We start from the raw sequence: 57,214 nt of genomic DNA, 5'->3' as shown, positions 1-57,214 counted from the left end.
GCAGGAACGTGCTGTCCCATTCCCGTTTTCCCAGTATCACCGTCATCCCCGCGAAGGCGGGGATCCGACTGTCCGCATCGATTCCGTCTTCCGGATGGCTGATGCGCCCGAAGGATGGCTTCCCGACTTCGCGGGAAGTTCGTTACGCCGCCACACCCAGCGGCTGCACGCCCGCGATCAACGCATCGAAGTAGTCGCGCGTGAGCGAGAGCTGCGCCTCCGCCGTCTCCGCCCGGTTCACCACCGCGCGGAACGCCGCGTTCTCGGGTCGGTCCTTCGCGTACCAGCCCAGATGCTTGCGCGCGATACGCACGCCGGAGACCTCGCCGTAGAACGCATGCAGGTGTTCCAGATGCCCGAGCAGCACGTCGCGCACTTCCGCCAGCGTGGGTTCGGGGAGCGTTTCGCCCGTTTCCAGGTAGTGCGCGATCTCGCGGAAGATCCACGGCCGGCCCTGCGCCGCGCGCCCGACGAGCACCGCATCGCAGCCGGTGTGCGCGAGCACCTGCGCGGCCTTGTGCGGGGAATCGATGTCGCCGTTGGCGAACACGGGAATCGACAGCGCGGCCTTCACTTCGGCGATCGTGTCGTATTCGGCGAAGCCGGTGTACTGCTGGTCGCGCGTGCGGCCGTGCACGGCGAGCGCGGCGATGCCGGCACGTTCCGCGATGCGCGCGATCTCCAGCGCGTTGCGTTGCCCGGCGGCCCAGCCGGTGCGGATCTTCAGCGTGACCGGCACGTCCACCGCGCGCACGACGGCGTCGAGGATGCGCGCGACCAGTTCCGGCTCGCGCATCAGCGCCGATCCGGCCCAGGCGTTGCAGACCTTTTTCGCCGGGCAGCCCATGTTGATGTCGATGATCTGCGCGCCGTGGTCGACGTTGTAGCGCGCGGCATCCGCCATCACCTCCGGCACGGTGCCTGCGATCTGCACGCTGATCGGCGCCGGCTCGCCTTCGTGGTCCATGCGGTGGCGCGACTTCGACGTGGTCCAGAAACGCGGGTCCGAAGTCGTCATCTCCGACACGCACAGCCCCGCACCCATGCGCTTGCACAGGATGCGGAACGGCTTGTCGGTCACGCCCGCCATCGGCGCCAGGACGACGCGCGGGGCGATCTCGTGCGGACCGATGCGGAAGGAGAGGGCGGACATGGCCTTATTGTAGCGGCGGGATATCGTTGTCCCGTGCGAGGCCATCACGCCACCCGGATCGCCGGCTTACCGCTTCCCGCGTCGACGCCGCCAGAACAGGAACCCCGTCACCAGCAGGAACATCGGCAGCAGCCCGATGAACGCGGTGATCCACTTCATCGTGCTGCCGCCGACCGCGCCGATGTGCAACGGATAGAACGCCTGGCTCATGCGCATGCCGAGGCCGTGCGTCGTCGCGTCGAAGGCCTGGACGACCCGGCCGTCGCGCGTCAGCACGATCGTGCTGCGTCCCACCGGATGCCATTCGCCGTGGGCCTGTGCGCGGAACGAGACCGCGCCTTCATCCGGATCGGGCACCGACACGCGTGCCAGCCGCGCCTCCGGAATCGCGATGCGCGCCTGCGCGATCGCGTGCGTCCAGTCGATCGGCGCACTGCTCGCGGGCAGTTCCGGCGCCGCCACGTTCTTCCCGCCGAACGCACCCGTCAGGGCCTTCTGGAAGCCTTTCGAATACACCATGCCGACGCCGGTCACCGTCCCGAGCAACAGCAGCGGAAGCAGGATCACGCCGGCGCTGCGATGCCACGTGAGCCAGCGCCGCACTGGCGGTCCCGCGTGCACCTTCAGTTGCGCGAGATAGCGCCCCGCCTTCGGCCACCACAGATACAGGCCGATCAGGATCATCGCCAGCGAGATCCAGCCGATCACGCCCCAGACTTCGCGACCGGTCTTTCCACCGAGCAGGTCCACGTGCCACTCGTGCAGCCACAGCAGCACGTCGTCGCGATGGCTGCGGTAGAGCAGCAGCGCGCCGTCCTCGGGCGCGAAGTACTGGCGATGTCCGTCCTCGAAATACGCCTGCCAGACCGGCAGTTCCTCGCGCGGAAGATCGAGCGAGCGCAAGCCTTCCGGCCGCCAGCGTTCGATGAGTTGCGCGAGCACGCGCCCGTCTGCGACGGGTTCGTGCTGCGCGAGTTGCGGATGCTGCAGTTTGAGCAGATCGACATGGAACACCAGCACCGTGCCCGCCAGCGAGGCGAGTGCGAACACCAGCCCCGCGGTCAGCCCCGTCCACAGGTGCAGCCACGACAGCGCCGCGCGCAGGCGCCGCCTGGGCGGTGCCTTCGATGCGGCGACGGTGGTGGCCATGTCCATCTGCGTGGTTTATCAGAACCGGTGCGACCAGCCCACCGTCAGCACGCGACCGCGACCGGCGGTGTAGGTGTCGGCGCGCGGCGTGGTCTGCGAGTAATACGTCGTGTACTGCTCACCGAACAGGTTCTCCACGCCCACGTTCAGCGCGCCGACCGGCAGCTGGAAGCGCGCCTGCAGGTCGACCGTCGTGTAACCCTCGAACTCGTCCGGCAGCGTCGTGCCGCGATAGTCGAAATCGCGGTCGAGCGAGTGGCTGGCCTGCAGGCGCGTGGAGATCGCCGGCGTCCAGGACTGCTCCCAGAAGGCGGTGGCGCGATCCGGGCTCACGTTGACGCCCGGCAGGTCGCTGTCCACGCGATCGTCGCCGTTGCTGTCGTATCGGCCGTCGGTCTGCGCGTAGGCCAGGCCGACGCGCGTGGCGTCGCTGAACTGGTAGGCGACGCTGCCTTCGAAACCGTCGATCTCGGTGCGCTCGCGCACGACCTTGTAGAACTGCGTGGCCTGGTCGAAGGCCAGGCGCGAACCCAGGTCGGAATCCGACCAGAACGCCGCCAGGTGCACCAGCCAGCGGCCGTCGTCGTAGTCCAGGCCGATTTCCTGGTTGTCGGCGATGACCGGCTGGAGGTCGACCAGCGTGTCCACGCGCTGGTCCGGCGTGTTGATCGCGCGCAGCACGCGGCCGATGTCGGCCACCGTGTAGCCTTCCGAATAGGACGCGTAGAACTTCAGTGCGTCGGTGGCTTCCCACACGATGCCGACGTTCGGCAGGGTCTCGCTGGTTTCCGGCGAACCGCCTTCGACGAGGTAGCGCGTGCCATGGATGCCGGGCGTGAGGCGCTGGTCGGGAATGGTGATGTAGTCGTCGACCTGCAGCTTGCCGCGTTCGTGGCGCAGGCCGCCGGTCAGCATCACCGAATCGGCCACCCACCATTCCAGCTGCACGAAGGGCGAAACCGACTCGTAGGTGGTTTCCGGCACCCAATCCATGCCGGCGCGCACGAGTTCCTGCGAGGTCGTGTCGCGCGCGATGTCCAGGCCCAGGGTCGCGCGCAGGCGCAGGCCGAACAGGTCGCCACGCGACCAGCTGAACTTGCCGCCGAGCTTTTCCGACGCGTTCTGCGACTGGTCGAACCAGTCCGGATCGCGGCCGTCGCCCCAGAAATCGCCCCAGAAGCTGCCGCCGTACAGGGCCTCGAAATCGACCCAGTACAGCTGCGCCTGGAAGTAGCCGCCGGCGAGCGCCTTGTCGGTGTAGTCCAGCGTCAGCGAGGTGGAGCGGTTGCGCGGGCCTTCGCCGATGCTGCCGCCGCGCGCGGACGTCGCCGTCTCGCCGGTGGCGGGATCGCCTTCGACCGCGTGGTAGTTGTTGTTGCCCTGCAGTTCGTAGCGGTTCGCGCTGAGCTGCAGACGGCGGTTCCCGTCGAGGTTCCAGCCGGCCTTGGCGAAGAGGTTGTAGCTCTCCGCGTCCATCAGGTCGCCCTGCACGTCGTTGACGGCGATCGAGTCGCCGTCGGCGTCGTAGTACAGGCCTTCGCTGGCGTACGAGGCGCCGCCGACGAAGTCGAACGCGCCGCTGCGCGTGCCGAACAGGTAGGACGCGCGGTAGCCGGTGCTGGTGCTCTCGTGCGGCACGGCGGTGGACGCGGACACCGAGACGTCCTGGAAGGCCTGGCCGTCCTGGCGCGGCGCGCGCTTGGTGATGATGTTGATGATGCCGCCCGACGCGCCCAGGCCCTGCAGCGCGTTCGCGCCGTGGATGACCTCGATGCGCTCGATCATCGACGGATCGATGGTGTGGCCGTCGCGACCGCCGTCGCGCAGCGGCGTGGACTGCGGCACGCCGTCGACGAGGTACAGCGGCTTGCGTCCGCGCAGCGTCTCGCCGCTGTTGGTGAGCTTCTGGCGCGAGGGCGCGAAGGAGGGAATCAGGTTCGCCAGCACTTGCGATACGTCCTGCGTCAGCGCGAGCTGCTGCTGCAGCTGCGCCTGGTCGATCACGGTGATCGTGTTCGGCAGCGCGGCCTCGGAATCGGGAATGCGGCTGGTGCTGGCGGAAACGGTCACGCGATCGATGTCGGTGGCCTCATCGGCGTGGGCGACAGGCGCGACGAGGGCGGCCAGCAGGGCACTGGCGAGGGCATGGCGGCGGAGCATCGTGGGTTCCGGGACGTCGAAAGCCCGCCATGGTAATGCGAATGGTTCTTATTTGATAGGGCGGCGGGTTTTGTTGCGCTGGCGCGGACGGTGTTCGGTACAACGACGTGCCCCGATGCCTGCGCCCCTCCCCCCGGGAGAGGGGTCGGGGTGGCGGGCGGGACGTGCGATGTAGTGATGCGGTTGGTGCCGGCGCTTAGCCGATCGAAGCGACTTTCGTCAGCGCTTCGGCGCTGTGCGCTTCACCCCTCCCTGCATTCGCAGGGGAGGGCGTTCAACCAAAGCGCGCGCGCACATCCGCGTCGCGCGGCATCGACAACGCCGCGCCCTCGCGCTCGGTCGAAAGCGCCGCATACCGGTTCGCGTAATGCAGATGATCGGCGAACGCCGCGTCCGGTCGCAGCGCCCACGACGCCGCCAGCGCGCCGTTGAACGCATCGCCGGCGCCGGTGGTGTCCACCGGATGCACCTTCGTGCCGGCGACGCGGTAGTACGAACGTGCATCCGCGCGTAGCGCGCCGTCCGCGTGCGAGACGAAACAGCCCGCCGCGCCCAGCGTGATCACGACCGTCCCGTGTGGAAGCAGCCGGCGGCACCAGCCGTGCAGCGCCGCATCGCCCAGCGTCGTCAGAGTGGAGGCATCGAGGTCCTCGCCCACGTGCCGGCGGACCTGCGAACAGAATTCGGTTTCGTTGGGCGTGACGACGTCGCTCAGCGCGAGCAGTGACGCCGGCAACTGCGCGTCCGACGGCGCGGGATTGAGCACCGTCGGAACGCCATGCGCGCGCGCCGCGACGAAGGCGGCTTCGATCGCCGCCAACGGCGATTCCAGCTGTGCCAGCAGCACGTGCGCGCCGGCGATGCGCTCGCGCTGGGATTCGACGAACGCGGCCGAGAGATCCGCGTTCGCGCCCGGTCCGATCACGATCGAATTGCGGCCATCGTGATCGACATAGATGCCGGCGGTGCCGGTCGGCGCCTCGCTGACGAGGTCGCGCAGCTCGATGCCGTCGGCTTCCGCCAGTGCGCGCGCCAGTTGTCCGCCGAGGTCCTGGCCCAGCGCGCACACGAACGTCGTCGTCGCGCCGGCGCGGGCCGCGGCGGTGGCCTGGTTGAAACCCTTTCCGCCCGGGCCGGTGTGGTACTGCCCGCTGAGCGTCTCGCCCGGCCGCGGCAGCGTCGCGACGGCCCAGACGTGGTCGACGTTGAACGAACCGACGACGACGATGGCGCCGGGATGGGTGATTCGTGATTCGTGATTCGTTGAAGCAACGCTCATCGCTACGCCTGCCGAAGGTTGTGGCCGATCGGGGATCCGCCTGTGCGAATCACGAATCCCCAATCGCGAATCACGGCATCTTCAGCTGCCGAACCACGTCAGCACGCCCGCGATCGTCGCCGTCATGAACGTCGCGATCGAACCGCCGAGCACCGCGCGCAGGCCGAAGCGGGCGAGATCCTGGCGACGTTCCGGCGCGAGGCCGCCGATGCCGCCGATCTGGATCGCGATCGAGCTGAAGTTGGCGAAACCGCACAGCGCGTAGGTGGCGATCAGGCGGCCCTGGTCGGTCAGCGTCACGCCGGCGACCTTGCCGTTGACGATGTCGGCCAGTTGCAGGTAGGCCACGAATTCGTTGATGACGATCTTCTGGCCGATCAGGCTGCCGACGATCGGCGCGTCCTGCCACGGCGTGCCGATCACCCACGCCAGCGGCGCGAGCACATAGCCGAAGATGGTCGCCAGGTCGAACGGCTTGCCGATCGCGGCGGAAATGCCGGTGACCTCGCCGAACCACGCGAGCGGCCAGTTGATCAGCGCGATCAGCGCGATGAAGGCCAGCAGCATCGCGCCGATGTTCAGCGCCAGACGCAGGCCGTCGCCGGCGCCAGCCGCCGCCGCATCGATGACGTTGGCGGTGGTCTTCTCCACTTCCATCTTCACCGTGCCGCGCGTGAGCGGCTCGCCGGTTTCGGGCACGAGGATCTTGGCGATGACCAGCGTGGCCGGCGCGGCCATGATCGACGCGGCCAGCAGGTGCTTGGCGTAGAACGCCTGCTGCTCCGGATCGCCGCCGCCGAGCATGCCCACGTACGCGGCGAGCACGCCGCCGGCGATGTGCGCCATGCCGCCGATCATCATGGTGATCAGCTCCGACTCGGTCATCTTCGGGATGTACGGGCGCACGGTCAGCGGTGCCTCGGTCTGGCCGATGAAGACGCTGGCGCAGACGCTGGTGGTTTCCGCGCCGGACACGCGCATCACCTTGGTGATCACCCATGCCATCGCGCGCACCACCGCCTGCATCACGCCCAGATGGTAGAGCACGCCCATCAGCGCGGCGAAGAAGATGATGGTCGGCAGCACCTGGAAGGCGAAGATGAAGCCGTAGGTGTTCACGTCCATCAGGCTGCCGAAGATGAACTTCGAGCCTTCGTTGACGAAGCTGAGCACCTTCACGAAGCCGTGGCCGATGGCGTCGAACACGTCCTTGCCGCCCGGGACCAGCAGCACCAGCGCGGCGAAGGCGACCTGCAGGCTCACGCCGGTGGCGACCAGCTTCCAGTCCACGCGGCGCTTGTTGTTCGAAAACAGCCAGGCGATGCCGATCAGCACGGCAAGACCAAACAGGCCAAAGGCCACCCGGGTAATGGCTTCCACTCAGTTCTCCCCTGCAACCGGCGGCCGGCAGCGAGTCGTTGTCGTTCAGGAATGATGCGGCCTGGGCCCCTGCGAGGGGCGGGTCACGGCTGCGGCGGCGCGTAGTTTACGACGAGGCCGAGCGGGCGCGGCGGCGGGCGCGTCCAGAAGGGCTCGCCGCGATCGGGTGTCGGAAAAGTGCGCGTCGAGGGATCGGGCCAAGCCATCAGTGCGCCGTCATGTATCCCGCGCGACGACCTTGTTGCGGCCCTGGAGCTTGGCCTGCTGCAGGCGCCCGTCGGCGCGGCGCAGCAGCCTCGACAGGTCGGAACCTTCGTGCGGGAAGCCCGCCAGCCCGGCGCTGAAGCTCAGCGCGACCGTGTCGGCGCCGCGCTCGGGTTCGAACGGCCGCTCGCCGAGCGCGCGGCGGATCGCGTCCACGCGTTCCCAGGCGGTGCCGATCGGCTTGCGCAGCAGCAGGACGAATTCCTCGCCGCCGATCCGCACCAGCCATTCGCCCGGTTCGGCAAGTTCGCGCAGCACCGCGACCACGTGCCGCAGCGCGCGGTCGCCGGCGTGGTGGCCGTGGGCGTCGTTGATGCGCTTGAAGTGGTCCAGGTCGATCAGCGCCAAGGTGAGGCTGTCGCCGTCATGCCGCACGCTGTCGAACAGGCGCGGCACGCGGTACAGCAGCCAGGTGCGGTTCGGCAGGCGGGTGAGGCCGTCGGTGCCGGACATTTCCACCAGCCGCTGCATGCGGTAGACCACCATCGCGGTGATCAGCGTGAACACCACCAGCAGCAGCACGCGCTGGACCTGGCCGCCCATGGTGATGGCGCCGTAATCGCTGGAAATCAGCTGCTCGGGCGAGGACGCCGACGCGAACACCCACAGCACCAGCAGGCTGTACTGGCCGATGGCCAGCGCGCCCGCGAACAGCGCGATGCGCCCGTCGCTGCGCGGTGCGGTGAGCACGATCGAAATCACGTAGCCGCACCATGCGGTGAGGTTGTTCAGGCCCGCCGGCAGGTGGTCGGCGGCGAGGATGACCAGCAGCACCGTCGTGGCGGTGACGTCGAACGCGGAAGAAGCGAACGGCAGCCAGCGGAACAGCCGCCGCCGCCGCGCCATCGCCAGCCACAGGTGCGCGAAGATGTTGACGACGATCGCGCCGACCAGCCCGATCAGCGTGTCCTTGACGCTGCCGCCGCCGAGCGCGTTCGTCACCGGCAGCACCAGCAGCATCGCGGCGATGACCACGCGCAGGCGCGCGACCATCAGCTCGCCGCCGGCGCCGATCTCCAACATGATTTCATCCGGCCGCGCCAGCAGCGCGGCGACGACGTCGCGGACCCTACCGCCGGTTCCGAGCATGCGCTTCCCCCGCTTGCCGGCCCTCCCGGGGCCGCGCCGAGCATAGCGCGCCAAGGCGGTTCCCCGCGCGGCGCCCTCCTTTCGGCATATGGAAGGAACGCGCAGTGTTCGATACCCCCTTACGAAATCCCGCGCACCGCCGCCCACGCCGCCAGCACCAGGAACACCACCGCCGCCGTATAGCGCGCCGCCTTCAGCGGCAAGCGGTCGGCGAGCTTGCTGCCCAGCAGCACCACCGGCACGTTCGCCAGCAGCATGCCGACGGTCGTACCCACGACCACTTCCCACAGCGGCGGGTACTTCGCGGCCAGCAGCACGGTCGCGACCTGGGTCTTGTCGCCGATCTCGGCCAGGAAGAACGCGAACGTCGTGGCGATGAACGCGCCGCGCGCCGGCAGCGATTCCTCGCCTTCGTCGAGTGTGTCCGGCTTGAGCGTCCACAGCGCGACCGCGAGGAAGCTCGCCGCGACCACCCAGCGCAGCACGTCCGGGCTCAGCCATTGCGCCACCAGCGTGCCGAACCAGCCGGCGAGGGCGTGGTTGAGCAGCGTGGCGACGAGGATGCCGGCGATGATCGGCAACGGCTTGCGGAAGCGCGCGGCCAGCAGCAGGGCGAGGAGCTGCGTCTTGTCGCCGATCTCGGCGAGCGCGACGGTGCCGGCGGACACCGCGGCGGTCATCAGGGGAAAGTGGTCCATGGACGTTCCGGGGGGTCGGGCTTTCGCGTGGACGCGAAAGGCAGCCGCCACGCGGCCCGACCCGGCTCTCGCCAGTTGCTCGCATGACGCCTGCCTTCGGTCTTGCCCGTGGTGGCTGGCCGTCGCCGGCTGGCTGCCGCTCCCGCGCCATGGCCTGTGGGCCAAGTGTGTTGACGCGGGTCTCCGCTGCGTGTCGCGGCGGATGGGCTACTCCCCGGAGGAGGAAGTGCGCGCATTGTACCGACCGGACCGCCACAGGGGCAGGGCTAAACTGAACGAGCCAGCTTCCAGATCCCCTTTTTTTGGAGTGTCCCCATGCAATACCGTCGCCTTGGTTCGTCCGGCCTGCAGCTTTCGGCGCTGTCCTTCGGCGCCTGGCTCACCTTCGGTGCCCAGATCGGGCGCTCCACCGCGCGCGATCTCATCGCCGCCGCCTGGGACAACGGCATCAACTTCTTCGACAACGCCGAGACCTATGCGAACGGCGAGGCGGAGAAGGTGATGGGCGACGTGATCGCCGACCTGCGCCTGCCGCGCGACGGCTTCTGCGTGTCGAGCAAGGTGTTCTTCGGTGCGGTGGCCGAACCGGGCCCGACCCAGCGGGGCCTCTCGCGCAAGCACGTCACCGATGCCTGCCACGCCGCGCTCAAGCGGCTGCGCGTGGAAACACTCGATCTCTACTACTGCCATCGTCCTGATCCCGACACGCCGATCGAGGAAACCGTCGGCGCGATGGACGCACTGATCCGCCAGGGCAAGGTGCTCTACTGGGGCACGTCGGAATGGACCGCCGCGCAGATCCGCGACGCGCACCGCATCGCGCACGCGCGCAACTGGTATGCGCCGACGATGGAGCAGCCGCAGTACAACCTGCTGCATCGCGAACGCGTCGAACTCGAATACGCGCCGCTCTACGCCGAATACGGCCTGGGCACGACGATCTGGTCGCCGCTCGCGTCGGGCCTGCTCACCGGCAAGTACAACGCCGGCGTGCCGGACGAGGCCCGGCTCGGCCGCGAAGGCCTCGGATGGCTGCAGCGTTCGGTGCTCGGCGAGGAGGGCGCCCGCGTGGAGCGCGCGCGCCGCTTCGTCGCGATCGCCGAGGAACTCGGCGTGGCGCCGGCGCCGCTGGCGATCGCCTGGTGCCTGCGCAACCCGCACGTGTCCAGCGTGATCCTGGGTGCGAGCCGCCCGGAGCAGCTGATCCAGAACCTGGATGCGCTGGAGCTGGCCGACCGTCTGTCGGAAGGCGACTGGCAGCGCGTGGAAGCCGCGGTCGGATAGCGGCTTCGTGGCGTGGGCTGTTGACTAGCAAATGAGAATCATTATCATCCGTGGCGAGCCCCAACGAGCCACGCCCATGTCGACGCGTCCCACGCTGCTGCAGCTCAAGCCCCGCACCGAACGGCTGACGCCGCCCATCGCCGCCGTCTCCTCGCCGGCCATGCCCGCGCAGGCGATGTCCACGCCCTCCGCGATGGCGTTCGCCAACGGTCTCCTCGACAGCGACGAGCTGCTGCGGGGCGGTCGCGAAGTGCTGATCCGCCACGGCGGCGAGGTCTACCGCCTGCGCCACACGCGCAACGACAAGCTGATCCTCACCAAGTGATTCCCTGATCGCGGCGGCTCCTCCGGGCGCCGTGATCCACCGAACGCGCGACGCCCTTGGGGAAGGACGCCGCGCACGGCCGCACATGGCGGCTTCCCTTCGACAACCTCTCTCTCCCAAGGCAAGCAAGCCTGCCGGCAACGGCTGCCAGCCCGCCTCGGAATCCACTCCGAGACCGCGCATGCAACCTGTCCGCAACACCCTGGCCCTTGCCCTGCTGCTCGCCATTCCGGCCGTCGCCGTCTCCAACGAGGCCACGCCCGACGGCAGCGCCCCCTCCCTGACCACCGCCGCGACCGGCGTCGCCGCCGCGAACGAATTCGACCGCATCGTCGTCACCGCCACGCTGACGCAGCGCGCGCTGGACGACGTGCCGAACGTCGTCACCGCGATCGACCGCGACGAGATGGACCGCCAGCTCGTGCGCGATCTGAAGGACCTGTTCCGCTACGAGCCCGGCATCAGCGTGTCGAGCGGTTCCGGCCGTTTCGGCGGCCTGGGCGACATCCGCATCCGCGGCCTCGGCGGCAATCGCGTGCGCATCGAAACCGACGGCATCGCCGTGCCCGACGCGTTCTCGATCGGCAGCTTCTCGAATGCGAACCGCAACTTCGTCGACCTCGACACGCTGAAGGCCGTCGAGGTCGTGCGCGGACCGGGCAGCGCGCTGTACGGCTCCGACGCGCTCGGCGGCGTGGTCTCGTTCGTCACCAAGGACCCGTCGGATTACCTGGCGGAGGGCAAGGACGCCTACTTCGGTATGAAGCTGGGCTACTTCGGCGAGGACAACGGCCTGTTCGGCGGCGCGACCACGGCGTTCGGCGGCGATCGCTGGTCGGGCCTGGTCGTGGTCGGCCATCGCCAGGGGCAGGAACGCGAGAACATGGGCGGGAACCGCGGCACCGGTTCCTCGCGCACCGCGCCGAACCCGCAGGAATACGACGGCCGCAGCCTGTTGACGAAGCTGGTGTTCGAGCCGGACGGGAACCAGCGCTTCAAGCTCACCGTCGAAGGCAACGAGGACAACGTCGACACCGACGTGCTCACCGCGCTGGGCGATACCACGATGATGCCCGGCATGTCGCCGTCGGTGCGCGTGGCCTCGCAGTCCGGCCAGGACACGCAGACCCGCGCGCGCATCGCGTTCGCGCATGAAGCCGATGCGCTGGGCGCGGCGTTCGCCGATTCGCTGCAGTGGCAGGTCTACCGCCAGGACAGCGAAACCACGCAGCGCACGCGCGAGGAGCGCGCCATGCTGGCCGGCGGCGTCGCGGCCAACCCGGTGCTGCGCGAGCGCGAATTCAACTTCGACCAGCGCCTCACCGGCTTGGACGCCGTGCTGCACAAGGACATCACCGGCGGCGCCGTCGACCATGCCATCACCTACGGCGTGGAGCTGACGCGCACCGAATTCCGGCAGAAGCGCGACGGCCGCGCGACCAGCCTGCTCACCGGCACGGTGACCAACGTGATCTCGCCCGACACCTTCCCCGTGCGCGATTTCCCGGTGAGCGAAACCACGCAGGCGGCGTTGTTCGTGCAGGACGAGATGTCGTTCGCCGAAGGCGCGTTCCGGCTGATCCCGGCCGTGCGCGTGGATTACTACAAGCTCGAGCCCAAGCCCGATTCGATCTTCGCCGAGGACAACCCCGGCGTCGAAGTCGCGGAACTGAGCGAAACCAGCGTGTCGCCGAAACTCGGCGCGGTGTGGCATTTCAGCGAGGACTGGTCGCTGTTCGGCGGCTACCAGCACGGCTTCCGCGCACCGCCGTACAGCGACGTCAACCTGGGCTTCACCAACCTGCAGTTCGGTTACACGGCGATTCCGAATCCCGACCTGAAGCCGGAAAAGAGCGACGGCGTCGAACTGGGCCTGCGCTTCTCCAACGAAGCGGTGTACGCGGAGGTTTCGGCGTACTACAACCGCTACGACGATCTCATCGAATCGTCGGTGCAGGTGAGCGCGCCGCCGGCATCTGAACTGATCGTGTTCCAGTCGCAGAACATCGAGGACGCGGAGATCCACGGCGTGGAGGCGCGTGCCGGCGTGGACCTGCGGGCGATCAGCGATGCGCTGGCCGGCTGGTCGATCAGGGGCGCCGCGTCGTGGGCGAAGGGCGAGGACCGCACGACGAACGATCCGCTGCCGTCGATCGATCCTCTGCGCGCGACCCTCGGCGTCGCGTACGACGCGCAGGGCTGGGGCATCGAACTCGCCGGCCGTTTCGCCGGGCGCAAGGACGAACTGCCGGCGGACAATCAGTTCGAGGTGCCGGGCTACGGCGTGCTCGACCTGCTCGCGCACTGGAACTTCGCGCCGGGCGCGGTGTTCGACGCCGGCGTGTTCAACCTCGCCGACCGCAAGTACTGGGACGCGGCCGACGTGCCCGCCGGCACGCTCGCGTCGAGCCGCGTGGTCGATCGCTACACCAGCCCGGGCCGCAGCGTCGGCGTCAGCCTGTCGGTGAGCTGGTGAAGCTCACGTTCCTCTCTCCAACCTTCAACATCGAGCCAGCCATGAAGCTCCGCACGCTCGCCCTTCCGATGGGCCTCCTTCTCGCCGCCGCCCCGCCGGCGGCCTTCGCCGACGCTGCGCGCGATCGCGAGTCGATCCTCGCCATGCAGGGCGAGTACATCGTCGATTTCGCCTTCGATGAAACCGTGCTGCTGCAGCCCGGCTACGAACGCCATCCGGCGATGCGCAGCGGCGGCAACGAGACGGTGATCGTGGTGGAGGATTCGCCGACCAAGGTCGTCCTGCAGCACATCCTCGTGGACGAGAAGAGCGGCCACGTGACCAAGCACTGGCGGCAGGACTGGACGTTCGAGGCACCGACGCGCTTCGAGTTCAGCGCCGACCAGACGTGGCAGGTGCGGGCGATCCCGGCCGATCGCACGCGCGGCGCATGGACGCAGTGCGTGTACGAGGTGAGCGACGCGCCGCGTTACTGCGGCACGGGCCCATGGACCTACGACAACAACGTGCCCACGTGGACCAGCGACGTGAGCTGGCGCCCGCTGCCGCGTCGCGAGTACACCAGGCGCAGCGACTACAACGCCATCAGCGCGGTGAACCGCCACACGCTCACGCCCAACGGTTGGACGCACGAGCAGTTCAACACCAAGGTGCTGCGCAAGCCCGACGGCACGCAGGTGGAACTGGCGCGCGAGTTCGGCTTCAACGATTACCGGAAGACCACGGAGGTCGACTTCAAGCCGGCCTATGCCTACTGGAACGCGACGAAGGACTACTGGGCGAAGGTGCGCGCGCGCTGGGAGCGCTTCCTCGGCCAGTCGCCGGGCGTGCACCTGAGGACGAAGGTCGACGGGATGGCGATGATCATTCCGCTGTTCGAGCAGGCCGGCTCGCTGGAGAAGGGCGGCAAGGTGCGCGACGCGCAGATCGACGCGGTGTTCGACAAGTGGGTCGAGCGCGCGCCGGTGGAGGCGGCGGCGCGGCGGTGAGCACGGCTTCGTACTGACCGGCCGGACTCGGCAGAGCTTTTGCAGCCCGGGGGAAGGCCGCAGGCCGCACCGGGGCAACGTCGCCGCGAGGCACAACCCGGGTGCGCTTCGCTTACCCGGGCTACGAGAGCTGATCAATCTTTTTCGGCAGCGCGGTGATTCGCCGACGCGAGCAGCTTTTGTAGCCCGGGTAAGGCCGCAGGCCGCACCCGGGGCAATGTCGCCGCGACGCACAACCCGGGTGCGCTTCGCTTACCCGGGCTACAAGAGCCGGGTCAATCTTTTCGGCAGCACGGTGACTCGCCGACGCGAGCAGCTTTTGTGCCCGGGTAAGGCCGCAGGCCGCACCCGGGGGCAACGTCGCCGCGACGCACAACCCGGGTGTGCTTCGCTCACCCGGGCTACAAGAGCCGGGTCAATCTTTTCGGCAGCACGGTGATTCGCCGACGCGAGCAGGGCGCCCTCCCTCACCCCAACCCCTCTCCCGTGCTTGCGGGTGAGGGGCTCTTTCGTTGGTCGTCAGAGCGATATCACGAATCCGATCATTCCCTCCGGCGGCTCCGGTGGAGCCGGCGGCGCGGGCGGCGTCATCGCCAGCGGTGGCTTCGGTGCGGGCGGCGGGGGCGGTGCCGCGGGCGCGGCGGGCGCAGCAGGAGCCGCCGGTGCCGCCGGCGCAGGCGGTGCCTTCGGCGGCAATGGCGGAACCGGCGGCTTCGGGATGCGCAACATCGCGGTCTTCGGCACGGTGATCTGCGTCGTCGCGCTCTTGCGGTCGCGCAGGTAGGTGATGCCCACGCGACTCTGCTCCGGCTTGTCGCGCAACGCGGCCATCGCCTCGCGTGGGGAATTCACCGGCTTGTTGTCGATGCGCTGGATCACGTCCCCGGCCTGCAACCCGGACAATTCCGGCCCGGTGCTGAGCACGAGCACGCCGCGATCGGTGCCGAAATAACGACCGAGCTGCGCGTCCACCGTCGCAAGGTTCAGGCCGTTCCAGCGGAACGCCTCCGACAGCAGCGGCAGGCGGCAATCGCCCTCGTCGTCGTCGCAGTCCAGGCGGATGAGTTCGCTGCGCACCTGCGGTGCGACGATCGGCATCGGTGCGGCCAGCGGATTGCCGTCCGCATCGCGCGCGACCAGCAGGCGGTCGCCGAGCTTCGGCGTGGCGCGCGTGGTCGCGGCGCGGCCGCCGCGCGTGTAGGCGAGGGCGACGGGCTTGTCGGTATCGAGCGCGCGCAGCCGCAGGCGGGCCTGGGCGAGGCGCTCCTCCGGTTGCGGCTGGTTGAGCCGGTTGCCGTCGATCGCGGTGATGACGTCGCCGGCGCGCAGCCCGGCGTTCGCCGCCGCGCTGTCCGGGGTGACCGCCGCGATGCGCACGCCGCCCCTCGGATCGGGCGAGAGCACCACGCCCAGCACCGGCTGCCGGGCGAAGCGCTTCTCGAACTCGCGCTCGAAACGGGCGCGGTCGAAGTTCGCGTTCTCGCGCGTGAGTTCGGCGTATCGGCGTGCGGCGCGGTTGAGGTCGGCGCGCGCGGCTTCGATCTGCCGCGTGCGTTCGGCGTCCTGCCGCGTGGCGTCGGCGCGCGCGCGCCCGGCATCGGCCTTCGGCGTCTGCGCGCCGGCGGCCATGCCGGCGAGGAGCAGGGCGATCGTCGCGGCCAGTCGCGTCGTGTTGCGGAGGTGGGTCATGGCATGGGTCCTGCGGGTGAGAGGGGTCAATCGACGCTGACCAGCGCGCCGTCGTAGCGCTCGCCGCTGGACACCAGCCAGCGTTGGGTGGTTTCGATGCCGGCGAGTTCGCGCATCGTCGAGACGCGCGCCTGCCACAGCGCGGCGCGATCCGCGTCGGCAAGGCCCGGCTGCACGAGCGAGGCGTCGATGCGGCCGATGCGACGATCGAACTCGACCGCGAGCGCCGCGCCGCTGGCCGAGGCCACGCGGTCGTCGCGCGCGATGGCGAGCAGCGCTTCCAGCTGCGCCGACTCGGCCTGGAGCGCGGCGACCCGTTCGCGCAGCTCGGCGGCGCGCGGATCGGGTGCGGCGTCGTTCGCCGGCGTGCTGGCGATGCGCGGCGTGGCGTCGGAACGCGGCTGAGGTGTCGCGTCTTCGACCGGGGACGTCCCGGTGCTGCGCGGTGCAGGTTCGTCCTCGCCCGCCACACGCGTTTCCGGTCGCTTCGAGGAGGCGATCGGTGGGCGCGAGGTGTCGATCGGCGTGCGCTTGCGCGCGGCCAGCTCGGTCGATTCGCCCGGCGCATCGGCATCGCCGGAGCGATGCAGTGCCGGCATGAGCGCGACCGTGCCTATCGCAGCGGCGCCGATCGCGGCGGCAGCCAGCCACACCGGCCAATGCCGTCGCTGTCGCGCGGCGGGAGCGTCGAGCGCGCGATCCACGCGCTGCCAGCCTCCGGCCGGCGGCGTTTCCATCGGCAATGAAGCGAACGCGCCGCTCCAGTCGGCGGGCGAATCGTTGCGTTCGGTGTCAGGCATGGGCCTTCTCCGGCTCGAGCAGCTCTCGCAAACGGCGACCGCCGCGTGCGAGCTGGGATTTCGAGAAGCTCGGCGTGCGTTGCATCAGCGACGCGATTTCCTCGTGCGTGTAACCCTCGGCGTGGTACAGCCACAGCACGCTGCGGGTCGCGGCGGGTAGGCGGGCGAGCGCGCGCGTCAGGGCGGCGGCATCGGCCGCTGCGGCCGGCAGCGGCCCGGTGTCGACGGCGAACTCGTCGCCTTCCAGCGCCACGTCGTGCTGGTGCCGGCGCTGGCCGCGCAGGCGCATCAACGTTTCGTTCACGGCGATCTGCCGCACCCAGCCCCAGAACGGACTGGCGCCGCTGCCGTTGCCGCTCCCCGCGGCGCCGCGGAAATCGCCGATCTTGTCGAACACCTTCAGCATGGTTTCCTGCAGCACCTCGGCTGCCTCCTCGCGGCCGTCCGGGCCGTGGCCGGCGCCGAGCATCCGCAGCGCCAGGTTGAACACGGGCCGCTCGAAGCGGCGGTAGATCTGCTCGAACGCCGCCCGCTCGCCGGCGCGAACGCGCGCCAGCAACGCCTCGGGGACGTCGATGGCGAAGCTGCTGCGGGGTGCGTCGGTGGTGGGTGGCACGGGCGTGGGCAAGGGCTCGCGTCCTGCGTTTTTTTGGATCGTCCTTCCCCTGGATGCGGGGGCCGCCGAAACCGTCGCAGCGGTCGGCCTATACTCGCCCTGACACGAAGGAGGGGATCATGGGACTGAGTGCGGTGCTGAGCGTCGTCCTGCTGTTCGCGGGCATCATCCTGGTGCTGAAGGCCGTGCGGATGGTGCCGCAGGGGTATGAATGGACGGTGGAGCGGTTCGGCCGCTACACCCACACCATGGAGCCCGGGCTGCACTTCCTGATCCCGATCGTCTACGGCGTGGGCCGCAAGATCAACATGATGGAACAGGTGATGGACGTCCCCAGCCAGGACGTGATCACCAAGGACAACGCGGTGGTGAAGGTCGACGGCGTCGTCTACTTCCAGGTGCTCGACGCGGCCAAGGCCGCCTACGAGGTCGCCACGCTGGAAATCGCCATCCTCAACCTGGTGATGACCAACATCCGCACCGCGATCGGTTCGATGGACCTGGACGAATCGCTGTCCAAGCGCGACGAGATCAACGCCAAGGTGCTGGTCGCCGTGGACCAGGCGACGCATCCGTGGGGCGTGAAGGTCAACCGCATCGAGCTCAAGGACATCCAGCCGCCGCGCGACCTGGTCGATTCGATGGCGCGGCAGATGAAGGCCGAGCGCGAGAAGCGCGCCAACATCCTGGAAGCCGAGGGCCACCGGCAGTCGGAAATCCTGCGCGCCGAGGGGGAGAAGCAGGCCGCGATCCTGGAAGCCGAAGGCAAGCGCGAGGCCGCGTTCCGCGAAGCCGAGGCGCGCGAGCGCCTGGCCGAAGCCGAAGCGAAGGCGACGCAGCTGGTGTCGGACGCCATCGCCGGCGGCAACGTCAACGCGATCAATTACTTCGTCGCGCAGAAGTACATCGAGGCGTTCAAGGCGCTGGCCGAAGCGCCGAACCAGAAGTTCGTGATGATGCCGATGGAAGCCACCGGCGTGATCGGCTCGCTCGCCGGCATCGCCGAACTGGCGAAGCACGCGCTCGGCCCGGAGGCGCTGGAACGCCAGGGCGCCGCGCGCACGATGCCGCCGCCGTCGCCGCGTCCCGGAGGCTGACCGATGCAGTGGAACACCGAGACGATGACCTGGGCGGTGGTGGCGCTGCTGCTGTTCGCCGCCGAGGCGATGGCGCCGGGCGCCTTCATGCTGTGGCTGGGCTTCGCCGCTGCGGCGGTGTTCGCGATCGTGCTGCTCGTGCCCGACGTGCCGTTGCTGGCGCAGATCGCGGCGTTCGTGGTGCTCAGCTTCGTGTCGATCCAGGTGTACCGCAGTTGGTTCCGCGGGCGCGAACCGCGCAGCGACAAGCCCACGCTCAACCGTCGCGCCGATGCATTGATCGGCCGCGTGGTGCCGCTGGAACGCGCCATCGTCAACGGCCTCGGTCGCGTGCAGATCGCCGATGCGTTCTGGGACGTCACCGGTCCCGAGCTTCCGGCCGGCACGGTGGTGCGCATCGTCGGACATCGCGGCATGAGCCTGCTGGTCGAGCCGGCGGTATGACCCGACGCCCGGTCGCGCGATGGCTGCTGGCGGCGGCGCTCTGCGCCGTGGTTGGCCATGCCTGCGCGGACGGGCATCCGAGACTGGTCGGCAGGATCGTGCCGCCGTATCCGGACGGGTTCCGGTCGAACACCGGCAGCTGCGTCGGCATCGGCAGCGGCATCGACGAGTTGTGCGCGCGCAGCATCGCCACGCTCGACGATGCCGAGGATCGAACGATCCAGCTGCTCGCCGCGCAGTTCGTCGACCGCGTCGGCGACGAGCCTCGCTGGCGCGTCACCGACTCGGTGCCGTATCCGGCGCTGCGTCGCGACGAACTCGTCGCCATCGCCACCTGCCAGCGCAACGGCGTCGACGACACCGGCGTGGTGGCGATCATCGACACGGGCGCGGACGGGGCTTCGGAACTCGACATGCTCCCGGCCGTGCGCTGGGCGGTGCGGCTGGACCGTCGCACCGGCCGCTTCCTGCGCGTGCCGCCTTCGAGCGTGCGCTGCTACAACGAAGGCTCCAGCGAATAGGCCACGCGAACAGGTCGCACGACCATGCGCCGGCGTAGGCGGGCGTGCCGAAACCTCCGGCGCCGGGTTCTGGGATAATCGCGGGCTCGCTCCCGCAGACAGGTTTCCCGCGCCATGACCCAGAAGACCATCCTCAACCAGACCCACCGCGACCTCGGCGCCAAGATGGTCGACTTCGGTGGCTGGGACATGCCGATCCATTACGGTTCGCAGATCGAGGAACACCACCAGGTGCGCCGCGACGCCGGCATGTTCGACGTCAGCCATATGACGGTGGTCGACCTCAACGGCGCGAAGGTGCGCGACTTCCTGCGCCGCCTGGTCGCCAACTCGGTCGACAAGCTCAAGGTCCCGGGCAAGGCGCTGTACACCTGCATGCTCAACCCGCAGGGCGGGGTGATCGACGACCTCATCATCTATTACCGGGCCGAGGACTTCTTCCGCCTGGTGGTCAACGCCGCCACGCGCGAGAAGGACCTGGCGTGGATCACCGAACAGGCGAAGGCCTTCGACGTGAAGGTCACCGAGCGCCCGGACTTCGGCATGATCGCCGTGCAGGGCCCGAATGCCCGCGCGAAGGTGCTGGGCCTGCTGCGCGAGGAAGACCGCGACGCGATCGGCAAGCTCGGCAAGTTCGCCGCCGGCGAGGCGAAGACGGCCGACGGCATCGACGTGTTCGTCGCGCGCACCGGCTACACGGGCGAGGACGGCTTCGAGGTCGTCGTGCCGGAAGCGCAGACGGTCGCGTTCTGGAACTCGCTGCTCGCCGCGGGCGTGAAGCCGGCCGGGCTCGGCGCGCGCGACACGCTGCGCCTGGAAGCGGGCATGAACCTCTACGGCCAGGACATGGACGACACCGTCTCGCCGTACGAAGCCGCGCTTGCCTGGACCGTCGCGCTCGACGAAGGCCGCGACTTCATCGGCCGCGACGTGCTCGAGCAGCAGAAGGCCACCGGCGCGCCGCGCCAGATGATCGCGCTGGTGATGGACGAAAAGGGCGTGCTGCGCCACGGCCAGAAAGTGATCACCGAACACGGCGACGGCGAGATCCTGTCGGGCACGTTCTCGCCGACGCTCGGCAAGGCGATCGCCTTCGCCCGCGTGCCGGCCGGCAAGATCGCGCTGGGTTCGGCGGGCAACGTGCGCGTCGACATCCGCGGCAAGGAAGTCCCGGTGCGCGTGGTGAAGTTCCCGTTCGTGCGCGACGGGCAGCCGCAGGACGGCGTGCTGGTCTGATCGCCATGGCCACGCGCGTCGTCGACTACTACTTCAGCCTGCTCTCGCCGTATGCCTGGCTCGGGCATGCGGCGGTGCTGGCGGTGGCGCGCGAGACCGGCGCCACGCTGCGCTACCGGCCGGTGCGCATCTTCGAACTGTTCGATGCGAACGGCGGCCTGCCGCTGGGCAAGCGCGCGCCGGCGCGCCAGCGTTACCGCCTGGTCGAACTGCAGCGCTGGCGCGCGCAACGCGGCCTGCCCCTGAACCTGTCGCCGAAGTTCTACCCGGTCGACATCGCCCTGGCCGACCGCTGCGCGATCGCGCTGGCCGACGCCGGACTCGATCCGTCCGGCTACATGGACGCGGCCTTCCGCGCGCTGTGGTCGGAAGACCGCGACCTCGCCGACCCGACGGTGATCGAAGCCCTGCTCGCATCGCAGGGCTTCGACGCATCGACGGTGATGCGCCAGGCCGGCACCGACGCGGTCGCCGGTCGTTACGCCGACAACACGCGCGCGGCGATCGACGCGGACCTGCCGGGACTGCCGGGTTACGTCCTCGATGGCGAACCGTTCTGGGGCCAGGACCGCGTCGACGCGCTGCGCGACGCCCTGCTGCATCCGCGTGCGCCGTACCGTCCCTCCGAAGGCTTCCGTTGACCGCGATCATTCCCCTGTCGCGTGCTCCAGTCGCCGCCGTTAGACTAGGCGCCGACATCCGCTGTTCCGCGCCCCCGCAAACGTTTCGAGGCTCCCGTCATGAGTGAAATTCCCGGCGATCTGAAGTTCATGAAGTCCCATGAGTGGGCCCGCGTCGATGGCGACGGCAAGGTCACCGTCGGCATCTCCGACCACGCACAGGGCCTGCTCGGCGACCTGGTGTACGTCGAACTGCCGAACGTCGGCGACCGCGTCGAAGCCGGCAACGCCTGCGCCGTCGTCGAGTCGGTGAAGGCCGCGTCCGACGTCTACGCGCCGGTGTCGGGCAAGGTCGTCGCGGTCAACGCCGCGCTGACCGACAAGCCCGAGACCATCAATGAGGACGCCTACGGCGAAGGCTGGATCTTCACCGTCGAGATCGAGGACGGCGACCAGCTCAACGAGCTGCTGGCTCCGGACGACTACGCCGAGCTGCTGGAAGAAGAAGACCACTGAGCCACGAGCGCGCGGCACGCGTCGCGCGGCTTCGCACCTCACCGGAACCGGCCGCCTCGTGCGGCCGGTTTTTTTTCGCTCGGCGCAGGGCGTGTTGCGGGACGTGACGGTCCGGTGAGCGCGGCGTCGTCGATCGACGATGCGCGGGTCTTCGAATGGCGATGGCCGACACGTTCGACGCCATCGTTCGAACCTCCTCGGGTGGTGCGTTCGTCGCGAAGCGGACGAACGACGAACGGCATCGAGTGCATCGCGAAGGTGTCGCCGCGTCGGCCGATGCGCCGCGTGCGAGTGCTTCGGATGGTCGTCGGGCTTCGCGCAATTTCGCGCAAATCGGGTTTGTGCGACGCGAAACGGGGGTGTCGTCCGAAAATTTTTTCGGGGTGCCTCGCATGCCTTCGACGACCGCTTCCCGACGCTTCGATGCACCGGTGCGATCGCGCCATCGAATGCGTCCGGACGTCGATGCGTATTCGCAAACCCCTGAAAAAAAGCCATTTGCGAAATGCGCGTTGGCGGGTCGGCGAACGCGCGGCGATCGTCGTCGTCGTTCGACCCCGCGCTTCGAACACCGGCGACGGCGACGCCATGCCGACCTGCCTGAAAAAAAAATGAGCGAAGTTGTTGACAGTCCGAAAAAGCGTGATTAGGTTTCGCCCAGCAGACGTCTCCTGCGGAAGCGAGTGAGTACAGACAACGCGACAACTCGCGGCACAAAACGGACCTCCGACCGGGCAGTCGAAACGGTGGACGCAGGGTTCGTTTCCCCCGCGAAAACGCGCGCCGTGTACACGCAGGCCAGGCATTCCATCCAACCCGGTCCGCACATCGCGCGCCGGGTTTTTGTTTGCCCGCGGTTGCGGGCGGCACGAAATCCGTTCCGACGCGTTCGCGCGTCGGCGGCTGCTCGCGGGTCCGATACCCGCGGCTTGAGGTTCTACTGGGCGATAGACCTGCAAGACCACTGATCAATGCTGATCAACCACTGACGAGGAGCCATACCATGGCCATGAAGAAAGCTGCGAAGAAAAAGACCGCCGCCAAGAAGGCGACCAAGAAGGTTGCCAAGAAGGCTGGCGCCAAGAAGACCGTGAAGAAGGCCGCCAAGAAGGCGACCAAGCGCCCGGCCAAGAAGGCTGCGAAGAAGGCCACCAAGAAGACCGGCGCCCGCAAGACGGCGAAGAAGGCCACCCGCAAGACCGCCGCCAAGAAGACCGCCAAGAAGACCGCGAAGAAGGCCGCCAAGAAGACCGGCGCCCGCAAGACCGCGAAGAAGGCGACCAAGAAGGCTGGCGCGAAGAAGACCGCCCGCAAGGCTGGCGCCAAGAAGACCGCCAAGAAGGCGACCAAGAAGGCTGCCCCGAAGAAGGCCGCCAAGAAGTCGAGCCGCAAGAAGACCGCCAAGAAGGCGTCCGTGACGGCGATGCCGGCCACCCCGGCTCCGATGATCTAAGAAAGCCCCGAAGACCGTAATCGAGCTCTCTCCCCGCAGCCCAGGCGGGGGGAGAGTTTTTTTTGCGCCGGTGGTTGTGGTTGCGGCGGGTGGTTTCCGTTTGATCGGAATGGTGCGCGCCGCGCTTAGCCCCTTTCCTCGGGAGAGGGGTTGGGGTGAGGGTAGGGGCGTGCGATGCAGTGATGCGGTTGATGCGTGCGCTTTGCGTTCGCGGTCGCCGCCATGCTCTTCAGCGTTATGGCGCCGTGCACTTCGCCCATCCCCAACCCTCCGCTGCATTCGCAGGCGAGGGAGCCTTTCGCAGGCGAGGGAGCTTTTGAGCCCCTCGCCGTCCGGGAGAGGGGACGGGGTGAGGCGCGACGGAGTGATGACGGCTCAGTTCGCGGGATCCCGCTCTCGCAGAGGCGACGAGCGTGGTTCAAACGCCGGTGGATTCCCGCCTTCGCAAGGACGAACCGCGCGAGCGAGGACGCCTACGCAGTCGCCGTGCTCCACATGCGAGAGATGCGAGCGAACTCGTCTGCGCGCCGGCGCTCTCGTAGCCCGGGTAAGCGAAGCGCACCCGGGGTGAGCGTGGCAGGCCCCGGTGCGCTTTGCTTACCCGGGCTACCGGACCAGCAGCCCCATAAGAAGCGCCGCGCTTCGCCGTTTAATTCGGCGCCGCCGTCGAAGCCGAAGCGTGCGTGCCCGGCGCGTGCGGCGCATCGGGCGAGGCGTCGTCCGACGACTCGGCGTACAGCGTCGGGTCGATCTCGTCGTCCAGCCACTGGCCGGGCGGCAGGCCCAGCGCGGTGTCGAGGATGGTCGGCAGCATGCCCGAGGGCAGCGAGCTTTCGCTGTTCCACAGCATCGCCACGCCGAAGTCGAGTTCCGGCACCACCGCGATCAGCCCGCGATATCCCTGCACCGCGCCGCCGTGGAAGACCACGCGATGGCCGGCGTAATCGTAGGTGCGCCAGCCCAGCGCGTAGCCGGCGCTGGTGAGGCGGGTGCGGCGCCATGACGATCCGCGGATCTCGCTCGGCGTATCGACGACCGGCTGGTGCAGCGTGGCGAGCAGCGGCGCCGGCAGCACGTCGGGACGGTGGCCGGTGTGGGCGAGCAGGTACTGCGCCATGTCGCTCGCGCTGGCGTTGACGCCGGCGGCCGGCAGCACCTGGTAGTAGGTCGTCTTGGGCATCAGCGACACCCAGCCGCCACGGCCGCGCACGTGCGGACGCGCCCAGCTCGGGCTGGCCTGGATGCCTTCCAGTCCCAGGCTCGCATCGTTCATGCCCAGCGGCTTGAAGATGCGGCGCTGCACTTCCTGCGCGTAGAAATCGCCGGTCGCGGCGAAGACCATGTCGCCGACCAGGCTGAAGGCGACGTTCTGGTAGCTGTAGCAGGTGCCCGGCGCGCACTGCAGCGGCGCGTAGGCGAGCTTCTGCGTCAGCGTGCGGTAATCGACGTACTGCTCCAGGTCGCGATCGAACGCGTTGTGCGTCAGGCCCACGCGATGGCTGAGCAGGTCGGCGACGGTCAGCTGCTGCGAGGCCAGCGGATCGCTCAGGCGGAAGCTCGGCATGTAATCGACCAGCTTGCTGTCCCAGCGAAGCGAGCCTTCGTTGACCAGCAGGCCGGTCATCGTGCCGGCGAAGCTCTTGGACAGCGACGCGAGGCGGAACACCGTGTGCGAATCGACCGGCGTGGCGTGGCTCGTGTCGGTGATGCCGTAGCCGCGCGCGCTCAGGATGCGTCCGCCATGCACCACCGCCATCGCAAGGCCGGGGACGCGCTGGTTGGCGACGAGCTGCTGCGCCATCGATTCGAACTGGCGCACGTCGAACGCGGCGGGCAACGGAACCGAGGGCGGCAGCGGAGCAGCGGGCTGCGCCGGCTTGCTGGTCACCCACTTGGCGTTGGCGGTGACGAGCGACGGCGAGCCGGAATGCTGCGGCGTCTGTGCGGTGGAACCGAGCGTGAGCGGAAGGAGCAGTGCGATGGCGGCGAGGCGCGGGAGTGCGCGCGAAGGCTTTTTCACATTGCTTTTCATGGCCTTCGCCCCTGCTTCACGATCTCGCGGGATCATAGCGCCAATCTCAGGGGGCAGGGCAACAGTCGGCAACATGGCCCTGATTTTTCAGGCTTTAGCGGACTGCGTCGCAGTTCTCCAGCCGCTGTTTTTCGCATTCACCTTTGTCGAAGCGCGCACGGCCGTGAAGATTGCGCGAATTCGCCGCGCCCGCTTGCGCGAATCAGCCGGCGCGGGTGAGCTCCGACGCGCGCTCGGCGATCATCATCGTCGGCGCGTTGGTGTTGCCTCCGATGAGGGTCGGCATCACCGAGGCATCGACCACGCGCAGGCCTTCGACCCCGCGCACGCGTAGTTGCGGGTCGACCACCGACAGCGCATCCGAACCCATCCGGCAGGTACCGACCGGGTGGTAGATCGTCTCGGCCTTGGCGCGGATGAAGGCGACCAGGTCGTCGTCGTCCAGGTCGTCGCGGGCCGGGAAGATCGGTGCGCCTCGATATGCATCGAAGGCCGGTTGCGCGAGCAGTTCGCGTGAGAGCTTCGCGCATTCGACCATCATCTTCAGGTCGAAGCCCTCCTCGTCGCTGAGGTAGTTCGCCTCGATGCGCACCTGGTCGCCGGCGTGGCCGCTCATCAGGCGGACGCGACCACGGCTGCGCGGGCGAAGGAAGCACGCATGCACGGTGTAGCCGTCGCCCGGCAGGCGATGGCGGCCGTGATCGTCGAGCATCGCCGGAACGAAGTGCAACTGGATGTCGGGCCGTTCGTCCGGCGCGAAACGCGAACGCACGAAGCCGCCGGCCTCGGCGATGTTGCTCGTGCCGATGCCGGTGCGACCGCGAAGGTAGTAGTCGAAGGCGATGCGCGCGTCGCTCAGGCGGTCGTAGGTGATCGGCTGCGGGCAATGGCGCAGCGTGCAGATGTCGAGATGGTCCTGCAGGTTCTCGCCGACCTGCGGTGCGTCGACGACGACGTCGATGCCGTGCCGGCGCAGCTGCATCGCCGGGCCGATGCCGGAGAGCATCAGCAACTGCGGCGAATTGAGCGCGCCGCCGCTCAGCAGCACTTCGCGCGCGACGGGCTCGTGGTAGGCGCGGCCCTTCGTCGTGTAGATCACGCCATCGGCGCGGCCCTTGCGGAACGTGATGCGGTTGACCTGCGCGCCGGTGACGATGGTGAGGTTGCGCCGCTCGCGCACCGGATCGAGGTAGGCCACCGCGCTGGAGCATCGCGCGCCGTTCTTCTGCGTGACCTGGTACAGGCCGAAGCCTTCCTGGCGCGGGCCGTTGAAGTCGTCGTTGACGGCGAAACCGGCTTGGCGCCCGGCTTCGATGAAGGCGTGCGAGAGCGGATTGCTGTGTCGCAGGTTCGAGACGTACAGCGGGCCCGCGTCGCCGTGCAGCGCGCCGCCGCCGCGCGTGTTGCGTTCGCTGCGACGGAACCAGGGCAGCACGGAATCCCAGTCCCAGCCGGTGGCGCCGCTGGCGGCCCATTCGTCGTAGTCGCCCGGCACGCCGCGCGTGTAGCACATGGCGTTGATCGAACTGGAGCCGCCGAGCACCTTGCCGCGCGGCCACCACAGGGTGCGGCCGTCGAGCGCCGGCTCGGGCGCGGTGTGGTAGTTCCAGTTCACCCGGCGGTTGTGCACCAGCTTGGCCAAACCGGCCGGCATGTGAATGAAGGGATGGCTGTCGCGCGGACCGGCCTCGAGCAGCAGCACCTTCGCGTCGGGATCGGCGGAGAGGCGGTTGGCGAGCACGCAGCCGGCCGAACCGGCGCCGATGATGATGTAGTCGTACACGTGTGCCTTGCCCTTGCGCCGCTTTCGTCGTGCCGGTCTGCCGACGTTGCCGGCCGACCGTAAGCGGGGCCATTAGAGCAAATGCTCCCTCGGGGGAGGAGGGAGCGGGTTCGAGCCGCGAAGCGGACCCGCAATCCGCACTGCGAGCGCGCCACGCGCCGCAGGTAAACTCGCGCCATCCTCGCCCGGAGCAGCACCGCGATGCCGCAGCCACACGACGATCGCGTTCCCTCCGAACCGGCGACCCGGCGCGTGCGCGGCGGGGAATGGCCGGCGGTGGGGCTGTCGTTCGCCTACTTCTTCTGCGTCCTGGCCGCGTACTACGTGATCCGCCCGTTGCGCGAGCAGCTCACCGCGGCGGTGGGTTCGACCCAGCTGCCGTGGTTCTACGGCGCCACCTTCATCGGCACGCTGCTGCTGACACCGGTGTTCGCCTGGCTGATCGCGCGCTATCCGCGGCGCATCGTGGTGCCGCTGGTGTACCTGTTCTTCATCGCCTGCCTGTTCGCGTTCGTGCCGCTGTTCGCCCAGCCGTCGCTGATCGGGCCGCGCGCGCTGGGCATGACGTTCTTCGTCTGGGTGAGCGTGTTCAACCTGTTCGTGGTGTCGGTGTTCTGGATCTTCATGTCCGACATCTGGACCCTGGAGCAGGCCAAGCGCCTGTTCCCGATCATCGCGGTGGCCGGCACCTGCGGCGCGCTCGCCGGCCCGACGCTCACCGCCACGCTGGTGAACATCATCGGCGTGGCGCCCCTGCTGCTGGTGTCGGCCTCGCTGCTGGGAGGGGCGGTGGTGTGCATCGTCCTGCTCGGGCGATGGGCGCGGACGCACGGCGAACGCCGCTTCGAGGCCGCGCACGAAGCGGCCGTCGGCGGCGGCATGCTCGATGGCCTGAAGCAGGTGTTCACCGATCCGTTCATGCGCAACATGGCGATCCTGCTGCTGCTCGCCGATGGCATCGGCACGGTGAACTACGCGCTGGTGGTCGACTATTCGGGCGCGACCTTCACCGATGCGGTTTCGCGCACCGCCTTCGCCGCGCGCGTCGACCAGATGTCGAACGTGCTGACCGTGCTCACCCAGCTGACCCTCACGCGCTGGCTGCTGCCGCGCCGCGGGCCCGGCGCGGTGATCCTGGTGTGGGCGGTGGTGAGCATGCTCGCGCTGTCGCTGGTGGTGTTCTCGAACGACCCGCACGCGCCGCTCGCGCTGGGCTTGCCGGCGGTGGCGATCGCGCTGATCGTCAGCCGCGGCCTCGCCTACGGCATGGCCGAACCGGCGCGCCACAGCCTCTATGCGCGTGTGCCGCGCAACGTCCGCTACAAGGGCCAGAACGCGGTGGATACGGCGGTGTGGCGGTTCGGCGACACCGCCATCGCGCTGAGCATGAACGCCCTGCGCGCGCTGGGCGTGACCACCGGCAGCTTCGCCGCCATCAGCGCGTTGGCCGCGCTCAGCGCGGCGACCATCGGCTGGCGCCTGTCGCGTCGCGTCGAAGCCGCACCGCCGCCGCAGGCACAGCCCGCCACGCCGTGACCTCCGGCGGATGGCGGCGCGCACCCGCCGGCGCACGCTGCCGCAACCTGGGCTTCCCCGCGCCCGGTTCCGAAGGATCGACATGACCCACCGCGATGTCCTCCAGGCCGGGCTCGCCGGCGCCGCCCTGATGGGCCTTCCCGCGTTCGCACGGAGAAGGCCGCCAAGCCGCTGCAGAGCCTGGTGCTCGGCGGCACCGGTTTCCTCGGGCCGCATTTCGTCGAGGCGGCGCGCGCGCACGGCCACACGCTCACGCTGTTCAATCGCGGCAAGACCAATCCGACGAAGTTCGTTGGCGCCAAGGGTGTGGAGATCCTCCACGAGGACCGCAGGACCGACCTCAAGGCGCTGGAAGGCGAGCGCCGATGGGATGCACGCCGGGATGACGGGCTGCTGCAGGATGACGGGGCGGACGACGGGCTGCAGGATGACGCCCTCGAACCCGATCAGGTACGTTGACGCGTAGCGATCGTCGAATCGCCCGGGGGACCGCACGCATGTCCATCCTCACGCTGACCCTGATCGCCCTCGTGGCGCTCCTGCACGCGTACTTCCTCGCGTTGGAGATGTTCCTGTGGACGCGCCCACCCGGCATGAAAGTCTTCCGCCTCACGCGCGAGAAAGCCGAAGCAACCAGAACGCTCGCCGCGAACCAGGGCCTCTACAACGGCTTCCTCGCCGCGGGCCTCGTCTGGTCGATCATCGACGAACGCCGCGACGTCGCGACGTTCTTCCTCGCATGCGTCGTCGTCGCCGGCGTCTACGGCGCCGCCACGGTCAACAAGCGCATCTTCCTCGTGCAGTCGGTGCCGGCGCTGCTCGCGCTGGCCGCGCTGTGGTTGGTCGGCTGAGCCGGCCCGTTCACTTCCTCGGCGACACCCACATCGCGATCGACGCGCGGAACACCGCTTCGCCCGCGTCGTTCTTCACGATCACCGTGACGGGCAGTTCGTAGCCCGACGCCGATTCCACCAGCGGAACGTCCGGTGTCGCGACGCCGTGCATCGTGCCGGTCGCCTTCTTCAGGTATTCGACCGTCATGCCCTTGGGAATCCAGCGCATCGACGTCGGCAACGACGCATCCGTCATCACGCCGGCCGCCAGTTCGGCGAGGTTGCACAGCGCGATCGCGTGCACCGTGCCGAGGTGGTTGTGCACGCGTCGGCGATCGCGGATGCGCACCTCGCAGCGGTTCGGCTCCAGCGACACGAAGCACGGCGCGATCGTCCCGAAGTAGGGAGCCTTGAAGCAGACCGCGCGCGAGAACAGCCAGTGGCCGGCGGGCCAGCGCGTGATCCTGCGATACAGCGAGAGCAGCGGCGTCGACATTGGATGCGTCCTTCGTTGGCCCGACAGCACGACGGCGGGACATGCCCGCCGTCGTGCTGTCGTTGCGATGTTGCCGTCAGGCGGCGTAGCGGCTGTCGCGCTTGCCGATCTGCGAGGTGGCGGCGCGCAGTTCTTCCGGATCGAAGTCGTCGACGCTGATCGTGTCGATCGTCAGCTCGCGCAGTTCTTCGAGCTGGCGGCGTTCGTCGGCGGTGATCCAGCCTTCGCGCACGCCCTCGTCCAGCTGCGCGGCGAAATCGTGCGCCTCGATGCCCTTCTGCTTCAGCGCCTTGAGGAACTTGCGCTCCACCGGCTCGGCCAGCACGGCCTTCTGCAGGTAGCTGGCGATGCGCCCACCCGGGTTGTTCGCGGTCGGTTCGGTGAACACGCCGACGGCGAGGCGGTCGCGCGCTTCGTTCGGCGACATCAGCAGGGACGCGACCTTGTGGCCCAGGCGATCGCTCGGGTACTGCGCGCGACGGCCCAGCGGGAACACCAGCGCCCACAGCAGCCAGCCGATCGGACGGATCGGGAAGTTGCGCAGCGCGCCGGAGAACGCCTTCTCGATCTTGAAGGTGGCGTTGTGGATCGACCACGCCAGCAGCGGCTGGTCGGTGACCGGACGGCCTTCGTCCGCATAGCGCTTGAGCAGGGCGCTGGCGATGTACAGGTTGCTCAGCACGTCGCCCAGACGTCCCGACAGCGATTCCTTGAACTTCAGCTTGCCGCCGAGCAGCAGCATCGAGGTGTCGGCCACCAGCGCGAGCGCCGCGGAATAGCGGTTGAGCTTGCGGTAGTAACGACGCGTGTACGCATCGCCAGGCGCGGCGCCGATCTTGGCGGCGGTCAGGCCGAACCAGAACGAACGCACGGCGTTGGAGATCGCGAAGCCGATGTGGCCGAACAGGTTGCGGTCGAACTCGCGCAGGCGCTCGTCCGGATCGGGCAGCGTCGCCGCCTTCATTTCCTTCAGCACCCACGGATGGCACAGGATCGCGCCCTGGCCGAAGATCATCAGCGAGCGCGTCATGATGTTCGCGCCTTCCACCGTGATCATGATCGGCGCGGCCTGCCAGTTGCGGCCGGCGAAGTTGCGCGGACCCAGAATGATGCCCTTGCCGCCGATGATGTCCATGACGTCGCGCGCGACTTCGCGGCCCATCTCGGTGCAGTGGTACTTCGAGATGGTCGACGGCACCGCCGGCAGTTCGCCGCGCGCCACCGCCGCGGCCGAGGCTTCGGCCAGCGCGCTGATGGTGTACGCGTTGCCGCCGATGCGGGCGAGCGCTTCCTCCACGCCTTCGAAGCGGCCGACCGACAGGCCGAACTGCTTGCGGATGCGCGCGTAGGCGCCGGTGACCACCGCGCCGTACTTCGAGCCGCCCGAGGCGGTGGACGGCAGCGTGATCGAGCGGCCGATCGACAGGCATTCGACCAGCATCTGCCAGCCCTTGCCGGCGTAGGCTTCGCCGCCGATGAGCTGGCTGAGCGGGATGAAGACGTCCTTGCCGCGGATCGGGCCGTTCTGGAACGGGCTGTTGAGCGGCATCGCGCGGCGGCCGATCTCGACGCCGGCGGTGTCGCGCGGCAGCAATGCGAGCGTGATGCCGATGTCCTGCTTGTCGCCGATCAGGCCTTCCGGGTCGTACATGCGGAACGCCAGGCCGATGAGCGTGGCGACCGGCGCCAGCGTGATGTAGCGCTTGTCGAAGGTCAGCTTCACGCCGACCACGCGCGCGCCGTTCCATTCGCCCATGCAGACGATGCCGTAGTCGGGGATCGACGTCGCATCCGAACCGGCCCACGGACCGGTCAGGCCGAAGCACGGCACTTCACGGCCGTCGGCCAGGCGCGGCAGGTAGTAGTCCTTCTGTTCCTGCGTGCCGTAGTGCATCAGCAGCTCGGCCGGGCCGAGCGAGTTCGGCACGCCGACGGTGGAGGACACCACCGACGACATCGATGCGAGCTTCTGGATCACCTTGTGGTTGCCCAGTGCGGTGAAGCCCAGGCCGCCGTATTCCTTCGGCACGATCATGCCGAAGAACCTGTTCTTCTTGATGTAGTCCCACAGCTCCGGCGACAGGTCGGCGTCGACGTGGGTGATCTTCCAGTCGTCGATCATCCGGCACAGCTCGTTGACCGGGCCGTCGAGGAACGCCTGCTCGTCCGGGCGCAGCATCGGGCGCGGCTGGTTGTGCAGCACGTCCCAGTCCGGCTTGCCGGAGAACAGCTGGCCTTCCCAGCCGACGGTGCCGGCTTCGAGCGCGACGCGTTCGGTCTCCGACAGCGGCGGCAGGATCTTCGTGTAGAAACCCAGCAGCGGTTTGGTGATGAAGGGCAGGCGGATCTGCGGCAGCAGCAGCGGCACCGCGATCAGCGCGGTGATGGCCGCTGCGACCACCGTCGCCGTGCCGCTGGCGCCGAGCAGCCAGCAGGCGACCAGCGCGGTCGCGGTCAGCGCCGCCCACACTGGAAGGCGCAGGCGGTGGTAGGCGGCGATGGCCCCTACCAGCAGGAAGGCAATGAAGGGAATCGCGATGCTCATGACGGCGCTCCAGCAGCGGTGCGGCGATGCGTATTAAGAAGGTGAGTGGGTCGGTTCGCGATGATGCGCAGGCGCCATCCGGTCCGTTCCAGGAGCTCCTTCCAGGAACTCCTTTCTGGAAACTGCGGCGTTCAAGCGCGCGCATCAAACGCTTGCCATACGGCCGAGTATGGTAAGATTCCCGCGTTGCTGTCAACCGCACGCCGGCCTTCATGCCTTCTTTCGGGAGTCTTGACGGCCTGCATACTGTTACCGCCACTGGCGTATGGTTAAACTTGAAACCATGAGCTCAACCGCGCACACGAAGCCGGCGCAAACGAAGCCGGCCCAGCCAAAGCAGGCCCATCCCGATCAGGAAGGGGCTGGCCAGGACCGCGCAAGCGGGCAGGACAAGCCCGCACCGGAGCGCACCGGTCGGCTGAGCGCCGACGACTGGGCCCAGGCCGCACTCGATCTGATCGCCGAACAGGGCGTCGCCGCCGTCGCGGTCGAACCGCTCGCCCGGCGCCTGGGCGTCACCAAGGGCAGCTTCTACTGGCATTTCCCCTCGCGCGACGCGTTGCTCGTCGCCGCGCTGGAGCGCTGGGAGAAGGTCGAACAGGAAACCGTGTTCGGCCAGCTCGAACCCATTTCCGACCCGCGCGAACGCCTGCGCGCGCTGTTCACGCTGGTCGCGCACGAGTTCAAGTCGCACGTCATCTATTCCGAGCTGCTCAAGGCGCTCGACCACCCGGCGGTGCAGCCGGTCATCGGGCGCGTCTCCGAGCGCCGCCTGGAATACCTGACCGCTTCGTTCCGCCAGGCCGGGCTGAGCCGCACCGACGCCCAGCACCGCGCCCGCCTGCTGTACGCCGCCTACGTCGGCTTCCTGCAACTGAACCTGCAGTTGCACCAGGCGCGCATGCAGCACGATGAATTCGAGGCCTACGTCGAGCACATGATGGCCACGCTGATTCCCTCAGCATGACCCATCGGCATGATCGATCAGCCTGAAAACCAGTTTCCCTAAGCCGGCCCCCGCTGGAGGTAGTTCCGCAATGAATGCCATTTCCCATGACGTCGCCAAACCTGCCGTCGCGCCGGGGAGCGAGGGCAGCAAGCTCGCCGCGCTGAATGCCTGGGTCGCCGAAGTCGCCGCGCTGACCAAGCCCGACGCGATCCACTGGTGCGACGGCAGCGACGCCGAGAACGCCGCGCTCATCGCGCAGATGCAGGCCGACGGCACGCTGGTCAAGCTCAACGAGAAGACGCATCCCAACAGCTACCTGCACCGCTCGCATCCGGACGACGTCGCCCGCGTCGAGCACCTGACCTTCGTGTGCACCGCGCAGCGCGACGACGCCGGCCCGAACAACCACTGGATGTCGCCGGCCGACGGCCACGCGAAGATGGACGCGCTGTTCGACGGCTGCATGAAGGGCCGCACGATGTACGTGGTCCCGTACTGCATGGGCCCGATCGATTCGCCGCTGTCGCGCTGCGGCGTGGAAATCACCGACAGCCCGTACGTGGTCGCCAACATGCGCATCATGACGCGCATGGGCGCGCCGGCACTGGCGCGCATCGAGCGCGAGGGCTCCTTCGTGCGCGGCCTGCATTCGATCGGCGAACTCGATCCCGAGCGCCGTTTCATCATGCATTTCCCCGAGGAACTGACGATCAAGTCATACGGTTCCGGCTACGGCGGCAACGCGCTGCTGGGCAAGAAGTGCCACGCGCTGCGCATCGCCTCGCACCAGGCCCGTTCGGAAGGCTGGCTCGCCGAACACATGCTGATCCTCGGCCTGGAAAACCCGCAGGGGGAAACGCATTACATCGCCGCGGCATTCCCGTCGGCGTGCGGCAAGACCAACCTGGCGATGCTGATTCCGCCGGAAGGCTATCGCGCGAACGGCTGGAAGGTGTGGACGGTCGGGGACGACATCTGCTGGATGCGCCCGGGTGCCGATGGCCGCCTGTACGCGATCAATCCGGAAGCCGGCTTCTTCGGCGTCGCGCCAGGCACGTCGGCCAAGTCGAACCCGAACGCGCTCAAGTCGATCCAGAGCAACACGATCTTCACCAATGTCGGCGTCACCGCCGACAACCAGCCGTGGTGGGAAGGCATCGACAACGGCCAGCAGCCGGTCACCGACTGGCGCGGCAACGCATACGACGCGGCCAAGGGCCCGGCCGCGCATCCGAACTCGCGCTTCACCGTGAGCGCGAAGCAGTGCCCGAGCTATTCGCCGGAAGCCGAGAACGCCGCCGGCGTGCCGATCAGCGCGATCGTTTTTGGTGGCCGTCGCCCGTCGCTGGTGCCGCTGGTGTTCGAAGCGCGCGACTGGACGCACGGCGTGCTCGTCGGCGCCGCGATGGGCTCGGAAACCACCGCTGCTGCAACCGGTGCCGTGGGCGTGATGCGCCGCGATCCGATGGCGATGAAGCCCTTCTGCGGCTACAACTTCGCTGACTACTTCGGCCACTGGCTGTCGTTCGACAAGGCCGGCGCGAAGCTGCCGAAGATCTTCCACGTCAACTGGTTCCGCAAGGGCGACGACGGTTCGTTCCTGTGGCCGGGCTTCGGCGAGAACCTGCGCGTGCTGGAGTGGATGATCCAGCGCGTGAAGGGCGAAGCTGGTTCGGTCGAAACGCCGATCGGCCATCTGCCGAAGGACGACGAGATCAACCTCGACGGCGTGGAACTCACCGACGAAGCGCGGGCGAAGCTGTTCGGGTTCGAGCGCGAAGGCTGGCAGGCCGAATTCGCCAGCATCGGCGAGTACCTCGACGAGTACGGCCCGCGCATGCCGCAGGCGCTGAAGGACGAGCAGCAGCGCATCGCCAAGGCATTGGAGAACTGAGGCCCGCATGACGACAGCGAACCCAACAGCGCTAGCGGCCAGTCGTGAATTCGAGATCGATGGTCGTCCGCTGCGGGTGTTCGACGGGCATCTGCCCAACGTCGCCGATTACGTGCGCGGCCTGGCCAAGGCCGCGTTCACGCGCACCGAAGTCGCCCGGCCGGAAACGGCCGAGCACAAGCACTGGGCGACCGAGGTGAAGCTCGAAGCGCTCGTGCAGCAGCCGATCTTCGACGTCACCGCGCGCGCGGTGCTGGGCTTCACCACGCGCGAGTACGGCTACCGTCCGTACCGCGCGTACACCAACGTCGCCACCTTCGGCGACATGCTCTTCAGCCACACCGATTGCCTGCCCGACCAGCACGACCTCACCGCGCTGTGGTACCTGTGCGAGCACTGGGACCTGGAGTGGGGCGGCGAAACGATGTTCTTCGACGAGAACAACGAAGTGGCCGCCGCGGTGCAACCGCGTCCGGGCCGTCTGGTGATCTTCGACGGCGCGATCAAGCACGTCGGCCGACCGCCGAACCGCATCTGCTACGCGCCGCGCTACACGTTCGCGATCAAGTTCGAACGCCAGCGCGTTCCGGCCTGAGCGTCCATCACCCGTGGAGGGGCGTGTGGAAACCGCGAGCCTGGACGCAACGCCGCCGAGTCGCGCCGCCGACGCGCGCTGGTTTCCCGTCGACCTGCACGTGCCCGACCGCCGCTTCGAGATGGCGACGCTCGACGTCGACGTGCTGGAGCGTTCGACCTTCCTGGACACGCGGCTCGACGCGGCGCTGGGTTCGGTGGAACAGGTTCCGGCCGCGCGCCTCGCGGCGCTGCCTTCGCCGGAACGCCCGCCGGCATGGCTCTTCCACACTTCGTTCTGCGGTTCGACGCTGCTCGCGCGCGCCGTGCACCTGCCGGCGCACCAGGTCGCGTTGAAGGAACCGCTGGTGCTGCGTCGTCTCGGCGATGCGCGCCATGCCGGCTGGTCGATCGACGGACTGTGCGGCACGACCGTGCGCCTGCTGTCGCGCCCGTGGAGCGAAGGCGGCGGCGTGCTGGTGAAGGCCACGCACGCCGCGCTGAACATCGCGCCGGAGCTGCTCGACCTCTCGCCCGGCAGCCGCGCCGTGCTGCTGACCTCGACGCTCGACGATTTCCTCGTCTCCAACCTCAAGAAAACCGCGGAAACGCAGGCGAAAGTGCCCGCACTCGCCGAGCGCGCGTTGACCGCCGGAACGTTGCACCGCCGCCTTCCCGCGAACGCGCTGCAGCCGCCGGACGTGCTGTGCGCCGTGGCGCTGCAGTGGGCGGCGCAGCGCGATCTGCTGGCCAGCCTGGTGCGCGGGTACGGCGAGCGCGTGCGCGTGCTCGATTTCGCCACGTTTGCCGATGATCCCGAAGACACCGTCGCCGCCTGCGCGCGCTGGTGGCGATTGCCGGCGCCGGAAATGGCGGTGCGCGAACGCACGCGCGAGGTCGCCCATCGCAACGCCAAGGCGATGTCGGTGGAATACAGCGCACGGCAGCGTGCACAGGAAGCGCGGATGGTCGAGGAGCGCTTCGGTGCCGAACTCGCGCGCGCCCGCGAATGGGCCGAGCGTTTCGTGCTGCCGTTCCTCGATGCACCGTTGCCGATGAACCCGCCGCAGGAGTGGACATGACCGTCGCATCGCTGTGGCAGAAGGCCGAAACCTACGCCAGGCAGGGCCAGTGGGCCGCGGCGCTCACCTCGTACGACGGCGTGCTCGCGCTCGATCCCGGCCACGTCATGGCGATGCTGCGCGCCTCGCGCATGGCGCTGTCGCTCGGCCGGTATCGCGATGCGCGCGACTACGCCGTGCGCGCGCTGGCCGCCCGGCCGCAGGGCGACGAGGCGGTGCTCAATCTCGCCCGCGCGCTGCGGCTGTTCAACGAGCCCGCGCTGCTGATGGACTGCCTGGCGCATTCGCGCTGGCAGGAACGCCGCTCCGCCGCGTGGCTGACCGAAGTGGCGATGCTGGTCAGCACCAGCGGCGAGAACGACCTGGCGATGCAACTGCTCGACCTGGCCGTGCAGCGCGATGCACGACATGCGCCGGCGCGTTATTTCCGCGGCGTGGTGCACATGTTCTTCGGCCGGATGGACGAGGCCGAGCAGGAACTGGAGCAATGCATCGCGATCCTGCCGACCTACGCGCAGGCGCACTGGGTGCTCTCGCGCCTGCGCAGGCAGACGCCCGAACGGAACCATCTTGCGCGAATGAAAGCGTTGATCCCGCGCGTGCCGCCGGGCAGCGAAAGCCGCGTGTACCTGGCCTACGCCGTGCACAACGAGGCGCACGACGTGGGCGAGTACGAGGAGTCGTGGCAGGCGCTCGATCACGCCTGCCGCACCAAGCGCCAGCTCACGCCGCACGACCGGCCCGATGCGCGGCGCATGTTCGAGGGCCTGATGAAGCTGTGCGACGCGGACTTCGTCAAGGCGGGCCGGACGCACGCCGACGAGCCCGCGCCGTACCGGCCGGTGTTCGTGGTCGGCATGCACCGCTCCGGCAGCACGCTGCTGGAGCAGCTGCTGGGCGGGCATCCCGACGTCACCGACGGCGGCGAGACGTATTCGTTCGCCTCGCAGATGCGCTACTTCGCCGATTACCGCAGCCGCGGCGTGCTCGATGCCGAACTCGTGCGCCGCGCCGACAAGATCGATTACGCCGCGCTGGGCCGCCGCTTCCTGGAACACACCGCCCATCGCGCGCAGGGCCGCGCGGTGCTGACCGAGAAGCTGCCGTCGAACTTCCTCCATCTGGGCTTCATCGCCCGCGCGCTGCCGCACGCGCGCATCCTGCACATGGTGCGCGATCCGGTGGACACGTGTTTCTCGAACCTGCGCACGATGTTCTCCGACGTGAACACGTTCTCCTACGACCAGCGCGAACTCGCCGAGTGGTACGGCCAGTACCGCCGGCTCATGGCGCACTGGCATGCGGCGATGCCGGGGCGGATCCTGGACGTGCACTACGATGCGCTGGTCGAGGATCCGGAAGGCGTGATGCGGGGCGTGCTCGATTTCTGCGGGCTGCGCTGGGACGCGTCGGCGACCACGCTGGACCGCCCCGGCGCCGTGGCGACCGCCAGCAGCCCGCAGATGCGGGGCGGCATCATCAAGGGCCGCAAGGCGGCTTGGGCGCCGTACGCGGACAGGCTGGGGCCGCTGCTCGAAGGCCTGGCGCCGTGGCGTGAGCCGCAGGGCGCGCCGGTCGCAGACCCGACTTAAACCCGCGCCCCGTTCGGCGCATCCATATGGACATGCTGACCGTCGTGACCGAAAGCCTGACCGATGCCCCCGCCGTCCCGGACGACGGCAGCGAGGAACGCAGCCTGGTGGCAGCGGCGGCGCGCGGTGAAATGCGGGCTTTCGAGACGCTCTACCGTCGCCACGCCAGCCGCGTGCACGGTGTGATCGCCCGGCTGGTCGGCGGCCACGGCGCCCGCGCCGAGGACCTGACGCAGGAAGCCTTCGTACGCGCGTGGCAGGCGCTGCCGGCGTTCCGGTTCGAGTCGGCGTTCTCGACCTGGCTGCACCGGCTGGCGGTCAACACCGCGCTGATGGAACTGCGCAGCCGCCGCAGCCGCCCGCAGGACGAGGGCGACTCGGACGAGGAAATCTTCGACCTGATCGGCAGCGCCGATTCGGCCGGACACACCACCGCGCTGTCCATGGACCTGGAACGCGCCGTCGCCAGCCTGCCGCCCCGCGCCCGCGCGGTGCTGGTCCTGTACGACGTGGAAGGCTGGAAGCACGAGGAGATCGCCGCCGAACTCGGCATGGCGGTCGGCAGTTCGAAAGCGCAATTGCACCGCGCGCGCAGCCTGCTGCGCGACCGGTTGGGAGCACACGCATGAACATCCGCAACGACACCGGAGACGACCGCCGCGACGAGTTGCCCGACGCGCTGCGCTGGCAGCTTCGGGCGATGCGCCGCGACGAACCGCCCGGCCGCGACCTGTGGCCCGGCATCGCCGAACGCATCCAGGCGCAGCCGCGCCAGGTCGCGCCGCAGCGCCCGCGCTGGCTCGCGCCGGTGGCGATGGCCGCCACGCTGGCGCTGGCCGTCGGCGTGGTCGGCTTCTGGCGCACCGGCGGAAATACGCCGACGAACCCCGGCGCGCCGCGCGGTCCGCAGGCCTCGCTGGTCCAGCTCGAAGCGCAGGGCATGGCGCGCCAGTACCAGGCCGCGCTGATCGAAGTCGGATCGGGCCGTCCGCCGGCGGAACTGCAGCCGGCCTTCGACGAACTCGACCGCAACGCCGCGCTGATCCTCGACGCGCTGGCGCGCGATCCCGACTCGCGCCTGCTGCTGGAGCAGCTGCGCAAGACCTACGCCCGGCGCCTCGCACTCGCGCAGCGCCTCGCCTACGCCTGAGGTCGGCCGCGCCATGACGCACCCTTTCCATCGCCATTTCCAAGAACCGAAGCCAGAATCCCGGAGAACGTCCATGATCCGCGCCCACCTCCAACGCCTCGCATTCGGCCTGGCCCTGCTGATGGCGCACGGCGCCTTCGCCGCCACGCCGATCAACGAGTCGCGTCCGCTGGACCCGCGTGGCCGGGTCGAGATCGAAAACGTCAAGGGCAGCGTGCAGGTGCGCGCATGGGACAGGCCCGAGGTGAAGGTCGAAGGCAGCCTCGGCCAGGGCGTGGAGCGCCTGGAGATCGACGGCGACCGCGAACACCTCAGCATCCGCGTGAAGTACCCCAACCGCGACGGCACCATGTTCGGCAGCGGCGACAAGAGCGAGCCGACGGACCTGCGCGTGATGGTGCCGATCCGCGCGGATCTCGAAGTCGACGTGGTCTCGGCCGACGTCAACGTCGAAGGCGTGGCGTCGAACGAGCTGTCGGTGGAATCGGTCAGCGGTGAGGTCACCGTCGCTGCCGCGCCGCGCGAAGCCGATTTCGACAGCGTCAGCGGCGACCTGATGCTGACGGTGAACTCCAGCCGCGTCAGCGCGGAAACCGTCAGCGGCGACCTCACCCTGCGCGGCCGCCTCGATGGCGAGGTGAGCGTGGAAACCGTCTCCGGCCGCATCGACGTGGGCACGCTCGGCACGCGCGTGCAGAAGCTGTCGGGCTCCACGGTCTCCGGCGACATCCGCATCAACACCGCGCTGGCCACCAATGGCCGCATCATGCTGGAAACCGTCAGCGGCGACCTCGACCTGACGCTGCCGCGGACCCTGTCGGCGAACGTGCGCGGCGAGAGTTTCAGCGGCGACCTCAGTGCGCCGGGTGCGCAGATCAACCGTCCGAAGCACGGTCCGGGATCCAGCTTCGACCACCGCTACGGCAACGGCGATGGCGACGTGTCGATCGAGAGCTTCTCGGGGGATGCGACGCTGCGGTTGCAGTGAGGCGCCGCGTTGTCGGATGACGGATACGGCCGCCTTCGGGCGGCCGTTTTGTTTGTCGTATCCGGTCGATTCGACGGGGGCGCATTTGTAGCCCGGGTAAGCGAAGCGCACCCGGGAACGCGCCGAGAACCACCCGGGTGCGCTTCGCTTACCCGGGCTACAACAGCGACAGCGACAGCGCCTAGCCGTCCTTCATCCCGAACCAGCAGTTGAACGCGATCGTGATCCGCTCGTCGTCGCCGAAGAACGGCATCACCTCGTGCTGCAGCCATGACGGGAACAGCACCAGTTGCCCGGCCTGGAAGCGGATGTTCCAGGTGCCGTGGTGGTACGGCGCGCGCAGCCGCGCGTTGCCGGCGTCGAGGAAATAGTTGCTGTAGTGGTGCGGGTTGTGGAAGCGCAGCACGCCCGATTCGGGGCGATCCTCCGGCGTGGTGCCCGGATCGACGCAGTACACGCCCGACCACGACGCCATCGGATGCGTGTGGTTGATCGTGAAGCCGCCATTGCGCGTCACATGGAACCAGGTGTGTGAGAAGATCTGCAGCCGCTTCATCTCCTCGGCCGTATAGCCGTTGAGGTCGGCGATCGTGCGGCCCAGCGTGGTCCAGCAGAACTGGCGCAGTTGCTGGATGCACGCCTCCGGCCAGGCGAACAGGTTGAAGTCGCTCTCGAACACGCCCGGCTGCTGCTTCAGCGACGGATTGGGATTGGCGTAGCGCGCGCCTTCCGCCTCGCGCGCGAGGATCAACGCACGCAGCTGCGCGTTCAACACGGCCGCATCCGGCATCGTGTCCTGCGCGAAGGGAACCGAAAAGACGGGGCTGATCTCGAAGGCCATGCGGTCGCGGAGCGCGTTGGAAAGGTGGAGTGTAGCCGGATGAAGCTACGGCCTCTTGCGAGGCCGTAGCGGGTGACGCATGGCGCGCGGGACGGATCAGAACTTCTGCGAATAGCGGAAGTAGACGAACTGTCCCGGCAGGTCGTACTGCGGATCGAACGAGTTGGCGAACGAGGTGTAGGCGACCGGCGGGCCCTTGTCGAAGATGTTGTTGACACCCACCGTCACCTTCGCGTTCCACGGCGCGTTCCAGTACACGCTGACGTCGTGGTAGGTCGCCGCTCCGACGTGGTGCTCGTTGGCCGCCACCACGGTGAAGTCGTCGCCGCCGGCCGTGCCGTCCCAGATGCCGTTGCCGTTGGCATCGGTCGGAATGCTGCGGAAGCGGTCCGTGGTCGTGCACAACCAGCCGTAGCCGTAGTCCTCGAAGGTCTGGCAGGGCTCGGTCTGGTCGTCGTAGTAGCGCACGTTCCAGGTCGCGCCCCAGTCGCCCATCTCCCAGCGCGCCGCCAGGTTCGAACGCAGGCGCCAGTAGTTCAGCAGGTTCGGGCCGTCGTACTCGCCGACGAGGTTGCCGCCTTCGTTGGCGGCCATCTCGGCGCCGATGGCCGGCTCCTGGAAGATGTCCTCGCCGTAGATGCCGTCGCCGTCGTTGTCGTTGAGGTATTCCGACAGGTAGGTCGTGTCCCAGGTGAAGCTGAACTTGCCCCACGCGGTCTCGGGCAGGCGGTAGCTCACCGTCATGTCCCAGCCCTCGACCTTGGTGCCGCCGATGTTCACCGTGGTGTTGAGCAGCGTGAGGATCTCGCCGCCCGGCTGGCGCGAATACAGGTCGCACGTCGGCCCGGTGCCGCCGGAGTCGATGCACTGCTGGATGATCGGCGCGGCGCCGACGGTGGTGATCGCGTCCTCGATCTTGATCTTCCACCAGTCCAGCGAAACGTCGAGGCCTTCGACGAAGCTCGGGCTGTAGACGAAGCCGGCGGTGGTCGATTCGGCCTTCTCCGGCTGCAGGTTCGGGTTGCCGCCGATCGTGATGCGGATCTGCGTGTTGTTCTGCGCGTAGCCGCCATCGGGCACGCCTTCGGCGCGGCAGCGGGCCTGCGCGGGCGGCGTCTGGTTCCCGAAGTTGGTCTGGTTGCAGGGATCGCTGACCTGCGGGAACGAGTCGGCCTGGCCTGCGAACAGTTCGGCGATCGACGGCGCACGGAAGCCTTCCGACCAGTTGCCGCGGATCAGCAGGTCCTCGATCGGCTTCCAGCGGAAACCGAACTTGCTGTTGAGCGTGTCGCCGAAGTTGCTGTAGTCCGACCAGCGCGTGGCGACCGAGAAGTCCAGCAGTTGCGCACCGGTCACGTCGGCCAGCACGGGGATCGCCAGTTCCAGGTACGCTTCGTCGACGGTGTAGCCGCCACTGGTCGCGGTGCGCGCGTTGCCGGTCGTGTTGCCGGAATTGATGAGCGCGTCGGGCGAATCGTAGCCGTCCTCGCTGCGGTGCTCGTAACCGACGGAGAACCCCAGCGGCCCGCCCGGCAGGTTGAACAGATCGCCGCCGATGTTGGCGTAGTAGGTCTTCTGTGTGTAGCTGTACTCGTCGTGCGCGACGAAGGTGGTGTAGTCGAGCATCTCCTGCGTGATGCTGCCCACGCCGCCGAGCATGTTCATCGGGACGCAGCCGGCGATCGGCGCGTCGGGCGTGCCGCAGGTCGGGGTGCCATCGGCATCGATGAACGACGGCCCCAGCGCGTTGCCCAGCGAGATGACGTTGAACAGGCCGTTGGTCGTGTTGTTGGCCTTGTTGCGGCCGTAGAAGTAGCCCGCTTCCCAGTCGTAGTACTTCTCGGAAAAGTTGAGCGTGCCTTCGAACCCGGCGTTCATCGCGAAGGTCCGCACGTCCTGCTCGAAGCGGCGGCCGCCGGTTTCCACGGCGCGGCGCTGCACCCAGTCGATGTCCTCGCCGAACGGGTTGTAGATGCTGTCGGCGCTGATGACCACGTTGCCGGCGTTGGTGCCGGCGACCGGCACGCCGAGGGTGATCGGCATGGCCGCGAGCAACTGCTCGGACTGGCGCTCGTTGTAGGTCAGCGTGGTCTTGAAGCGGATGTCGTCGGTGATGTCCACCGACGCGTTGCCGAACACCGAGCGGCGCTCCTGCGGCGTGAGCAGGTAGTTGTCGGGCGCGAAGTTGTAGATGTCGTTGTTGGTGAAGTTCCGCCAGTTGGCGGCACCGGCACCGGGATCGTAGGTGAAGCTGCCGGGCGTGCCGTCGGGACGGCAGCGCGTGGCCGAGTCCGGATCGGCCGGATCGGTGAAGCACTCGCCGAACCGCACCGAGAAGTTGCCGTTGGGCGTGGTCGAGCTGCCGCCCAGCGCCGCACCGGTGGTGTAGATCGGCTCCTTGGAGATGTAGCGGTCGCCGGCCATGACCGGCTCTTCCTTGACGTAGCCGTAGCCCAGCATCGCCGAGAAGCGGTCGCCGCTGGTGCCGATGGTGAAGTCGTAGGACTGGCGGAAACCGTCGCCCTTGTCGTACATGCCGATGTAGGCGTTGGCTTCTGCGCCCTCGAAGTTCTGCCGCAGGATCACGTTGACCACGCCGGCGATCGCATCGGAACCGTAGATCGCCGAGGCGCCGTCCTTCAGCACTTCGATGCGTTCCACCGCGGCGGTCGGGATGGAGTTCAGGTCGACCTGGCCGCCCAGGCCGGTGCCCGATGCGCCACCGACCCAGCGACGGCCGTTGACCAGCACCAGCGTGCGGTTCGCGCCGAGGTTGCGCAGGCTCACGCCGGTATCGCCGTTGCCGCCGTTGTTGAAGGTGGTGTTGAGCGTGGAGCCGTTGGCGGTGATGTTCTGGATGACGTCGCCGACGGAGGTGAGGCCCTGCGCCGTGATGTCGTCGCGGCTGAGCGAGAAGATCGGCTGCGAGGTTTCGATGTCCGCGCGCTTGATGCGCGAACCCGTCACTTCGATGCGATCGAGGGTCGTGGCTTCCTGGTTGGAAGCCGGGGGCGGGGCCGGATCCTGGGCCTGTGCTGCGCCCATGCCGGCGGCCGTCGTCGTGCCGAGGGCCAGTGTCACGCGAATGGCGTCCCGGAGCTTCGTTGTTTTCGGATTCATCGCTCTCTCCAAGTCGGTCTCAGGTGTTCCCAGGGGAACCCGCCGGGCGGAGCAAAAAACCACGCCAAATCCGGCAAGGTCGGGCCGATGTTAGACCTGCGGAGCGAATACTTAAAGTGTTGTTAATCTTCAACTTCCTGAACGTCCGACGTTTCATTCCTGCAACGTCCAGACAAAACTACGGCCCCGTGAGGGGCCGTAGAAGCGGTGCAGTGGAGCAAGTACCGATCGGGAGATCGACTCAGAACTTCTGCGAGTAACGGAAGTAGATGAACTGGCCCGGCAGTTCGTACTGAGGATCGAAGGTGTTGGCGAACGCGTTGAGCACGATCGGCGGGTTCTTGTCGAACAGGTTGTTGACGCCGACGGCGATCTTCGCGTTCCACGGGGCGTTCCAGTACACCGAAACGTCGTGGTAGGTGGTCGCGCCGATGTGGTGCTGCGGCTCCAGGATCGACTCGATCGTGTCGCCGCCGCCCACGCCGTCCCACACGCCGTTGTTGTTGGCGTCGGTCGGGATGCCGACCCGGCGGTCGCCGTCGGTGCACAGGTAACCGAAGCCGTACTCCTCGTACGCCGGGCTGCACGCCTCGTCCTGCGACGAGTAGTAGCGCACGCTCCAGGTCGCGCCCCAGTCGCCCAGTTCCCAACGGGCCATGAGGTTCGAACGGATGCGCCACTTGTTGTCGTTCTGCAGGTACTCGCCGACGAGGTTGCCGCCTTCGTTGTAGTGCAGCGGCTGGCCGATCGCCGGAGCGATCTGGTTGTCCTCGCCGTAGACGCCGTCGCCGTCGATGTCGTCCATCTGCTCGGCCAGGTAGGTCGTGTCCCACGTGAAGCTGAACTTGCCCCACGCGGTTTCCGGCAGGCGGTAGCCGATGGTCAGGTCGTAACCTTCGACCTTGGTGCCACCGATGTTCGTGGTGGTGTTGATCAGCGTCAGGATGTTGCCGTCAGACTGGCGCGTGTACAGGCCGCAGGTCTGGCCGCTGCCGCCGGAGTCCACGCACTGCTGGATGATGGTCTCGCCGCCGATGGTGGTGATCGCGTCCTCGATCTTGATCTTCCACCAGTCCAGCGAGATATCCAGGCCTTCGACGTAGCTCGGGCTGTAGACGAAGCCGAACGTGGTCGACTCGGCCTTCTCGGGCATCAGGTCCGGATTGCCGCCGACGGTGATGCGGATCTGCTGGCTGTCCTGGCGGTAGCCACCGTTCGGCACGCCTTCGGCCAGGCAGCGCTGCTGCGCCTGCGGTGCCAGCGTTCCGAAGTTGGAGCTGTTGCAGGGATCGGACAGGGTCGGGAACGAGTCGGCCTGGCCGGCGAACAGCTCGGCGATGGACGGAGCACGGAAGCCTTCCGACCAGTTGCCGCGGACCAGCAGGTCCTCGATCGGCTTCCAGCGGAAACCGAACTTGCTGTTGAGCGTGTCGCCGAAGTTCGAGTAATCCGAGTAGCGCGTCGCCAGCGAGAAGTCGAGCAGCTTGGCGAACGGCACGTCGCTCAGCACCGGCACGGCCAGTTCGAGGTAGGCCTCGTCCAGCTTGTAGCCACCGGCGGTCGCGGTGCGCGCGTTGCCCGTGGTGCTGCCGGAGTTGATCAGCGCGTCCGGCGAGTCGTAGCCGTCTTCGGTGCGGTGTTCCAGGCCGAACGAGAAGCCCAGCGGGCCGCCCGGCAGCGCGAACAGGTCGCCGCTGATGTTGGCGTAGTAGGACTGCTGGGTGTAGCTGTACTCGTCGTGCGCAGTGAACGTCGAGTAGTCCAGCATTTCCTGGGTGATGCCGCCCACGCCGCCGAGGAAGTTCATCGGGACGCAGCCGTCGATGACGGTATCGGCCGAGGTGCCGCACTTGAGCGTGCCGTCGGCGTCGACGAACGACGGGCCCAGCGCGTTGCGCAGCGCTTCGACGTTGAACAGGCCGAAGGTGGTGTTGTTCGCCTTGTTCTGGCCGCGGAAGTAGCCCGCTTCCCAGTCGAAGTACTTCTCGGCGAAGTTCAGCGTGCCTTCCAGGCCGGCCGACATCGCGAAGGTGCGCACGTCCTGGTTGAACGAACGACCGCCGGTCTCCGTCGTGCGACGGCTGATGCGGGTGACGTCTTCGTCGAACGGGTTGTAGGCGTTGTCCGCATCGATGACGACCGTGCCCGACGGCGTGCCGGCAACCGGCTGGCCGAGGGTGACCGGCATCGCGGCGAGCAGCTGCTCGGAGATGCGCTCGTTGTAGGTCACCGTGGTCTTGAAACGGACGTCGTCGGTGATGTCGACCGAGGCGTTGCCGAAGACCGAGCGGCGTTCCTGCGGCGTCAGCAGGTAGTTCTCGGGAGCGAAGTTGTACGCGTCCACGCCCGGCACGTACGGGCGGGCCGGGGTGCCGGCGCCGTCGTAGGTGATGGTGCCCGCGACGCACCGCTCGCCCGGTGCCTTGCCGCCGCGTGCGACCTGTGCGCGCGTGTCGGTGACGTCGGTCGTCAGGTTGCCATCGGCGTCCAGGTACAGCGGCGTGCCGTCGGCGGTGACGCGGTCGCAGCCTTCGCCGAAGCCGAAGCGGCCGTTCGGGCTGGTGCCGGAACCGAAGAAGTTGCCGGTGGTGTAGGTCGGCTCCTTCGAGATGTAGCGGTCGCCGGCCATGACCGGCTCTTCCTTGACGTAGCCGTAGCCCAGCATCGCCGAGAAGCGGTCGCCGCTCGTGCCGATGATGAAGTCGTACGCCTGGCGCGTGCCGTCGCCCTTGTCGAACTGGCCGATGTAGGCGTTGGCTTCGGCGCCTTCGAAGTTCTGGCGCAGGATCACGTTGACCACGCCGGCGATGGCGTCCGAACCGTAGATCGTCGAGGCGCCGTCCTTCAGCACTTCGATGCGCTCGACCGCGGCGGTCGGGATGGTGTTGAGGTCGACCGCGCCGCCCAGGCCCGTGCCACCGACCCAGCGACGGCCGTTGACCAGCACCAGCGTGCGGTTGGAGCCGAGGTTGCGCAGGTTGACGCGCGTCTCGCCGTTGCCGCCGTTGTTGTAGGTGCTGTTGAGCGTGGAGCCGTTGGCGGTGATGTTCTGGATCACGTCGCCGACGGAGGTCAGGCCCTGCGCCGTGATGTCGTCGCGGCTCAGCGAGAAGATCGGCTGGGACGTTTCGATGTCGGCGCGCTTGATGCGCGAACCGGTCACCTCGATGCGGTCGAGGGTCGTGGCTTTCTCGCCTTCCTGGGCGAAGGCGATGCCGGTGCCGGCTGCCGCGGTGGTGCCCACCGCGAGCGCGAAGGTGATCGCGTCGCGGAGCTGGGTGGTCTTCAAGGTCATCTCTCTCTCCGGAAACTCGTGGGTACTTCCCATGGGGCCCGGCCGGCGGAGTCAAATGAGACGCCAAATACGGCAAGGCTTAACCCGATCGTAACCGCACCGTGAGAAAAGTGAAATAGACGTTAACGACCGGTTATCGGTTCGTGACGACCCATGCTGCGCTGCGGTATGGGCCCTCCAGAGGTGCCGGCGCTGCTTCGACGCGGCATTCGCGGGAGCAAAAAAAAAGGCGGCCCCCGGAGGGGCCGCCCGCAAATCGCAGCGCGATGGATCAGAAGCGCTGCTGGTACTTCAGGTACACGAAGCGACCGATGTCGAAACCGCCGTAGTACGAGTAGCCCGAGTTCGGCTGGCTGTACATCGGGGCCGAGTAGTGCTCGAACACGTTGTTCGCACCGATGGCGACGGTGGCGTTCCACGGGGCGTTCCAGCGGACCTGGACGTCGTGGAACGTGTTCGAACCGACTTCGTTCATCGGCACGGTCTCGCCCTGGAACTCCGGAGCGGTGTAGTCCGGCAGCGAGCAGCGCTCGTCGAAGAAGCATTCCTCACGCAGGCCCGAGTAGTAGCGCACGCCCCAGGTCGCGCCCCACGGACCGTTGTCCCAGTTGAGGCTGGCGTTCGAACGCAGGCGGAAGTTCGCACCGAAGTTCGTCGTGCCGTTGAGCTGCAGCGGCGGGGTGTCCAGGTTGTCCTGCTTCAGCTCGTTCTTGCTGACGTAGGTGTTGAGCCAGGACAGGCCGAAGCGGCCCCAGTCGGTCTGCAGGGTGTAGGTCAGGTCGAAGTCGAAGCCTTCGGTTTCCTGGTAACCCGCGTTGCGACCGCCGAACGACAGGGCGATCACGTCGCCGGTGACCGGATCACGCGTGAACGTGTTCGGCCCCGCGCAACGCGATTCGATGCCGCGCAGGTAGCAGTCGTCGAGCATCGAGGACGGATCGTCGGCGACGATCGTGTTCTCGATCTTGATGGTCCACCAGTCCAGCGACAGGTTCAGGCCTTCGGCAAAGGTCGGGCTCCACACCAGGCCGAGCGTCTTGGACTCCGAGGTTTCCGGGGTCAGCTCCGGATTCGAACCCGACAGGAACGGGATCGGCGTCTGCGTACCCGGTCCCGGGGCGAGCTGGCCCGCCTGGGCCTTCTGGCGGAAGCCGGCCGGCACGTCGGCCGCGCAACGGGCGTTGCCGGCGGCGTTGCCGAACAGCGTGTCGCAGGGGTCGGTGTAGAACTCGAAGCTCTGCGAGACACCGCCGAACAGGTCGGCCACGGTGGGGGCGCGGAAGCCCTCGGCCCAGGTGCCGCGCACCAGCAGCTGCTCGAGCGGCTTCCACTTGAAGCCGAACTTGCTGTTGGTGGTGTCGCCGAAAGTGTCGTAGTCCGAATAGCGCGTCGCCAGGTTGAAGCTCAGTTCCTGGGCGAAGGGCATGTCGGCCAGCAGCGGGATGCTCAACTCGCCGTAGATTTCATCCAGCGAGTAGCCGCCACCGGTCGGGCCCGCGGCCAGGTCGGTGGAGATGCCGGTCTGCGCCAGTGCGTCGGGCGAGAAGAAGCCGTCTTCCTTGCGATGCTCCACGCCCACCGCCACGCCCAGGTCGCCACCCGGCAGGGTGAAGAGCGAGCCGGAGATGTTGGCGTAGTACACCTTGGTCTCGGTTTCCGACAGCGCCTGGCCCGGCAGGTACAGGAAGGCCTGCACGTTGGGATCGCCCAGGCCGTTCGGCGCGGCGTAGCCTTCCGGCACCAGCGGATTCCACGGCGTGCACGCGCCCGGACCGAAGCCCAGCGGAATCGGCGCGTCCGGCGTACCGCACTGCACGACGCCCTGGTCGTTGAGGAACGACGGGCCCGTGGCCAGGGCCACGGCCGCGGTGTTCAGGTTGCCGGTGCTGATCTGCACGCCCTTGTTCTGGTTGTACAGGTAGCCCGCATCCCAATCCCAGAAGCGGTTGTCGCCCAGCTCGAAGGAGCCGTTGAACGCGCCGCTGAAGCGCCAGGTGGTGAGGCTGTTGCGGACCTCACGCGGCACTTCCCAGCCACGACGGATGAAGTCGATCGACTGCGCGGGAACGCCATCGGGCAGCGCGCCGGTGGCCTGGTTGCCCAGCGGGTTGAAGTAGCTGTTGATGTCCAGGCCGCCGGAGAGGAAGTCCGGGCCCACCGCCGCAGTCCGTTCGAACGCGGCGCTCTGGAACGGATAGCCGGCGTTCTGCGCGAACGAGTCGCGATCCGTGTACAGCACGTCCGTTTCGAACGAGATGTTGTCGGTAATGTTGAAGATGCCGTTCAAGAACGCCGACTTGCGCTCGACGCCGCTGTACACCGTCGAAGCGCGGTTCGGGTTCGAGTTGTCGGTTGCCGCGCTGAAATCGCGGTAGCTGGCGAAATCGCGCGGATCCAGGCCAGGCGTGCCGCGGTTGAGCGTCAGCGGGCCGGAGAAGACCGGGTTGTCGTCCTCATCCAGTTCGCCGGTCCAGTAGGTGAAACGGCCGTACTGGCTGATGCCCGACGTGCCACCCGGACGCGGCGCGCTCTTCTCGCCGGTCGGGAAGCGATCGCGCGAGAACCAGCGGTCGCGCGCCCACACCGGATCTTCCTTCGAGTACTCGACACCGGCGGTGACCGAACCGCGGTCGCCGGTGAAGCCAAGCAGGAAGTCGTAGACCTGGCGAGTGCCGTCGCCCTGGCCGTACTGGCCGTAGTAGGCGTTGGCTTCGGCGCCTTCGAAGTTCTTGCGCGTGATGATGTTCACCACGCCGGCGATGGCGTCGGAGCCGTAGATCGTCGAGGCGCCGTCCTTCAGCACTTCGATGCGCTCGACCATCGAGGCCGGGATGGACGCGATGTCCTGCAGGCCGTCGTTGGTGATGCCAAGGCGCTTGCCGTTGACGAGGATCAGCGTGCGGTTCGGACCCAGGTTGCGCAGGTCGATGTACTGGCCGCCGACCGCTTCGCCCGAGGACAGCGGCGAGGTACGGCTGATGGCCGGCGAACCGACGGCGGTGATGTTCTGCAGGATGTCGGCGACGGACGAGAAGCCCTGCTTCTCGATGTCGTCGCGGCTGATCTGCAGCACCGGTGCGGCGGTTTCGATGTCGACCTGGCGGATGCGCGAGCCGGTCACCTCGATGCGATCGAGGGTGGTGGCACCCTGGTCGCCCGTCGTTTCCTGGGCGACGGCGGCGCCGATGCCCGCAAGTGCGGTGGTGCTCACGGCGAGCGCGAAGGTGATCGCGTCGCGGAGCGGGGTGGTCTTCAAGGTCATCTCTCTCTCCAAGAAACTGAAAGTCGGTACTTACCCATGGGACTCAACCGGAGGCGACAAGAAGGACGCCAAAAACGGCAAGGCCGGGTCCGATCCTAACCACAGTTTCACGAGAGTAAAAGTGTCGTTAACGTGCCGTTCCAGGCACGTGAAAACCATGCGCGGGCGTATCTGCCCACGGGTGGGAGAATCACGAAGATGAACGGGTGTTCAGGCAGGGGCGCCGACACGGCCCCTGGAGAAGCAGGTCAGAGATCCTGCTCGTAGCGGACGTAGGGCACGGTGCCTTCGTCCTTCTCGCCGTTTTCCGGGGCGAACGGGTTCTTGCCGCGGGTCACGACGTTTTCCGCGCCGACCGTGAGCTGGCCGCTCCACGGCGTACGCCAGGTCAGGCCGACGCCCAGGCCTTCCCACTGCCCGGGCGCGCCGGGGGTGTCGACCACGCGGCCGACGATGTTCGCACTGAAGTTGCCCAGGCCTGCACCGACGGTGAGGCTGCGGGTGTTCCAGCGGTCGGCCAGTGCGGGCATTTCGCCGGCCGGAATCAGCTTGGCGCGCGCCCAGGTGCCGCCGATGGAAACGGTGGCCTCGCGGCCGATGTTCTTCTGGCCGTAGACGGTGAGCGTGTTCTGGTCGACCTTGCTGAACTTCGCGTTCGGGCTGAGCCAGGCTGGCAGGGTGTCGCGACCGGTGCCCAGCGCGAGGCCGACCTTGCCGCCGGGGCGGCTCAGGCTGGCACCGATCGTGCCCTGGCGCGCGGCGGACGGCTCATCGTCGTCCAGCGTCGCCAGCATGCAGTGGTTGGCGAGGTTCCCGATGGCGCCGGCCAGGCCGGTCTTGCGATCGCAGACCAGCCCGAGCGTGTCGCCGGCTTCCAGGCCGAAGGCCGCATCCAGCGTGTTGCTGCCCACGCGCCAGCGGGCGCCGGCGACCGGCGTGCCGGTGGGCTCGAGCTGGAGCAGGTATTCGAGCTTGCCGCTGGTCTGGTTCCAGACCGGGAGGTAGGTGGTTTCCGCCGTCGCCCTGGACTGCGCGTGCACGCCCGCCGCCACGCCGAGGGCGAGCATCAGGGTCAACGGCAGTCGAAGCAGGCGCGTGTTCATGGTCTTGATACGACCGGCCAAACCGGGCGGAGTTCCCCTCTCCTGAGGACCGCGACTATAGACTGTTTATGTTTATTTAACAATTCCCCGGGGCGCTCCGGCAGGTCATTGCACCCGGTCGGGTGCCGCCATTTCCGTCGTCGCCACGGTGAACAAGCTAGCGATTTCCTCTGCGTCGAAACGGTAACTCTGTCCGCAAAACTCGCAACGGATCAGGGCGACGCCACCGGCCGCCTCGGCGGCGGCCCGGGCTTCGACCTCGCCGAGGGAGACGAGCATCGACTCCACCCGTTCCCGCGAGCAGGAACAGGCGAAGCGAAGCGGCTTGCGCCCCAGCACCTGCACCCCGTCCTCGTGGAACAGCCGGGTGAGCAGGTCTTCCGCCGACCATTCCAGCAGTTCGCGTGTGGTGAGCGTGTCGAATAGCGCGCCCACGCGCGACCACCCGTCGTCGTCGCCATGGTCGCCCGGCAGTTTCTGCAGCATCAGGCCGGCGGCCTGCCGTTCGTCGGCCACCAGCAGCAGCCTCGTGGGGAGCTGCTCGGACTGGCGGAAGTAATCCTCGAACGCGCCGGCGAGCGAATCGGACTCCAGCGCGACCAGGCCCTGGTAGCGCATGGGTTCGCGACCGTCGAGCGAGGGGTTCTCGATGGTGATGGCCAGCAGCGCACCCTCGCCGAGATCGCGCAGGTCGCGCGAAACGGCACCGGCGTCCTCGTCGATCTGCGCGATGCCGCGCAGCGTGCCGGCCGCGGTGCATTCGGCGAACAGCGTGCGCAGCGCGCCGTGGCCGCGCAGCTGTACCGACAGGCGGCCGTCGACCTTGGCATGGCCGGTGAACAGCGCGGCGGCGGCGAGCGCTTCGCCCAGCAGTTCGGCGGCAGCCGGCGGATACCCGGCGCGCTCGCGCACCTGCGTCCAGGTGTCGGCCAGGTGCACGCGCACCCCGCGCACGCCGGCGGTTTCGATGAGGAAGCGGGTCAACTGGTCGCGGTCGCCAACGGGCGCGGTGTCGGTCTGGGTCATGCGGAACTCGTGCGGTTGGCGCGCGTCGTTGGAATAATGCGCGCGGTCATGTGAAGAGGCATGGAAACCACCATGGGGATTGGGCACCGCTCGTGCAAGCCTTGAACGCCGCCGCTCCACCCGTGCAGGCGCCCCCGCGCCGTCGTCGCCGCTGGCTTCGCTGGCTGGTCGCGCTGCCGCTCGCCGCGCTGCTCCTCAGCGTGATCCAGGTGGCGACGCTGCGCTTCGTGGACCCGCCCTTCAGCGCCTTCATGGTGTCGCGCCAGCTGGAAGCGTGGGGCGAGGGCGACATGTCGTTCCGCATCGCCCACGAGTGGCGCGACCTGGACGACATCTCGCCGTACCTGCCGCTGGCGGTCATCGCCTCGGAAGACCAGAACTTCGCCGAACACTTCGGCTTCGACCTCAAGGCCATCGAACGCGCGCGCAAGAACAACGAGCGTGGCCGCAAGGTGCGTGGCGGCAGCACCATCAGCCAGCAGACGGCGAAGAACCTGTTCCTGTGGAGCGGGCGCAGTTGGGTTCGCAAGGGCATCGAGGCCTGGTACACGCTGCTGATCGAGGCGATGTGGCCGAAGCGGCGCATCGTGGAGATGTACGTGAACATCGCCGAGTTCGGCGACGGCGTGTACGGCGCGCAGGCCGCCGCACGCACCTTCTTCGGGAAGGACGCCAGCGGGCTGTCCGCCGCGCAGGCCGCGCGCATGGCCGCGGTGCTGCCGAGCCCGCGCCGCTACAGCATCGCCAGCCCCGGGCCGTACGTGCAGCGTCGTTCGCAGGCGATCCAGCGGCAGATGCGGTACATGGGCGGCACCCAGTACCTGCAGCGCATCGAATGACGCCGCGTAGGGCTACCATCGCGCCATGGACCAAGAACGCCTGACCATCGTCGTCGCGGCCTTCAACGAGGCCGACAGCCTGCCGGCGCTCCAGCCGCGCATCGCGGCGGTGCTCGACGCGCTGGCGCGCGATGGCGTCGAAGGCCAGGTGCTGTACGTCGACGACGGCAGCCGCGACGCGACCTGGCAGGTGATGCAGCAGCTCGCCGCGGGCGACCGGCGCGTCGCGCTGCTGCGCCTTTCGCGCAACTTCGGCAAGGAGCTCGCGCTGACCGCGGGCCTGGACCGCATCGACGAAGGCGCGGCGCTGATCCTCGACGCGGACGGACAGGATCCGCCGGAGCTGATCCCGCAGTTCGTCGACCGGTGGCGCGAAGGCTACGACGACGTGCACGGCACGCGCCTGGAACGCGAAGGCGAAGGCTGGCTCAAGCGCGCGACGGCCCACGCGTTCTATCGCGTGATCGGCATGCTTTCGAAAACGCCTATCCCTGCCGACACCGGCGACTTCCGCCTGCTCTCGCCGCGCGCGCTGCATGCATTGCAGCAGCTGCGCGAACGGCATCGCTTCATGAAGGGCCTGTTCGGCTGGGTCGGTTACAACCGCATCGCGATTCCCTATCACCGCGATCCGCGCGCCGCGGGCCGCAGCAAGTTCAATTTCTGGCGATTGTGGAACCTCGCGCTGGAAGGCATCACGAGTTTCTCGACCGCACCGCTGCGACTGGCGACCTACCTGGGCCTGCTGACCGCGCTGGTGGCCTTCCTCTACGGTGTGGTGATCATCGTGAAGGCGCTGTTCTGGGGCGATCCGGTGGCGGGCTGGCCAACGATGATGTCGGTGATCCTGTTCCTCGGCGGCGTGCAGCTGATCGCGCTGGGCGTGATCGGCGAATACCTCGGCCGCCTGTACGACGAAGCCAAGCAGCGCCCGCTCTACCTCGTCGACAGCTGGCAGCCCGCGCGTCCGGCGCGCAGCGCGCATGCGCTGGACGAAGGCGATCGCGTGCAGCGCCTGCGCGGTTCGGCGGTGGACTGAGCGTCCCGATCATCATCACATGGCGTCCCTTCGCGCCTTCGCGTGCGTTGACGGGACGCTGGAGTATGCTCGGCCCAAGCCCCCGGCGAAGGAGACGGCCATGCGCACCGTGCGGCAACTGCTCGAAGCCAAAGCGCCCGAAGTGTTCGCGATCGGCCCCGACGCGCCGGTCATCGATGCGATCCGGCTCATGGCCGAGAAGCGCATCGGCGCGGTGCTGGTGATCGATGGCGGGCGACTGGTCGGCATCCTGTCCGAACGCGACTACGCACGGAAGATCGTGCTGCAGGGCCGCTCCTCCGCCGACACGCCGGTGCGCACGATCATGACCAGCGAGGTCATCAGCATCGGCCTGGACGACACCACCGACCACTGCATGCAGATCGTCACCGATCGCCGCATCCGCCATCTTCCCGTCGTGCACAACGGCCAGGTGCTGGGCGTGGTGTCGATCGGCGATCTGGTGAAGGCGGTCATCGAGGACCAGCAACTCGAACTGGACCAGTTGCAGCGGTACATCGCCAGCTGACCAGGAACGGGATGGCGGAACGAGAAACGCGTAGTTCGTTCCTCACGTCCCGTTCCTGATCACTTCGCGTACTTCCCCCCGCACCCCGAATCCTCGCCCGGCCCCAGCTCCAGCGTCGCCAGCAGCGCCGCGGGCGGCGTGATCGTGCCGAGGGTCAGCGCGATCGCACCGCGCAGGCCCACGCGCGCGAGATCCGGATGCAGCCCCGGCTTCTTGAACGTGCCGTCCACCTTCAGCGGCGTGCGGAAGGCGAGCAGGCTGCGGTCCTTCGGGCGCGGGCGGATGGTGAGGTCGAGCGTCTCCTCGCGCAGGTTCACCGTGCCCGAGCCGACGAGGATCGTGTCGGTCGTATCGAACGCGAGCGAACGCGTGGTCATCAGCCCGTTCTCCACGCCGAAGTCGGCGAACGCGCAGCGCACCGGGATCTGCTTGTCGCCGCCGAGCTTGAACTTGATGATCTCGGCCAGGTCTATCCCCGCCAGTTCCATCAGCAGGTTGCTGATGCGGCCCGCGCCCATGCCGACGGCGATGTCGCCGTCGCTGCTGCCGAGCATCGCCGCGATCGAATTGCCGGTGCCCTCGATGCCGACCTGCCCGCTGATCTTGCCGATCGCGTTCTGCGCGAGTCCGACCTTCGGCAGCAGCTTGCCGAGGTTGAGTCCGGCGAGGTTCGCGTCGGCGCGCGTGCGGATGGTGTCGGTGCGCGCGTCCATGCGGATGCGCGAGCGGATGTCGCCGTCGGCCACGCCGAAGTTGAGCGGATCGAGCCTGAGCAGACCGCCTTCCAGCAGCAGGTGCGCGTCCATGTCGTCCAGCGGCAGGGCCGGCGCGTTGATGCGCATCGCGCGCAGGCGCACGTCGGCATCCATCGCGCGCAGCTTGGTCAGGTCGTACGGCGTCTGCGGGAGGACGCGCGCGCTGGCGTCCTTCTTGGCGGCGTCCTGCGCCTGTTCGGCGTTCGCCGTCTCGCCGCTGCCGGTCTGTGGGGTGCCGCCGACGAAGCCGGCGAGATCGTCGAAATCGAGCCGGCGGGAGGTGAGATCGGCGCGCAGGTACGGGCGCTGGCCGGACGTGTCCACGCTTGCGTCGCCATGCATGTCGCTGTCGCCGATGCGGCCGTCGAATCCGCGGTAATGCCAGACCTCGCCTTCGCGGCTGAAGCGGCCATCGAGCGAGTAGGGCGGCGTGTGCGGGATCGCCAAGCCGAGCAGCGGATACAGGTCGCCGAGATCGCGACCAGAGAGTTTCATCTGCAGGTCGAAACCGCGCAGGCGCAGCGGATCGAGCAGCGTGCCGCGCGCATGCGCGTGCGTCGCGCCGGCGGACGCGCGCACGTCGATGCGATACGGCGCATCGCGATCGCGCAGTTGCAGCGGCGAGGCCGCGCTGCCCTGCAGAACGAAACGGTTGTTCTCCCACAACCCGCCGCCGATCACCGAAACCGGCGCGCCGGCATCGCGCGAATGCGA

At 68.2% G+C, this 57,214-nt stretch carries 47 protein-coding genes (1 of these 47 running past the window's edge); 25 read left to right on the top strand and 22 right to left on the bottom strand.

Translation table 11 applies throughout. The features are described 5' to 3' along the window. Positions 1 to 142: 142 nt before the first annotated feature. The 7 genes from dusB to AC3ANK_RS15000 form a co-directional block, all read right to left on the bottom strand. Positions 143 to 1,153 carry a tRNA dihydrouridine synthase DusB gene (gene dusB, locus AC3ANK_RS15030; protein ID WP_206861528.1) on the bottom strand — a complete coding sequence of 337 codons (1,011 nt, stop codon included), beginning with the start codon at positions 1,151 to 1,153 and terminating at the stop codon, positions 143 to 145. A gap of 66 nt (positions 1,154 to 1,219) precedes the next feature. Beyond that, positions 1,220 to 2,302: a PepSY-associated TM helix domain-containing protein gene (locus AC3ANK_RS15025; protein WP_206861527.1), complete on the bottom strand. Its 1,083-nt coding sequence runs from the start codon at positions 2,300 to 2,302 to the stop codon at positions 1,220 to 1,222. Positions 2,303 to 2,320: 18 nt separating this feature from the next. Continuing rightward, on the bottom strand, positions 2,321 to 4,462 hold the full coding sequence (locus AC3ANK_RS15020) for a TonB-dependent receptor (RefSeq protein ID WP_484171515.1): 2,142 nt from the start codon (positions 4,460 to 4,462) through the stop codon (positions 2,321 to 2,323). A gap of 274 nt (positions 4,463 to 4,736) precedes the next feature. Continuing rightward, complete coding sequence (locus AC3ANK_RS15015) at positions 4,737 to 5,741, bottom strand: ribokinase (RefSeq protein WP_206861525.1); 1,005 nt, start codon at positions 5,739 to 5,741, stop codon at positions 4,737 to 4,739. An 81-nt stretch (positions 5,742 to 5,822) separates the two neighbouring features. After that, a complete protein-coding gene (locus tag AC3ANK_RS15010; protein WP_206861524.1) occupies positions 5,823 to 7,121 on the bottom strand; it encodes a nucleoside transporter C-terminal domain-containing protein in 1,299 nt (432 codons plus the stop codon). 216 nt (positions 7,122 to 7,337) lie between these two features. After that, positions 7,338 to 8,408, bottom strand: coding sequence for a GGDEF domain-containing protein (locus AC3ANK_RS15005; protein WP_206861523.1), 1,071 nt, complete (start codon positions 8,406 to 8,408; stop codon positions 7,338 to 7,340). Positions 8,409 to 8,593: 185 nt separating this feature from the next. Further along, positions 8,594 to 9,172, bottom strand: a complete 579-nt coding sequence (locus AC3ANK_RS15000; protein ID WP_206861522.1) for a TMEM165/GDT1 family protein — start codon at positions 9,170 to 9,172, stop codon at positions 8,594 to 8,596. A 315-nt stretch (positions 9,173 to 9,487) separates the two neighbouring features. Between AC3ANK_RS15000 and AC3ANK_RS14995 the strand changes: the two genes are divergently transcribed. The 4 genes from AC3ANK_RS14995 (at position 9,488) to AC3ANK_RS14980 (ending at position 14,246) form a co-directional block, all read left to right on the top strand. Further along, positions 9,488 to 10,456, top strand: coding sequence for an aldo/keto reductase (locus AC3ANK_RS14995; protein WP_484171514.1), 969 nt, complete (start codon positions 9,488 to 9,490; stop codon positions 10,454 to 10,456). A 76-nt stretch (positions 10,457 to 10,532) separates the two neighbouring features. After that, the gene (locus AC3ANK_RS14990) at positions 10,533 to 10,781 is read left to right on the top strand and encodes a hemin uptake protein HemP (protein WP_206861520.1); all 249 of its coding nucleotides are present in this window, start codon (positions 10,533 to 10,535) and stop codon (positions 10,779 to 10,781) included. Positions 10,782 to 10,962: 181 nt separating this feature from the next. Further along, complete coding sequence (locus AC3ANK_RS14985; RefSeq protein ID WP_206861519.1) at positions 10,963 to 13,257, top strand: TonB-dependent hemoglobin/transferrin/lactoferrin family receptor; 2,295 nt, start codon at positions 10,963 to 10,965, stop codon at positions 13,255 to 13,257. Between the two features lie 68 nt (positions 13,258 to 13,325). Continuing rightward, the gene (locus tag AC3ANK_RS14980) at positions 13,326 to 14,246 is read left to right on the top strand and encodes a DUF6607 family protein (protein WP_425492583.1); all 921 of its coding nucleotides are present in this window, start codon (positions 13,326 to 13,328) and stop codon (positions 14,244 to 14,246) included. Between the two features lie 519 nt (positions 14,247 to 14,765). Here AC3ANK_RS14980 and AC3ANK_RS14975 read toward each other — a convergent pair. The 3 genes from AC3ANK_RS14975 to AC3ANK_RS14965 are packed head-to-tail and all read right to left on the bottom strand — an operon-like array spanning position 14,766 to position 17,363. Beyond that, the gene (locus tag AC3ANK_RS14975) at positions 14,766 to 15,935 is read right to left on the bottom strand and encodes a PDZ domain-containing protein (protein WP_206861517.1); all 1,170 of its coding nucleotides are present in this window, start codon (positions 15,933 to 15,935) and stop codon (positions 14,766 to 14,768) included. Positions 15,936 to 15,961: 26 nt separating this feature from the next. Beyond that, positions 15,962 to 16,735 carry a hypothetical protein gene (locus AC3ANK_RS14970; RefSeq protein WP_206861516.1) on the bottom strand — a complete coding sequence of 258 codons (774 nt, stop codon included), beginning with the start codon at positions 16,733 to 16,735 and terminating at the stop codon, positions 15,962 to 15,964. Continuing rightward, the gene (locus tag AC3ANK_RS14965; protein ID WP_206861515.1) at positions 16,728 to 17,363 is read right to left on the bottom strand and encodes an RNA polymerase sigma factor; all 636 of its coding nucleotides are present in this window, start codon (positions 17,361 to 17,363) and stop codon (positions 16,728 to 16,730) included. Before AC3ANK_RS14965 ends, AC3ANK_RS14970 begins: the two co-directional genes overlap by 8 nt. A 107-nt stretch (positions 17,364 to 17,470) precedes the next feature. Here AC3ANK_RS14965 and AC3ANK_RS14960 point away from each other — a divergent pair, with 107 nt between their 5' ends. The 7 genes from AC3ANK_RS14960 (at position 17,471) to AC3ANK_RS14930 (ending at position 22,435) form a co-directional block, all read left to right on the top strand. Further along, positions 17,471 to 18,448 (top strand): SPFH domain-containing protein, encoded by a 978-nt coding sequence (locus tag AC3ANK_RS14960; RefSeq protein WP_206861514.1) that lies wholly within the window; start codon positions 17,471 to 17,473, stop codon positions 18,446 to 18,448. A gap of 3 nt (positions 18,449 to 18,451) precedes the next feature. After that, a complete protein-coding gene (locus AC3ANK_RS14955; RefSeq protein WP_206861513.1) occupies positions 18,452 to 18,892 on the top strand; it encodes an NfeD family protein in 441 nt (146 codons plus the stop codon). After that, positions 18,889 to 19,413, top strand: coding sequence for a hypothetical protein (locus tag AC3ANK_RS14950; protein WP_206861512.1), 525 nt, complete (start codon positions 18,889 to 18,891; stop codon positions 19,411 to 19,413). Before AC3ANK_RS14955 ends, AC3ANK_RS14950 begins: the two co-directional genes overlap by 4 nt. Before the next feature lie 114 nt (positions 19,414 to 19,527). Then, positions 19,528 to 20,649, top strand: a complete 1,122-nt coding sequence (gene gcvT, locus AC3ANK_RS14945; protein ID WP_206861511.1) for a glycine cleavage system aminomethyltransferase GcvT — start codon at positions 19,528 to 19,530, stop codon at positions 20,647 to 20,649. Between the two features lie 5 nt (positions 20,650 to 20,654). Continuing rightward, positions 20,655 to 21,290 (top strand): 2-hydroxychromene-2-carboxylate isomerase, encoded by a 636-nt coding sequence (locus AC3ANK_RS14940; protein WP_206861510.1) that lies wholly within the window; start codon positions 20,655 to 20,657, stop codon positions 21,288 to 21,290. Positions 21,291 to 21,389: 99 nt separating this feature from the next. Beyond that, on the top strand, positions 21,390 to 21,785 hold the full coding sequence (gene gcvH, locus AC3ANK_RS14935; protein ID WP_206861509.1) for a glycine cleavage system protein GcvH: 396 nt from the start codon (positions 21,390 to 21,392) through the stop codon (positions 21,783 to 21,785). A gap of 161 nt (positions 21,786 to 21,946) precedes the next feature. Then, positions 21,947 to 22,435 (top strand): hypothetical protein, encoded by a 489-nt coding sequence (locus tag AC3ANK_RS14930; RefSeq protein ID WP_206861508.1) that lies wholly within the window; start codon positions 21,947 to 21,949, stop codon positions 22,433 to 22,435. A gap of 328 nt (positions 22,436 to 22,763) precedes the next feature. Here the strand turns inward: AC3ANK_RS14930 and AC3ANK_RS14925 are convergent, their stop codons facing one another. The 3 genes from AC3ANK_RS14925 to AC3ANK_RS14915 form a co-directional block, all read right to left on the bottom strand. Next, positions 22,764 to 23,189, bottom strand: coding sequence for a hypothetical protein (locus AC3ANK_RS14925; RefSeq protein ID WP_425492582.1), 426 nt, complete (start codon positions 23,187 to 23,189; stop codon positions 22,764 to 22,766). A gap of 698 nt (positions 23,190 to 23,887) precedes the next feature. Then, positions 23,888 to 25,270, bottom strand: coding sequence for a serine hydrolase (locus tag AC3ANK_RS14920; protein WP_206861506.1), 1,383 nt, complete (start codon positions 25,268 to 25,270; stop codon positions 23,888 to 23,890). A gap of 202 nt (positions 25,271 to 25,472) precedes the next feature. After that, positions 25,473 to 27,053 (bottom strand): GMC family oxidoreductase, encoded by a 1,581-nt coding sequence (locus AC3ANK_RS14915; RefSeq protein WP_484171513.1) that lies wholly within the window; start codon positions 27,051 to 27,053, stop codon positions 25,473 to 25,475. 201 nt (positions 27,054 to 27,254) lie between these two features. Here AC3ANK_RS14915 and AC3ANK_RS14910 point away from each other — a divergent pair, with 201 nt between their 5' ends. The 3 genes from AC3ANK_RS14910 to AC3ANK_RS14900 all read left to right on the top strand — a co-directional run bounded on the left by AC3ANK_RS14910 (position 27,255) and on the right by AC3ANK_RS14900 (position 29,440). Then, positions 27,255 to 28,589 carry an NTP/NDP exchange transporter gene (locus tag AC3ANK_RS14910; protein ID WP_206861504.1) on the top strand — a complete coding sequence of 445 codons (1,335 nt, stop codon included), beginning with the start codon at positions 27,255 to 27,257 and terminating at the stop codon, positions 28,587 to 28,589. 183 nt (positions 28,590 to 28,772) lie between these two features. After that, a complete protein-coding gene (locus AC3ANK_RS14905) occupies positions 28,773 to 29,048 on the top strand; it encodes a Rossmann-fold NAD(P)-binding domain-containing protein (protein WP_206861503.1) in 276 nt (91 codons plus the stop codon). A 38-nt stretch (positions 29,049 to 29,086) separates the two neighbouring features. Beyond that, on the top strand, positions 29,087 to 29,440 hold the full coding sequence (locus tag AC3ANK_RS14900) for a DUF1304 domain-containing protein (RefSeq protein WP_206861502.1): 354 nt from the start codon (positions 29,087 to 29,089) through the stop codon (positions 29,438 to 29,440). 10 nt (positions 29,441 to 29,450) lie between these two features. Here AC3ANK_RS14900 and AC3ANK_RS14895 read toward each other — a convergent pair whose 3' ends face one another. Next, positions 29,451 to 29,918, bottom strand: coding sequence for a hotdog fold domain-containing protein (locus tag AC3ANK_RS14895; RefSeq protein ID WP_206861501.1), 468 nt, complete (start codon positions 29,916 to 29,918; stop codon positions 29,451 to 29,453). A gap of 76 nt (positions 29,919 to 29,994) precedes the next feature. Further along, positions 29,995 to 32,463, bottom strand: a complete 2,469-nt coding sequence (locus tag AC3ANK_RS14890; protein WP_206861500.1) for an acyl-CoA dehydrogenase — start codon at positions 32,461 to 32,463, stop codon at positions 29,995 to 29,997. Positions 32,464 to 32,746: 283 nt separating this feature from the next. Between AC3ANK_RS14890 and AC3ANK_RS14885 the strand changes: the two genes are divergently transcribed. The 8 genes from AC3ANK_RS14885 to AC3ANK_RS14850 all read left to right on the top strand — a co-directional run bounded on the left by AC3ANK_RS14885 (position 32,747) and on the right by AC3ANK_RS14850 (position 40,691). After that, a complete protein-coding gene (locus tag AC3ANK_RS14885; RefSeq protein WP_206861499.1) occupies positions 32,747 to 33,430 on the top strand; it encodes a TetR/AcrR family transcriptional regulator in 684 nt (227 codons plus the stop codon). A 70-nt stretch (positions 33,431 to 33,500) separates the two neighbouring features. Further along, positions 33,501 to 35,306, top strand: coding sequence for a phosphoenolpyruvate carboxykinase (GTP) (locus AC3ANK_RS14880; RefSeq protein ID WP_206861498.1), 1,806 nt, complete (start codon positions 33,501 to 33,503; stop codon positions 35,304 to 35,306). 7 nt (positions 35,307 to 35,313) lie between these two features. Then, entirely contained in the window at positions 35,314 to 35,901 is a 588-nt protein-coding gene (locus tag AC3ANK_RS14875; protein ID WP_206861497.1) for a 2OG-Fe(II) oxygenase, read from the top strand. 25 nt (positions 35,902 to 35,926) lie between these two features. Next, the gene (locus AC3ANK_RS14870) at positions 35,927 to 36,961 is read left to right on the top strand and encodes a hypothetical protein (RefSeq protein WP_206861496.1); all 1,035 of its coding nucleotides are present in this window, start codon (positions 35,927 to 35,929) and stop codon (positions 36,959 to 36,961) included. Continuing rightward, on the top strand, positions 36,958 to 38,553 hold the full coding sequence (locus AC3ANK_RS14865) for a tetratricopeptide repeat-containing sulfotransferase family protein (RefSeq protein ID WP_206861495.1): 1,596 nt from the start codon (positions 36,958 to 36,960) through the stop codon (positions 38,551 to 38,553). Before AC3ANK_RS14870 ends, AC3ANK_RS14865 begins: the two co-directional genes overlap by 4 nt. Positions 38,554 to 38,579: 26 nt before the next feature. Further along, positions 38,580 to 39,182: an RNA polymerase sigma factor gene (locus AC3ANK_RS14860; RefSeq protein ID WP_242525139.1), complete on the top strand. Its 603-nt coding sequence runs from the start codon at positions 38,580 to 38,582 to the stop codon at positions 39,180 to 39,182. After that, complete coding sequence (locus AC3ANK_RS14855; RefSeq protein ID WP_206861494.1) at positions 39,179 to 39,703, top strand: hypothetical protein; 525 nt, start codon at positions 39,179 to 39,181, stop codon at positions 39,701 to 39,703. Before AC3ANK_RS14860 ends, AC3ANK_RS14855 begins: the two co-directional genes overlap by 4 nt. 73 nt (positions 39,704 to 39,776) lie before the next feature. Next, entirely contained in the window at positions 39,777 to 40,691 is a 915-nt protein-coding gene (locus tag AC3ANK_RS14850; RefSeq protein WP_206861493.1) for a DUF4097 family beta strand repeat-containing protein, read from the top strand. 181 nt (positions 40,692 to 40,872) lie between these two features. Here the strand turns inward: AC3ANK_RS14850 and AC3ANK_RS14845 are convergent, their stop codons facing one another. The 6 genes from AC3ANK_RS14845 to hslO form a co-directional block, all read right to left on the bottom strand. Next, complete coding sequence (locus AC3ANK_RS14845; protein ID WP_484171512.1) at positions 40,873 to 41,466, bottom strand: TIGR02466 family protein; 594 nt, start codon at positions 41,464 to 41,466, stop codon at positions 40,873 to 40,875. Between the two features lie 162 nt (positions 41,467 to 41,628). Further along, positions 41,629 to 44,652: a TonB-dependent receptor domain-containing protein gene (locus AC3ANK_RS14840; RefSeq protein WP_206861491.1), complete on the bottom strand. Its 3,024-nt coding sequence runs from the start codon at positions 44,650 to 44,652 to the stop codon at positions 41,629 to 41,631. 241 nt (positions 44,653 to 44,893) lie between these two features. After that, complete coding sequence (locus tag AC3ANK_RS14835; RefSeq protein ID WP_206861490.1) at positions 44,894 to 47,947, bottom strand: TonB-dependent receptor domain-containing protein; 3,054 nt, start codon at positions 47,945 to 47,947, stop codon at positions 44,894 to 44,896. A 271-nt stretch (positions 47,948 to 48,218) separates the two neighbouring features. Then, positions 48,219 to 51,209, bottom strand: coding sequence for a TonB-dependent receptor plug domain-containing protein (locus AC3ANK_RS14830; RefSeq protein ID WP_206861489.1), 2,991 nt, complete (start codon positions 51,207 to 51,209; stop codon positions 48,219 to 48,221). A 248-nt stretch (positions 51,210 to 51,457) separates the two neighbouring features. Continuing rightward, entirely contained in the window at positions 51,458 to 52,276 is an 819-nt protein-coding gene (locus tag AC3ANK_RS14825; RefSeq protein WP_206861663.1) for an XOO1806 family protein, read from the bottom strand. A gap of 141 nt (positions 52,277 to 52,417) precedes the next feature. Next, on the bottom strand, positions 52,418 to 53,338 hold the full coding sequence (hslO, locus tag AC3ANK_RS14820) for an Hsp33 family molecular chaperone HslO (protein WP_206861488.1): 921 nt from the start codon (positions 53,336 to 53,338) through the stop codon (positions 52,418 to 52,420). A gap of 101 nt (positions 53,339 to 53,439) precedes the next feature. Here hslO and mtgA point away from each other — a divergent pair, with 101 nt between their 5' ends. The 3 genes from mtgA to AC3ANK_RS14805 all read left to right on the top strand — a co-directional run bounded on the left by mtgA (position 53,440) and on the right by AC3ANK_RS14805 (position 55,745). Further along, positions 53,440 to 54,177 (top strand): monofunctional biosynthetic peptidoglycan transglycosylase, encoded by a 738-nt coding sequence (gene mtgA / locus AC3ANK_RS14815; protein WP_206861487.1) that lies wholly within the window; start codon positions 53,440 to 53,442, stop codon positions 54,175 to 54,177. Positions 54,178 to 54,202: 25 nt separating this feature from the next. Then, complete coding sequence (locus AC3ANK_RS14810) at positions 54,203 to 55,216, top strand: glycosyltransferase family 2 protein (RefSeq protein ID WP_206861486.1); 1,014 nt, start codon at positions 54,203 to 54,205, stop codon at positions 55,214 to 55,216. A gap of 100 nt (positions 55,217 to 55,316) precedes the next feature. After that, positions 55,317 to 55,745: a CBS domain-containing protein gene (locus AC3ANK_RS14805; RefSeq protein ID WP_206861485.1), complete on the top strand. Its 429-nt coding sequence runs from the start codon at positions 55,317 to 55,319 to the stop codon at positions 55,743 to 55,745. Positions 55,746 to 55,804: 59 nt separating this feature from the next. Here AC3ANK_RS14805 and AC3ANK_RS14800 read toward each other — a convergent pair whose 3' ends face one another. Next, a protein-coding gene (locus AC3ANK_RS14800) for an AsmA family protein (protein ID WP_484171511.1) crosses the window boundary here: on the bottom strand, positions 55,805 to 57,214 show its 3' portion. It continues 558 nt past the right edge of the window; the window shows 1,410 of its 1,968 coding nt (coding positions 559-1,968); its start codon lies beyond the right edge, outside the window; the stop codon is at positions 55,805 to 55,807.

This window comes from Lysobacter sp. SCRH-1R, assembly GCF_057747855.1.
This window is presented reverse-complemented; position numbering and strand designations above follow the sequence as displayed.

Bases quoted from the DNA above. Each gene is read 5' to 3' on its own strand.
- AC3ANK_RS15020 (WP_484171515.1), bottom strand. From the start codon at position 4,462: ATGCTCCGCCGCCATGCCCTCGCCAGTGCCCTGCTGGCCGCCCTCGTC.
- AC3ANK_RS14920 (WP_206861506.1), bottom strand. From the start codon at position 25,270: ATGAAAAGCAATGTGAAAAAGCCTTCGCGCGCACTCCCGCGCCTCGCC.
- AC3ANK_RS14850 (WP_206861493.1), top strand. From the start codon at position 39,777: ATGATCCGCGCCCACCTCCAACGCCTCGCATTCGGCCTGGCCCTGCTG.
- AC3ANK_RS14865 (WP_206861495.1), top strand. From the start codon at position 36,958: ATGACCGTCGCATCGCTGTGGCAGAAGGCCGAAACCTACGCCAGGCAG.
- AC3ANK_RS14875 (WP_206861497.1), top strand. From the start codon at position 35,314: ATGACGACAGCGAACCCAACAGCGCTAGCGGCCAGTCGTGAATTCGAG.
- AC3ANK_RS14990 (WP_206861520.1), top strand. From the start codon at position 10,533: ATGTCGACGCGTCCCACGCTGCTGCAGCTCAAGCCCCGCACCGAACGG.
- AC3ANK_RS14805 (WP_206861485.1), top strand. From the start codon at position 55,317: ATGCGCACCGTGCGGCAACTGCTCGAAGCCAAAGCGCCCGAAGTGTTC.
- AC3ANK_RS14895 (WP_206861501.1), bottom strand. From the start codon at position 29,918: ATGTCGACGCCGCTGCTCTCGCTGTATCGCAGGATCACGCGCTGGCCC.
- AC3ANK_RS14825 (WP_206861663.1), bottom strand. From the start codon at position 52,276: ATGCTCGCCCTCGGCGTGGCGGCGGGCGTGCACGCGCAGTCCAGGGCG.
- AC3ANK_RS14840 (WP_206861491.1), bottom strand. From the start codon at position 44,652: ATGAATCCGAAAACAACGAAGCTCCGGGACGCCATTCGCGTGACACTG.
- dusB (WP_206861528.1), bottom strand. From the start codon at position 1,153: ATGTCCGCCCTCTCCTTCCGCATCGGTCCGCACGAGATCGCCCCGCGC.
- AC3ANK_RS14890 (WP_206861500.1), bottom strand. From the start codon at position 32,463: ATGAGCATCGCGATTCCCTTCATTGCCTTCCTGCTGGTAGGGGCCATC.
- AC3ANK_RS15005 (WP_206861523.1), bottom strand. From the start codon at position 8,408: ATGTTGGAGATCGGCGCCGGCGGCGAGCTGATGGTCGCGCGCCTGCGC.
- AC3ANK_RS14885 (WP_206861499.1), top strand. From the start codon at position 32,747: ATGAGCTCAACCGCGCACACGAAGCCGGCGCAAACGAAGCCGGCCCAG.
- AC3ANK_RS14855 (WP_206861494.1), top strand. From the start codon at position 39,179: ATGAACATCCGCAACGACACCGGAGACGACCGCCGCGACGAGTTGCCC.
- AC3ANK_RS14955 (WP_206861513.1), top strand. From the start codon at position 18,452: ATGCAGTGGAACACCGAGACGATGACCTGGGCGGTGGTGGCGCTGCTG.
- AC3ANK_RS14810 (WP_206861486.1), top strand. From the start codon at position 54,203: ATGGACCAAGAACGCCTGACCATCGTCGTCGCGGCCTTCAACGAGGCC.
- gcvH (WP_206861509.1), top strand. From the start codon at position 21,390: ATGAGTGAAATTCCCGGCGATCTGAAGTTCATGAAGTCCCATGAGTGG.
- AC3ANK_RS14950 (WP_206861512.1), top strand. From the start codon at position 18,889: ATGACCCGACGCCCGGTCGCGCGATGGCTGCTGGCGGCGGCGCTCTGC.
- AC3ANK_RS14880 (WP_206861498.1), top strand. From the start codon at position 33,501: ATGAATGCCATTTCCCATGACGTCGCCAAACCTGCCGTCGCGCCGGGG.
- AC3ANK_RS15025 (WP_206861527.1), bottom strand. From the start codon at position 2,302: ATGGCCACCACCGTCGCCGCATCGAAGGCACCGCCCAGGCGGCGCCTG.
- AC3ANK_RS14975 (WP_206861517.1), bottom strand. From the start codon at position 15,935: ATGACCCACCTCCGCAACACGACGCGACTGGCCGCGACGATCGCCCTG.
- gcvT (WP_206861511.1), top strand. From the start codon at position 19,528: ATGACCCAGAAGACCATCCTCAACCAGACCCACCGCGACCTCGGCGCC.
- AC3ANK_RS14830 (WP_206861489.1), bottom strand. From the start codon at position 51,209: ATGACCTTGAAGACCACCCCGCTCCGCGACGCGATCACCTTCGCGCTC.
- AC3ANK_RS14900 (WP_206861502.1), top strand. From the start codon at position 29,087: ATGTCCATCCTCACGCTGACCCTGATCGCCCTCGTGGCGCTCCTGCAC.
- AC3ANK_RS15000 (WP_206861522.1), bottom strand. From the start codon at position 9,172: ATGGACCACTTTCCCCTGATGACCGCCGCGGTGTCCGCCGGCACCGTC.
- AC3ANK_RS14940 (WP_206861510.1), top strand. From the start codon at position 20,655: ATGGCCACGCGCGTCGTCGACTACTACTTCAGCCTGCTCTCGCCGTAT.
- AC3ANK_RS14860 (WP_242525139.1), top strand. From the start codon at position 38,580: ATGGACATGCTGACCGTCGTGACCGAAAGCCTGACCGATGCCCCCGCC.
- AC3ANK_RS14930 (WP_206861508.1), top strand. From the start codon at position 21,947: ATGGCCGACACGTTCGACGCCATCGTTCGAACCTCCTCGGGTGGTGCG.
- AC3ANK_RS15015 (WP_206861525.1), bottom strand. From the start codon at position 5,741: ATGAGCGTTGCTTCAACGAATCACGAATCACGAATCACCCATCCCGGC.
- AC3ANK_RS14980 (WP_425492583.1), top strand. From the start codon at position 13,326: ATGGGCCTCCTTCTCGCCGCCGCCCCGCCGGCGGCCTTCGCCGACGCT.
- AC3ANK_RS14835 (WP_206861490.1), bottom strand. From the start codon at position 47,947: ATGACCTTGAAGACCACCCAGCTCCGCGACGCGATCACCTTCGCGCTC.
- AC3ANK_RS14995 (WP_484171514.1), top strand. From the start codon at position 9,488: ATGCAATACCGTCGCCTTGGTTCGTCCGGCCTGCAGCTTTCGGCGCTG.
- AC3ANK_RS14970 (WP_206861516.1), bottom strand. From the start codon at position 16,735: ATGCCTGACACCGAACGCAACGATTCGCCCGCCGACTGGAGCGGCGCG.
- AC3ANK_RS14960 (WP_206861514.1), top strand. From the start codon at position 17,471: ATGGGACTGAGTGCGGTGCTGAGCGTCGTCCTGCTGTTCGCGGGCATC.
- hslO (WP_206861488.1), bottom strand. From the start codon at position 53,338: ATGACCCAGACCGACACCGCGCCCGTTGGCGACCGCGACCAGTTGACC.
- AC3ANK_RS14985 (WP_206861519.1), top strand. From the start codon at position 10,963: ATGCAACCTGTCCGCAACACCCTGGCCCTTGCCCTGCTGCTCGCCATT.
- AC3ANK_RS14910 (WP_206861504.1), top strand. From the start codon at position 27,255: ATGCCGCAGCCACACGACGATCGCGTTCCCTCCGAACCGGCGACCCGG.